This is a genomic window from Nocardioides agri, assembly GCF_013778305.1.
GTDB classification, from domain to species: domain Bacteria; phylum Actinomycetota; class Actinomycetes; order Propionibacteriales; family Nocardioidaceae; genus Nocardioides; species Nocardioides agri.
The window spans coordinates 3,090,971-3,146,562 of the sequence record NZ_JACEIC010000002.1; the positions used below are offsets into that span (position 1 = coordinate 3,090,971).

General features: G+C 73.0%; 53 protein-coding genes (2 of these 53 running past the window's edge). 33 read left to right on the forward strand and 20 right to left on the reverse strand.

Translation table 11 applies throughout. The annotated features are described in order from the left end of the window. The 4 genes in view from HZF07_RS19575 to HZF07_RS19590 are tightly spaced (each overlapping or abutting the next) and all read left to right on the forward strand, a layout consistent with a single transcriptional unit that may run on beyond the window. Positions 1 to 424, forward strand: partial view of an ABC transporter ATP-binding protein gene (locus HZF07_RS19575; RefSeq protein ID WP_157343925.1) — the 3' portion only. It extends 407 nt beyond the left edge of the window; only the last 424 of its 831 coding nucleotides appear in the window; the start codon falls outside the window, past its left edge; the stop codon is at positions 422 to 424. Continuing rightward, positions 424 to 843, forward strand: a complete 420-nt coding sequence (locus HZF07_RS19580) for a hypothetical protein (protein ID WP_157343927.1) — start codon at positions 424 to 426, stop codon at positions 841 to 843. The genes HZF07_RS19575 and HZF07_RS19580 overlap by 1 nt, the downstream gene beginning before the upstream one ends. Further along, positions 840 to 1,697, forward strand: a complete 858-nt coding sequence (locus tag HZF07_RS19585) for a hypothetical protein (RefSeq protein ID WP_157343928.1) — start codon at positions 840 to 842, stop codon at positions 1,695 to 1,697. The genes HZF07_RS19580 and HZF07_RS19585 overlap by 4 nt, the downstream gene beginning before the upstream one ends. Further along, on the forward strand, positions 1,694 to 2,644 hold the full coding sequence (locus HZF07_RS19590; RefSeq protein ID WP_157343929.1) for a nucleoside hydrolase: 951 nt from the start codon (positions 1,694 to 1,696) through the stop codon (positions 2,642 to 2,644). The genes HZF07_RS19585 and HZF07_RS19590 overlap by 4 nt, the downstream gene beginning before the upstream one ends. Here the strand turns inward: HZF07_RS19590 and HZF07_RS19595 are convergent, their stop codons facing one another. Next, positions 2,645 to 3,277, reverse strand: coding sequence for a maleylpyruvate isomerase N-terminal domain-containing protein (locus tag HZF07_RS19595; protein ID WP_157343930.1), 633 nt, complete (start codon positions 3,275 to 3,277; stop codon positions 2,645 to 2,647). It abuts the gene before it with no gap. Positions 3,278 to 3,405: 128 nt separating this feature from the next. Between HZF07_RS19595 and HZF07_RS19600 the strand changes: the two genes are divergently transcribed. From HZF07_RS19600 to HZF07_RS19635, 8 genes are all read left to right on the forward strand, one after another. Further along, entirely contained in the window at positions 3,406 to 4,389 is a 984-nt protein-coding gene (locus HZF07_RS19600; RefSeq protein WP_157343931.1) for a LacI family DNA-binding transcriptional regulator, read from the forward strand. Beyond that, positions 4,386 to 5,666 (forward strand): sugar ABC transporter substrate-binding protein, encoded by a 1,281-nt coding sequence (locus tag HZF07_RS19605; RefSeq protein ID WP_157343932.1) that lies wholly within the window; start codon positions 4,386 to 4,388, stop codon positions 5,664 to 5,666. The genes HZF07_RS19600 and HZF07_RS19605 overlap by 4 nt, the downstream gene beginning before the upstream one ends. A gap of 2 nt (positions 5,667 to 5,668) precedes the next feature. Further along, entirely contained in the window at positions 5,669 to 6,625 is a 957-nt protein-coding gene (locus HZF07_RS19610) for a carbohydrate ABC transporter permease (protein WP_157343933.1), read from the forward strand. A 1-nt stretch (position 6,626) separates the two neighbouring features. Continuing rightward, entirely contained in the window at positions 6,627 to 7,451 is an 825-nt protein-coding gene (locus HZF07_RS19615; protein WP_157343935.1) for a carbohydrate ABC transporter permease, read from the forward strand. A gap of 11 nt (positions 7,452 to 7,462) precedes the next feature. Next, positions 7,463 to 9,022 (forward strand): glucoamylase family protein, encoded by a 1,560-nt coding sequence (locus HZF07_RS19620; RefSeq protein WP_157343936.1) that lies wholly within the window; start codon positions 7,463 to 7,465, stop codon positions 9,020 to 9,022. Then, positions 9,019 to 10,866 carry a GH39 family glycosyl hydrolase gene (locus tag HZF07_RS19625; RefSeq protein ID WP_157343937.1) on the forward strand — a complete coding sequence of 616 codons (1,848 nt, stop codon included), beginning with the start codon at positions 9,019 to 9,021 and terminating at the stop codon, positions 10,864 to 10,866. Before HZF07_RS19620 ends, HZF07_RS19625 begins: the two co-directional genes overlap by 4 nt. Before the next feature lie 98 nt (positions 10,867 to 10,964). Then, positions 10,965 to 11,504 carry a DUF4234 domain-containing protein gene (locus HZF07_RS19630; RefSeq protein WP_198346437.1) on the forward strand — a complete coding sequence of 180 codons (540 nt, stop codon included), beginning with the start codon at positions 10,965 to 10,967 and terminating at the stop codon, positions 11,502 to 11,504. Positions 11,505 to 11,543: 39 nt separating this feature from the next. Then, a complete protein-coding gene (locus HZF07_RS19635) occupies positions 11,544 to 13,670 on the forward strand; it encodes a glycoside hydrolase family 15 protein (protein ID WP_157343939.1) in 2,127 nt (708 codons plus the stop codon). Here the strand turns inward: HZF07_RS19635 and HZF07_RS19640 are convergent. Continuing rightward, complete coding sequence (locus HZF07_RS19640; RefSeq protein WP_157343940.1) at positions 13,667 to 14,284, reverse strand: hypothetical protein; 618 nt, start codon at positions 14,282 to 14,284, stop codon at positions 13,667 to 13,669. The genes HZF07_RS19635 and HZF07_RS19640 overlap by 4 nt on opposite strands. On the opposite strand from HZF07_RS19640, the gene HZF07_RS19645 reads away from it, so the two are divergent. Both HZF07_RS19645 and HZF07_RS19650 read left to right on the forward strand, forming a co-directional pair. Further along, a complete protein-coding gene (locus HZF07_RS19645) occupies positions 14,283 to 14,456 on the forward strand; it encodes a hypothetical protein (protein WP_181645405.1) in 174 nt (57 codons plus the stop codon). The two genes, HZF07_RS19640 and HZF07_RS19645, sit on opposite strands and share 2 nt — an antisense overlap. Positions 14,457 to 14,549: 93 nt before the next feature. Further along, positions 14,550 to 14,693 carry a hypothetical protein gene (locus HZF07_RS19650; protein ID WP_157343941.1) on the forward strand — a complete coding sequence of 48 codons (144 nt, stop codon included), beginning with the start codon at positions 14,550 to 14,552 and terminating at the stop codon, positions 14,691 to 14,693. Positions 14,694 to 14,958: 265 nt separating this feature from the next. Here the strand turns inward: HZF07_RS19650 and HZF07_RS19655 are convergent, their stop codons facing one another. Further along, the gene (locus tag HZF07_RS19655) at positions 14,959 to 16,104 is read right to left on the reverse strand and encodes an acyl-CoA dehydrogenase family protein (protein ID WP_157343942.1); all 1,146 of its coding nucleotides are present in this window, start codon (positions 16,102 to 16,104) and stop codon (positions 14,959 to 14,961) included. 12 nt (positions 16,105 to 16,116) lie between these two features. Continuing rightward, a complete protein-coding gene (locus tag HZF07_RS19660; protein ID WP_157343943.1) occupies positions 16,117 to 17,292 on the reverse strand; it encodes an acyl-CoA dehydrogenase family protein in 1,176 nt (391 codons plus the stop codon). Positions 17,293 to 17,480: 188 nt separating this feature from the next. On the opposite strand from HZF07_RS19660, the gene HZF07_RS19665 reads away from it, so the two are divergent. The 4 genes from HZF07_RS19665 to HZF07_RS19680 are packed head-to-tail and all read left to right on the forward strand — an operon-like array spanning position 17,481 to position 21,415. Next, positions 17,481 to 18,713, forward strand: coding sequence for a hypothetical protein (locus HZF07_RS19665; RefSeq protein ID WP_157343944.1), 1,233 nt, complete (start codon positions 17,481 to 17,483; stop codon positions 18,711 to 18,713). A gap of 10 nt (positions 18,714 to 18,723) precedes the next feature. Continuing rightward, on the forward strand, positions 18,724 to 19,224 hold the full coding sequence (locus HZF07_RS19670) for a gluconokinase (RefSeq protein WP_157343945.1): 501 nt from the start codon (positions 18,724 to 18,726) through the stop codon (positions 19,222 to 19,224). Then, positions 19,224 to 20,588, forward strand: a complete 1,365-nt coding sequence (locus HZF07_RS19675; protein WP_157343946.1) for a GntP family permease — start codon at positions 19,224 to 19,226, stop codon at positions 20,586 to 20,588. Before HZF07_RS19670 ends, HZF07_RS19675 begins: the two co-directional genes overlap by 1 nt. A gap of 29 nt (positions 20,589 to 20,617) precedes the next feature. Then, positions 20,618 to 21,415 carry a hypothetical protein gene (locus tag HZF07_RS19680; protein ID WP_157343947.1) on the forward strand — a complete coding sequence of 266 codons (798 nt, stop codon included), beginning with the start codon at positions 20,618 to 20,620 and terminating at the stop codon, positions 21,413 to 21,415. A gap of 1 nt (position 21,416) precedes the next feature. Here HZF07_RS19680 and HZF07_RS19685 read toward each other — a convergent pair whose 3' ends face one another. Together HZF07_RS19685 and glgA are read right to left on the reverse strand one after the other, a co-directional pair. Next, positions 21,417 to 22,082 carry an EthD domain-containing protein gene (locus tag HZF07_RS19685; RefSeq protein ID WP_181645406.1) on the reverse strand — a complete coding sequence of 222 codons (666 nt, stop codon included), beginning with the start codon at positions 22,080 to 22,082 and terminating at the stop codon, positions 21,417 to 21,419. A gap of 26 nt (positions 22,083 to 22,108) precedes the next feature. After that, positions 22,109 to 23,296: a glycogen synthase gene (gene glgA / locus HZF07_RS19690; protein ID WP_181645407.1), complete on the reverse strand. Its 1,188-nt coding sequence runs from the start codon at positions 23,294 to 23,296 to the stop codon at positions 22,109 to 22,111. Positions 23,297 to 23,335: 39 nt separating this feature from the next. Between glgA and glgC the strand changes: the two genes are divergently transcribed. Next, on the forward strand, positions 23,336 to 24,583 hold the full coding sequence (gene glgC / locus HZF07_RS19695) for a glucose-1-phosphate adenylyltransferase (RefSeq protein ID WP_157343948.1): 1,248 nt from the start codon (positions 23,336 to 23,338) through the stop codon (positions 24,581 to 24,583). A gap of 5 nt (positions 24,584 to 24,588) precedes the next feature. On the opposite strand, the gene HZF07_RS19700 is transcribed toward glgC, so the two are convergent. Further along, entirely contained in the window at positions 24,589 to 25,200 is a 612-nt protein-coding gene (locus HZF07_RS19700) for a mismatch-specific DNA-glycosylase (RefSeq protein WP_157343949.1), read from the reverse strand. Positions 25,201 to 25,238: 38 nt separating this feature from the next. Here HZF07_RS19700 and HZF07_RS19705 point away from each other — a divergent pair, with 38 nt between their 5' ends. Next, positions 25,239 to 25,709, forward strand: a complete 471-nt coding sequence (locus HZF07_RS19705; RefSeq protein ID WP_157343950.1) for a hypothetical protein — start codon at positions 25,239 to 25,241, stop codon at positions 25,707 to 25,709. On the opposite strand, the gene HZF07_RS24160 is transcribed toward HZF07_RS19705, so the two are convergent. After that, positions 25,678 to 26,919: a phosphodiester glycosidase family protein gene (locus HZF07_RS24160; RefSeq protein WP_157343951.1), complete on the reverse strand. Its 1,242-nt coding sequence runs from the start codon at positions 26,917 to 26,919 to the stop codon at positions 25,678 to 25,680. The genes HZF07_RS19705 and HZF07_RS24160 overlap by 32 nt on opposite strands. 70 nt (positions 26,920 to 26,989) lie before the next feature. Here HZF07_RS24160 and HZF07_RS19715 point away from each other — a divergent pair, with 70 nt between their 5' ends. Then, positions 26,990 to 28,174 carry a site-specific DNA-methyltransferase gene (locus tag HZF07_RS19715; RefSeq protein WP_181645408.1) on the forward strand — a complete coding sequence of 395 codons (1,185 nt, stop codon included), beginning with the start codon at positions 26,990 to 26,992 and terminating at the stop codon, positions 28,172 to 28,174. Here HZF07_RS19715 and HZF07_RS19720 read toward each other — a convergent pair. Together HZF07_RS19720 and HZF07_RS19725 are read right to left on the reverse strand one after the other, a co-directional pair. Further along, positions 28,171 to 29,568: a WS/DGAT/MGAT family O-acyltransferase gene (locus tag HZF07_RS19720; protein ID WP_181645409.1), complete on the reverse strand. Its 1,398-nt coding sequence runs from the start codon at positions 29,566 to 29,568 to the stop codon at positions 28,171 to 28,173. The genes HZF07_RS19715 and HZF07_RS19720 overlap by 4 nt on opposite strands. A 52-nt stretch (positions 29,569 to 29,620) precedes the next feature. Then, on the reverse strand, positions 29,621 to 30,973 hold the full coding sequence (locus HZF07_RS19725) for a serine/threonine protein kinase (RefSeq protein WP_157343953.1): 1,353 nt from the start codon (positions 30,971 to 30,973) through the stop codon (positions 29,621 to 29,623). Between the two features lie 59 nt (positions 30,974 to 31,032). Between HZF07_RS19725 and HZF07_RS19730 the strand changes: the two genes are divergently transcribed. Together HZF07_RS19730 and HZF07_RS19735 are read left to right on the forward strand one after the other, a co-directional pair. Continuing rightward, positions 31,033 to 32,142 (forward strand): FUSC family protein, encoded by a 1,110-nt coding sequence (locus tag HZF07_RS19730; protein WP_181645410.1) that lies wholly within the window; start codon positions 31,033 to 31,035, stop codon positions 32,140 to 32,142. Beyond that, on the forward strand, positions 32,139 to 33,218 hold the full coding sequence (locus HZF07_RS19735) for a DNA polymerase IV (RefSeq protein WP_309504861.1): 1,080 nt from the start codon (positions 32,139 to 32,141) through the stop codon (positions 33,216 to 33,218). Before HZF07_RS19730 ends, HZF07_RS19735 begins: the two co-directional genes overlap by 4 nt. Here the strand turns inward: HZF07_RS19735 and HZF07_RS19740 are convergent. Together HZF07_RS19740 and HZF07_RS19745 are read right to left on the reverse strand one after the other, a co-directional pair. Further along, a complete protein-coding gene (locus HZF07_RS19740; protein ID WP_181645411.1) occupies positions 33,215 to 34,345 on the reverse strand; it encodes a glutamate--cysteine ligase in 1,131 nt (376 codons plus the stop codon). The genes HZF07_RS19735 and HZF07_RS19740 overlap by 4 nt on opposite strands. Positions 34,346 to 34,364: 19 nt before the next feature. After that, entirely contained in the window at positions 34,365 to 34,904 is a 540-nt protein-coding gene (locus HZF07_RS19745; RefSeq protein WP_198346438.1) for a DUF402 domain-containing protein, read from the reverse strand. Positions 34,905 to 34,941: 37 nt separating this feature from the next. On the opposite strand from HZF07_RS19745, the gene HZF07_RS19750 reads away from it, so the two are divergent. Then, positions 34,942 to 36,297, forward strand: a complete 1,356-nt coding sequence (locus HZF07_RS19750) for a threonine/serine exporter family protein (protein WP_157343957.1) — start codon at positions 34,942 to 34,944, stop codon at positions 36,295 to 36,297. Here HZF07_RS19750 and HZF07_RS19755 read toward each other — a convergent pair. Both HZF07_RS19755 and HZF07_RS19760 read right to left on the reverse strand, forming a co-directional pair. Then, positions 36,269 to 37,111: an SDR family NAD(P)-dependent oxidoreductase gene (locus HZF07_RS19755; RefSeq protein ID WP_157343959.1), complete on the reverse strand. Its 843-nt coding sequence runs from the start codon at positions 37,109 to 37,111 to the stop codon at positions 36,269 to 36,271. The two genes, HZF07_RS19750 and HZF07_RS19755, sit on opposite strands and share 29 nt — an antisense overlap. Further along, complete coding sequence (locus HZF07_RS19760; protein WP_181645412.1) at positions 37,108 to 38,607, reverse strand: flavin-containing monooxygenase; 1,500 nt, start codon at positions 38,605 to 38,607, stop codon at positions 37,108 to 37,110. The genes HZF07_RS19755 and HZF07_RS19760 overlap by 4 nt, the downstream gene beginning before the upstream one ends. A gap of 50 nt (positions 38,608 to 38,657) precedes the next feature. Between HZF07_RS19760 and HZF07_RS19765 the strand changes: the two genes are divergently transcribed. Further along, complete coding sequence (locus HZF07_RS19765; protein WP_181645413.1) at positions 38,658 to 39,263, forward strand: TetR/AcrR family transcriptional regulator; 606 nt, start codon at positions 38,658 to 38,660, stop codon at positions 39,261 to 39,263. On the opposite strand, the gene HZF07_RS19770 is transcribed toward HZF07_RS19765, so the two are convergent. Both HZF07_RS19770 and HZF07_RS19775 read right to left on the reverse strand, forming a co-directional pair. After that, positions 39,247 to 40,641: a sensor histidine kinase gene (locus tag HZF07_RS19770; RefSeq protein ID WP_232523076.1), complete on the reverse strand. Its 1,395-nt coding sequence runs from the start codon at positions 40,639 to 40,641 to the stop codon at positions 39,247 to 39,249. The genes HZF07_RS19765 and HZF07_RS19770 overlap by 17 nt on opposite strands. A gap of 8 nt (positions 40,642 to 40,649) precedes the next feature. Next, positions 40,650 to 41,360, reverse strand: coding sequence for a response regulator transcription factor (locus tag HZF07_RS19775; protein WP_157343963.1), 711 nt, complete (start codon positions 41,358 to 41,360; stop codon positions 40,650 to 40,652). Positions 41,361 to 41,477: 117 nt separating this feature from the next. Here HZF07_RS19775 and HZF07_RS19780 point away from each other — a divergent pair, with 117 nt between their 5' ends. Continuing rightward, on the forward strand, positions 41,478 to 41,804 hold the full coding sequence (locus HZF07_RS19780; RefSeq protein ID WP_157343965.1) for a hypothetical protein: 327 nt from the start codon (positions 41,478 to 41,480) through the stop codon (positions 41,802 to 41,804). Here HZF07_RS19780 and HZF07_RS19785 read toward each other — a convergent pair. After that, entirely contained in the window at positions 41,775 to 43,286 is a 1,512-nt protein-coding gene (locus tag HZF07_RS19785) for an FAD-dependent oxidoreductase (protein ID WP_157343967.1), read from the reverse strand. The genes HZF07_RS19780 and HZF07_RS19785 overlap by 30 nt on opposite strands. Before the next feature lie 55 nt (positions 43,287 to 43,341). On the opposite strand from HZF07_RS19785, the gene hrpA reads away from it, so the two are divergent. From hrpA to HZF07_RS19805, 4 genes are all read left to right on the forward strand, one after another. Beyond that, positions 43,342 to 47,085: an ATP-dependent RNA helicase HrpA gene (gene hrpA / locus HZF07_RS19790; protein ID WP_157343969.1), complete on the forward strand. Its 3,744-nt coding sequence runs from the start codon at positions 43,342 to 43,344 to the stop codon at positions 47,083 to 47,085. Positions 47,086 to 47,095: 10 nt separating this feature from the next. After that, positions 47,096 to 47,692, forward strand: coding sequence for a hypothetical protein (locus HZF07_RS19795; protein WP_309504863.1), 597 nt, complete (start codon positions 47,096 to 47,098; stop codon positions 47,690 to 47,692). 120 nt (positions 47,693 to 47,812) lie between these two features. After that, positions 47,813 to 48,229 carry a type II toxin-antitoxin system PemK/MazF family toxin gene (locus HZF07_RS19800; RefSeq protein ID WP_309504864.1) on the forward strand — a complete coding sequence of 139 codons (417 nt, stop codon included), beginning with the start codon at positions 47,813 to 47,815 and terminating at the stop codon, positions 48,227 to 48,229. Between the two features lie 90 nt (positions 48,230 to 48,319). Further along, positions 48,320 to 49,681: an ABC transporter substrate-binding protein gene (locus tag HZF07_RS19805; RefSeq protein ID WP_157343971.1), complete on the forward strand. Its 1,362-nt coding sequence runs from the start codon at positions 48,320 to 48,322 to the stop codon at positions 49,679 to 49,681. 284 nt (positions 49,682 to 49,965) lie between these two features. Here the strand turns inward: HZF07_RS19805 and HZF07_RS19810 are convergent, their stop codons facing one another. Together HZF07_RS19810 and HZF07_RS19815 are read right to left on the reverse strand one after the other, a co-directional pair. Beyond that, the gene (locus tag HZF07_RS19810; protein WP_157343973.1) at positions 49,966 to 51,252 is read right to left on the reverse strand and encodes an HRDC domain-containing protein; all 1,287 of its coding nucleotides are present in this window, start codon (positions 51,250 to 51,252) and stop codon (positions 49,966 to 49,968) included. A 5-nt stretch (positions 51,253 to 51,257) separates the two neighbouring features. Then, positions 51,258 to 51,818: a DUF3000 domain-containing protein gene (locus tag HZF07_RS19815; protein ID WP_232523641.1), complete on the reverse strand. Its 561-nt coding sequence runs from the start codon at positions 51,816 to 51,818 to the stop codon at positions 51,258 to 51,260. A 147-nt stretch (positions 51,819 to 51,965) separates the two neighbouring features. On the opposite strand from HZF07_RS19815, the gene hemE reads away from it, so the two are divergent. After that, entirely contained in the window at positions 51,966 to 53,009 is a 1,044-nt protein-coding gene (gene hemE, locus HZF07_RS19820) for a uroporphyrinogen decarboxylase (protein ID WP_157343977.1), read from the forward strand. Here the strand turns inward: hemE and HZF07_RS19825 are convergent. After that, complete coding sequence (locus HZF07_RS19825; protein ID WP_157343979.1) at positions 52,994 to 53,977, reverse strand: DUF4349 domain-containing protein; 984 nt, start codon at positions 53,975 to 53,977, stop codon at positions 52,994 to 52,996. The genes hemE and HZF07_RS19825 overlap by 16 nt on opposite strands. 128 nt (positions 53,978 to 54,105) lie before the next feature. On the opposite strand from HZF07_RS19825, the gene HZF07_RS19830 reads away from it, so the two are divergent. Both HZF07_RS19830 and HZF07_RS19835 read left to right on the forward strand, forming a co-directional pair. After that, a complete protein-coding gene (locus tag HZF07_RS19830; protein ID WP_157343981.1) occupies positions 54,106 to 55,266 on the forward strand; it encodes an LLM class flavin-dependent oxidoreductase in 1,161 nt (386 codons plus the stop codon). Then, positions 55,263 to 55,592: the 5' portion of an NADPH-dependent FMN reductase gene (locus tag HZF07_RS19835; RefSeq protein ID WP_181645414.1), read on the forward strand. Its footprint extends 183 nt past the window's final position; 330 of the gene's 513 nt are visible here — the first part of the coding sequence; it begins with the start codon at positions 55,263 to 55,265; its stop codon lies beyond the right edge, outside the window. The genes HZF07_RS19830 and HZF07_RS19835 overlap by 4 nt, the downstream gene beginning before the upstream one ends.

Sequence of the window (55,592 nt, forward strand, 5' to 3'; positions counted from 1 at the left end):
CGGCGGCATGCGGCAGCGGGTCGCGCTCGCCTGCGCGATGGTCGGCGACCCGGACCTGCTCGTGCTCGACGAGCCCGCCAACGGACTCGACCCCGACCAGCGGCTGCGGCTGCGCTCCCTCCTGTCGACCTCGTCCACGGTGCTGATGTCGACCCACAACATCTCCGAGGTTTCCGCGCTCTGCCAGCGCGTCTACGTCATGTTCGACGGCCGGATCCGCTTCACCGGCACGCCGGCCGACCTCGCGGGGCTCGCGGTCGGCCGGGTGTGGGAGGACGACCGCCAGGACCCGGACGCGATCCGCAGCTGGCTCACCTCCACCGGCACCTACCGCCACCTCGGTCACCCGCCCAGCGGCGCCCAGGTCGTCGACCCGACCCTGGACGACGGCTACCTGCTGCTCGCCCGCAAGGAGCACACCTGATGGCCGCCTGGTTGTGGCCGACGGTCCGCTCGATCAGCTGGGCGCCGTTGGCCGGGGTCTCGGCCTGCCTCCTGGCGGTCACCCTCGTGACGGACAACTGGAACGCGGGCCTCGTCGGGATCGCCGCGGCCGCCGTCGCAGGGGCGCAGGTCGCCGGCCTGCACGACCCGGCAGCGGCGCTGCTCTCGGCGCTGCCGACCTCCGCCGCCGTACGCCGGGCGCGCCGGCTCGCGCTGCTGGTCCCGGTCGCCCTCGGGGTGTGGCTGGCGACCGTCGACGGGTCGCTGCTCGGTCTGCTCGCGCTCACCGTTGTGGGTGTCGCCGTGTCGGTGCACGCGGGGGTGCCGGCCGGCGTCGCCGTACCTCTCCTCTGGGCGATCTTCGCCTGGTCCGCCGGATTCGAATGGGATCTCCGATGACGACTGCTACGCACGAGCTGGCCCGGATGGAGGCGCGGCTGATGCTGCGCCATCCGGCGCCCTGGACAGGCGCCGTCCTCTCGGCGCTGATGGCCTGGAACATCTGGGACGAGGACTGGTCCGGCGAGCGCTACCAGATGCTCATCGCCTCCGTGACGCCGCTGCTGCTGGGGATCTCGCTGGCCAGCGTGTCGGCGTTCGGCCGCGAGCTGGTGCCGGTGGCCGACGCGGCCCCGATGGACCGGTCCCGCCGGTCGGTGGCCCGGCTGGTCGGAGCACTGCCACTGGTGGGTGTCGCCGCGGTGCTCATCGCGGGCGTCTTCATCTGGCTGCGCGCCATCGGCGGTCTCACGCTCGGCGACGAGCCAGGGCGGACGGTGCACGCGCACCACACGCTGCCCGAGATGCTCCAGCCGGTGCTGCTCGCGGTCCTGGCGGTCGCGATCGGCGCGGCCATGGTCCACGTCCTGCGCCGACGCCTGGCCGCCTCGATCCTGCTGGCCCTCGGGTGGTTCCTGCTCGGGCCGACCTACTGGATCTTCAACGGGCCCGTCCTGACGTTCTTCAGCCCGGTGCAGGTGCAGCCGATGACCGTCGACATCGGTCCGCCGGAGACGGATCCGTCGACCTTCCCGGCGGGCTGGCTGCTCACCGGTCCGGGGCCGTACCAGGACTACTGGGGCCGGGTCGTGGTGTCGCCGGCCATGGCGGCCTGGCACGACGTCTACCTGGTCGGCGTCATCGCGCTCGCCGTGGCGGTCGCGGTCCCCGGTCGGCTGCGCCGTCCGCTCGTCGCCCTCGGCGTGGTGCTCGTGGCCGCCGGTGTCGTGATGCAGAAGGTGGTGGCACCGTGAAGCGCTTGTTCGCGGCCGCAGTGGCGGCCCTGGCGCTGACCGGCTGCAGCGCGCCGTACGACGACGACGGCGAGTACGGCGCGGCGGGCTCGCTGGCCGGTGCGGCCGCACCCGAGGAGGACGCGACTCCCGTCGTGGTCGACACCGACCTCGCCGGCGACGACCTCGTGGCGCTGGCCTACCTGCTGCGCCGTCCCGACGTGCGCGTCGTCGCGGTGACCGTTGCCGGCACCGGACTGGTCGGCTGCGACCCCGGCGTGGACCTGGTCGCCGACCTCGTGCACGCGCTGGGGGAGGGCTTCGTGCCGGTCGCCTGCGGACGCGAGGAGCCCGCGCGGGAGTGGCCGGCGGCGTGGGTCGAGACCGCCGAGGCCGCACCCGGGCTGCCGCGCCTGGACACCACGTTCCGGCCCGCGTCCGAGCCGGCGCCGCTGCTGCTCGCCGAGCTGGCGATGTCCTACCCCGAGCTCGACGTGGTCGCACTGGGGCCGCTGACGAACCTCGCCGACCTCGCCGAGCGCTGGCCGGACGACTACGCGCGGCTGGGCGGGATCCACGTCATGGGCGGCGCGGTGGACGTGCCGGCGATCGACGGCGTCGCCGAGTGGAACGCCGCGGCCGATCCGGCGGCGTTCGCCGCGGTGCTCGCGGGACGGGTCCCGGTCACCGTGGTGCCCGACGACCCGATCCCGTCGGGCACGCCCGAGGAGCTCGTCGTCGGCGTGGTCGGAGCGATCGCGACGGCTGCTGGAGACGTCCCGAAGCGGTGGGACCTCGCGACCGCCGCTGCGTTCGTCGAGCCGGGGCTGGCCGAGACCCGGCGGGGCACCTGGACGGTCGACGACACCGGCCGCCTGACCCGCACCGGCCCCGGCCGCACCACGGTCGTCACCGCCCTCGACGAGGCCGGGCTGAACGCGTCGTACGCGAGCGACTTCTCGGGGTAGTCAGGGCACGACGGAGGCGCCGGCGGGGAGCGGCTGGCGGCCGGTGAGCGCGAGCACGACGTCGACGCCGTGCCCCTGGCGCAGGGCGCTGGCGGACGCGAGGGCGAGCGTGTCGGCGAGCGCCTCGGCGGGCGGGGTGAAGTCCAGGCCGGTCGCACGGGCGATGTCGAGGCAGTGGACGGTGAGCTCGAAGGTGCGGGTCGGCAGGTAGTCGCTCACCCGCATCCCGCCGGCCGCCGTGTCGACCACCGGGTCCTCGCCCTCGAGCAGGTCGAGCGCGGCCTCCGCGTCGCCGCGGGCCGCGCGCAGGGCCGCGATCGGGTCCTCGCCGAGCGCGATGCCGGCCTCGATGCCGCGCAGGTGCACGGCGTCGCGGGCGGTGCCGTGCGTCATCCGGCTGACCAGCGCGAAGTAGTCGGCCGCGTCCTCGGCCGCGATCTCCTCCGCGCGGGTGTCGAGGTAGGTCACGACCGTCACCAGCGACCGGCCGGTGTGGCCGATCAGCGACCGCAGGTCCCACGAGCCCAGCCCGGGCTCGGCGTACCGCTCCAGCGGCACCCGCTCGGCGAGGTCGAGGAACGCCGACGCGGCCTCGGCGTACGTCGCGCGGGCGGTCTCGAGGCTGCTGTCCATCGGTCCATTGTGACGGCGCCCGGGAGGCGAAGGTAAAGGATCTCGCCGCGGAGGTGTGTCCGGCGTCACAGGTGGGTACGACGGTTTGTAACCGGTTACACGAGCACCACTCGGGAGGTGACGACCGGATGCGAGCCACGATCCGCGATGTCGCCCGCGAGGCGGGCGTCTCGATCGCCACCGTCTCGCGCGTGCTGCGCGACTCGACGGCGGTCCGCCCCACGACGCGCGATCGGGTGCTGGCGGCCGCGGACGAGCTCGAGTTCGTGCCCAGCGCGCTGGGCCGCCAGCTCGCCGAGCGCCGCCATGCCGCCAACGGCATCGTCTTCCCCGACCTCTCCGGCCCCTACTACGCCGAGGTCGTGCTCGGCTACGAGTCGGTGGCCGCGGAGCTCGGCCGCTCGGTCCTCATCCTCTCGACCCGCGACCGCCCCGACGCCGAGTCCGCCGTGCAGGCGATGGCCGAGCGCTGCGACGGCCTGGTCGTGCTGGGCCGCACCGTCCCCGACGCCGCCGTCGAGCGGCTCGTGGTTCGCGGCGCGCACGTCGTCATGGTCGCCCGGCCACCCGTGGGCGGCGCCGACTCCGTCAACGCCCGCAACCGCCAGGGCGCCCGCGCCCTCACCGAGCACCTCCTGGATCTCGACGTCCGCCGCCTCGTCTTCGTCGGGGACCCCTCGACCTCCCCCGACGTGGCCGAGCGACTGCGCGGGATCCAGGAGGCCCTACCTGCCGACGCCGACCTGCAGCTCCACCACGTCGACTCGCTCGACGAGGAATGCGGAGCGCACGTCGTCGGCGACTACCTCACCCGCGCGCTGCCCGACGCCTTCGTCTGCGCCAACGACGAGCTCGCGCTCGGCATGCTCGGCCGGCTCAGCGCCGCCGGCGTCGACCTGCCCGGCCGGGTCAAGGTCGCCGGGTGGGACGACGTGATGGCCGCCCGGTACGCCGGCCTCACGACCGTCCGGCAGCCGATGCGCGAGCTCGGCGCCACCGCCGCCCGGCTCCTGGACGAGCTGATCAGCGGCTCCCGCTCCCACCCCACCCACGAGCTGCTACCGACGCAGCTCGTGGTCCGCAGCACCACTCTCGGAAAGGTTGCACCATGAACGTCAGGACCACCGCCATCGCCGGGCTCGCCGTCGCGAGCCTCGTGCTGACCGCTTGCGGCCGTGAGGACGACTCCGGGGCCGGAGGGGAGGCGCAGGGCGACGCGGTCGCGGAGGGCAAGGCCTCCGGCACCGTCGAGGTCTGGGCGATGGGCACCGAGGGCGAGAAGCTCGGTGACTTCGTCTCGGAGTTCGAGGACGCCAACCCCGACGCCGACGTCAAGGTCACCGCGGTGCCCTGGGAGGCCGCGCACGACAAGATCTCCAACGCCATCGCGGCCGGCGAGACGCCCGACGTCAGCCTGATCGGCACCACGTGGATGGGCGAGTTCGCCGCGGCCGACGGGCTGATGCCGACCCCGCAGGACCTCGTCGACGAGGGCGACTTCTTCCCCGGCGCCTGGGGGTCGACGGAGGTCGGCGGCACGTCGTACGGCGTCCCCTGGTACGTCGAGACCCGCGTGCTCTTCTACCGCACCGACCTGGCGAAGAAGGCCGGCTGGGACAAGGCGCCGACCAGCTGGGACGAGCTCAAGCAGTTCGCCAAGGACATGGAGAGCAAGGGCGGCGCGGAGTACGGCCTCAACCTGCAGCCCGGCCAGACCGGCTCGTGGCAGAGTTACCTGCCCTTCGGCTGGTCCAACGGCGCGACGCTGACCAACGACGACGGGACGGAGTACACGATCGACTCGCCCGAGATGGCCGAGGCGCTCGACTACTACACCTCCTACTTCGACGAGGACCTGTCGCTGACCCGCACGCTCGACCCCGGTGAGCTCGAGGACGGCTTCGCCAAGGGCACGTTCGGCTCGTTCATCTCGGGCCCGTGGCACACCGGCCTGGTGGAGGACGCGGGCCTCGACGAGAGCAAGTACGCCGTGGCGCCGCTGCCCGGGCCCGATGGCGGCATGGGCACGTCGTTCGTCGGCGGCGGTGACCTCGCGGTCTTCAAGGACGCCCAGAACCCCGACGCCGCCTGGAAGCTCGTGCAGTGGCTCAGCGAGCCCGACGTCCAGCAGGAGTGGTACGACGAGATCGGCGACCTGCCGGCCGTGCAGGCCTCCTGGGACACCGGCGAGCTGGCCGACGACCCGCAGCTGCAGGTGTTCGGCGAGCAGCTGACCTCGGCGCAGTCGCCCCCGTCCGTGCCGACGTGGGAGCAGGTCGCGGCCAGCATCGACTCGGTCGTCGAGAAGGCGTCCAAGGGCGACCTGTCCGGCGAGGACGCGGTCAAGCAGATGCAGTCCGAGGCGCAGTCGATCGGCACCGGGCTCTGACGATGTCCACCGTCAAGCACGCTGCTCCCGCACCGGTGGCCACCCCGCCGGTGCGGGAGGCCCGGCGCTCAGGTCCGCGCGACCCCGCCAAGCGCGCGCAGGCGGTCGCCGGCTGGATCCTCGCCTCGCCGTTCGTCGTGGTGTTCCTGGTGTTCACGGCCGGCCCGGTGCTCGCGAGCCTCGGGATGAGCTTCACCGACATCCGCAGCACCGACATGCGCTCGCCGTTCGCGGTGGCCTTCGTCGGCGTCTCCAACTACGCCGACCTGCTGCAGGACCCGGTCTTCCGCAAGGTCACCGTCAACACCCTGCTCTACCTGGTGCTCGGGGTGCCGCTCACGATGGCGGTGGCGATGCTCGTCGCGGTCGGGCTCAACAGCATCAGCCGCTTCCGCGGCTTCTTCCGGGTCGCGTTCTACCTGCCGGTCGTGACCAGCATCGTCGCGGTCTCCGTGGTGTGGAAGTACATCTACCGCGAGGAGGGCGGCCTCCTCAACGCGGTCCTCGGCTGGGTCGGCATCGACGGCCCCGGCTGGCTCGACTCGACCAGCCTCGCGCTGCCCTCCCTGGTGGTGATGGCGGTGTGGCGCAACTTCGGCACGCTGATGATCATCTTCCTCGCCGGCCTGCAGACCGTGCCGCGCGAGCACCTCGAGGCGGCGGAGGTCGACGGCGCCAGCGCGTGGGGGCGGTTCCGCCACATCACGCTGCCGGCGATGCGGCCGGTGCTGCTCTTCGGCGCGGTCATCACCGGCATCGGCTACCTCCAGTTCTTCGAGGAGGCGTTCGTGATGACCAAGGGCGGTCCGCTCGACGCGACCCGGTCGGTCACCTTCTACACCTACGACCAGTTCAGCTTCGGCAACTACGGGTACGCCGCGGCCGCGAGCTACCTGCTCTTCCTGGCCATCGTGGTGCTGACCGCCATCCAGTTCCGGCTGCTCCGGGAGCGTGACTGACATGCAGGACCAGGTCCGCACCCCCCGCTGGCTCTACGCGGTCCTCGCCGGTGGGCTGGTGCTCGTCGTCATCCCGTTCGTCTGGATGCTGGTGTCCTCGATCAAGCCCGAGGCCGAGGTCCGAGCGGTCCCGCCCACCTGGTTGCCCCAGACGGTGACCGCCGACAACTACGACACGCTCTTCACCAAGCTCGACTTCCCGACGTACTTCCTCAACTCCGTGATCGTCGCGCTCGCGATCACCGTGGGCAACGTCGTGTTCTGCTCGATGCTCGGATACGCGCTCGCGAAGCTGGAGTTCCCCGGCAAGCGGGTGCTCTTCGTGCTCGTGCTGGGCACGCTGATGGTGCCGGGCGTCGTGACGTTCGTGCCGCTCTTCGTGCTCACGACCAACCTCGGCCTCACCAACACGCTGCCCGGCATGATCCTGCCGTTCCTGGCGGGGCCCTTCGGCGTCTTCCTCATCCGGCAGTACGTCCTCGGCCTGCCCGACGAGCTGATCCAGGCCGCCCGCGTCGACGGCGCCGGCGAGCTGACGATCTTCGCCCGCGTGATCATGCCGCTGTGCGGCCCGGCGCTGGCGACGCTCGGCGTGCTCACCTTCCTCACGTCCTGGAACAACTTCCTCTGGCCGCTGGTCGTCGCCACCTCGGAGGACAAGTACACGCTGCCGGTGGCGCTCGCGCTGTACGCCGTCGGCCAGAACGCCACGCAGTACGGCCTGCTGCTCGCGGGCTCGGTCGTCGTGGTCGTCCCCGTCCTGCTCGTCTTCCTGCTCCTGCAGCGCTACGTCGTGCAGGGCATCGCCATGACTGGCATCAAGTAAGGAGATCCCCCATGCGCAACTCGGTGCGCGTCCTCGTCATCGCGCTCGGCCTCGCTCTCGGGCTCGGCAACCCCACACCAGGAGAGGCCGGTCGGCCGCAGCTGGAGAAGGAGCGGCACGGTCACGTGCTCGAGCGGTACGCCGCCGACACGTGGCGGTCGGTGGCCGCCATGGTCGACCCGCGGACCGGTCTCCCGGCGGACAACGTCGGCGGCGACCTGGCCGCCGGCAGCCGCTCGGCGTTCACCTCCCCCACCAACATCGGCGCCTACCTCTGGAGCACGGTCGCGGCCCGCGACGTGGGGCTCCTCCACCGGCGCGAGGCGCACCAGCGCCTAGCGCAGACGCTGGCGACCGTCGCCACGCTCGAGCGACACGACGCGTCGGGCATGTTCTACAACTGGTACAGCCCGACCACCGGCGAGAAGCTGCGGGCCTTCCCCGACAGCGGCGACCGGATCAAGCCGTTCCTGTCCAGCGTCGACAACGGATGGCTCGCGACCGCGCTGCTGCTGGTCTCGCGCGCCGACCCGTCGCTGAAGCGGCAGGCCGACGCGATCCGCACCGGCATGGACTTCGGCTGCTACTACAACCCGGCCGAGGGCAACGGCGGACCGACGCCCGGAGGCCAGATCCGCGGCGGCTTCTGGGACGAGGACCCGGCCGAGGCCGCCGCGGTGCGCGGTGACTACTGCGGCATGGGCACCGACGTCTGGTACACCGGCCACCACTACGGAGCCTTCAACACCGAGCCGCGCATCGCCTCCTACCTCGGCATCGCGGCCGGCCAGATCCCGGCCAAGCACTACTTCGGGACGTTCCGCACCTTCCCCGACACCTGCGACTGGTCGTGGACCGAGACCAAGCCGGTCGGGGCGTGGCGCACCTACACCGCCGACGGTGAGCCGATGCAGGTCTTCGAGGGCGCGCTGCCCTACCGCGGCCAGCACCTCGTGCCGACCTGGGGCGGCAGCATGTTCGAGGCCCTCATGGTGCCGCTCTTCGTCCCCGAGGAGCAGTGGGGGCCGCGGTCGTGGGGCGTCAACCACCCGGCATACGTGCGCGGCCAGATCGAGCACGGGCTCGACGAGGCAGGCTACGGCTACTGGGGCTTCTCGCCGTCCAACAACCCGGCCGGCGGATACCGCGAGTACGGCGTCGACCAGCTCGGCCTCGATGGCGCGGGCTACACCAGCGACCAGGAGCGCACGACCGTCGACCAGCCCTACGAGGGCTGCCGCGCGGGCTCGCCGCCCCCCACGACGTACGGCGACGGCGTGGTGACGCCGCACGCGTCCTTCCTCGCCCTGCGCTACGCGCCGAGGGCGGCCCTGGCCAACCTCGCGAACATCGCCCGCGACTTCGACGCGTACGGCAAGGGCGGCTTCTACGACGCGGTGGCCGTCCGCAGCGGCCAGGTGTCGCAGCGCTACCTCGCGCTCGACCAGGGCATGGTCATGGCGGCGCTCGGCAACGCCCTGGCCCACGACGACATGCGCCGCTACGTCGCGCGCGGCGCGATGCGGCACCAGCTCGAGCCGCTGATGGCGCAGGAGGTCTTCACCCGATGACGGACGCGCAGCGCGATGCCAGGGCCGACTGGGAGTCACGGATCGGTCTGCGGACCGGCGTCGCCTTCGCCGGCAACGCCCCCGAGCTCCCGCCGCCCGACGGGCTGGTCGCCGTCCCCGGCGGGTCGCAGGTGACGCTGGACTGGAAGCCGGTCGACGGCGCCGTGGGCTACCAGGTGCACGTCGCCGACGGACCGCGCGGACCGTGGGCGGAGCTCGACCACGCCGGCCGCGACGTGCTCGCGGTGCCGCACCCGCCGTACGTCGACACGACGGGGGAGCCAGGCGCGGAGCGGTGGTACGCCGTCGCGTCGCTCTCCGACGTGTACGTCGTGGGGGAGCTGTCGGAGCCGGTCTCCGCGGTGCCGCTGGCGACGGCGGGGCCGGTCGTCCTCGACGTCGACGCGGCCTCCGACCTGGGGGAGCTGGACCGGCCGTGGCGGCCGATGATCGGCGCCGAGCACCTCTCCCACGCGCTGTCGACCGACACGACCGGCGGCCGGGTCGTCGGCGAGGAGCTGTCGTCGGCGCTGCGCGCCGCGCACGACGAGCTCGGCGTCACGCACGTCCGCGCCCACGCGATCCTCTGCGACGACCTCGCGGTCTACCGCGAGCCCGACGGCCCTGACGGGGACCCGGTCCACGACTTCTCGGGCGTGGACCGGGTCTTCGACCACGTCCGGTCGCTGGGCCTCTACCCGGTCGTGGAGCTCTCCTTCATGCCGCACGACCTGGCCTCGGACCCGTCGAAGACGGTCTTCGAGTACGGCGCGATCGTCTCGCCGCCCAGGGACTGGGGCCGCTGGCACGACCTGGTCCGAGACCTCACCGCCCATCTCGTGGAGCGCTACGGCGACGAGGTCGTCGAGCGCTGGTCCTTCGAGGTGTGGAACGAGGCCAACCTCGAGGTCTTCTGGTCCGGCACGCCCGAGGAGTACCTCCAGCTCTACGACGTGACGGTCGCCGCGGTGCGCTCCGTCGACGACCGGCTGGTCGTCGGCGGCCCGTCGTCGGCGGCGGCGGGCTGGGTCGAGGAGCTGCTCGCGCACGCCGAGGAGGCCGACGTGCCGGTCGACTTCGTGTCGACGCACACCTACGGCTCGCCGCCGCTCGACTTCCGCCCGACGCTCGCGCGCTACGGCCGGGCGGGCACCCCGATCTGGTGGACGGAGTGGGGCGTCACGCCGACCCACTTCAACGAGGTCAGCGACGCGGTCTTCGCGGGCACGTTCCTGCTGCGCGGCATGGCCTCCTCGATGGGCCGGATCGAGGCGCTGTCCTACTGGGTGGTCTCCGACCACTTCGAGGAGCTCGGCCGACCGCCGGCCCTGCTGCACGGGGGATTCGGGCTCCGGACCGTCGGCGAGCTGCGCAAGCCGCGATGGTGGGCGCTGGCCATGCTGGAGCGGCTCGGTGCACGCCGGCTGGCGGTGACGCTGACCGGTGACGGGGGCGGATCCCTGGTCGAGGCGCTCGCGGCCGCATCGGGCTCGGAGACGACCGTGCTGCTCTGGAACCTCACGCTCGACCAGACGAAGGCGGCCGGATCCGACGCGCTGGCCCGGTCGGTCGAGGTCCGGGTGAGCGGCCTCGCTGCGGGCACGACGTACACCCTGCGGCACGAGCGGGTCGACCAGCACCACTCCAACGTCGCCGCGGCGTGGGATCGGCTGCGGGAGGACGGCCAGGACTGGCCGGACGAGGAGCAGTGGGTGCAGCTGCGGGCCGCCGACCGGCTCGACCACGCCGAGCCGGAGCGCGAGGTCACCGCCGACGGCAGCGGCGTCGTCACCGTCGAGGTGGAGCTGCCGATGCCGGCGATGAGCCTGCTGACGCTGTCCTGACCGGACCACCCCGCGAGGGTTTTGGGCGTTTCGGTCGAAGCGGGGGTGCCGCTGGTCCTAGCCTCGAGTGTCTGCCCACTCCGACGTGAGGACACCCCATGACCGAGAGCAACGACCCCACCGGCTCCGCTCCGGAACCGGCCGCGGCTCCGCCGCCGCCCGCGCCGGAGGCCGGCACTCCCGCGCCGCCGCCGGCACCGTACTCCGCACCGCCCGCGGCCCCGGTCCCCACCGCTGCCGCGCCGCTCGCGCCGATGGCCGGGCCGGCCGACGGCCCGATCGGGCAGGTGCGCAGCACCGGGACCTGCGTGCTGCTGACGATCGTGACGCTCGGCTTCTACACCTGGTACTGGTGGTACAAGACGCACGACGAGATGAAGCAGCACACCGGCAACGGGCTGGGTGGTCCGGTCGCGCTGATCCTCGCGATCTTCGTTGGCATCGTGATGCCCTTCTTCAGCTCGAGCGAGGTCGGCCAGCTCTACGAGCGCAAGGGCCGGCCCAAGCCGGTCAGCGGCACCACCGGGCTGTGGTACCTCCTGCTCGGATGGTTCTTCTTCGTCGGCGCGATCGTGTGGTTCGTCAAGACCAACGGCGCGCTCAACGAGTACTGGCGCTCGCAGGGCGCCCAGGGCTGATCCCGGTTTGGCCATGCGGGGTCCGGGTACGGGCCCCGCATGGCCAACCGTCTGCTCGGGGCGGTCGCGGCCGCCACCGCCGCCACCCTCGCCGTCGCCCTCCTGCCCTCCGCGGGAGGGTCCGCGCCCGCGCCCGACCGGGGCGCGAAGTCCACCTGGACCGAGGCGGACAAGTCCGGCTTCGGCACCGCCCGCGACCGCGGCAGCAACGTCTGGTTCACGCTGCAGCAGGGCCGGGTCAGCGAGGTGTTCTACCCCGACCTGTCGACGCCCAGCGTGCGCTCGCTGGACCTCGTGGTCGTCGGCGACGGCTTCGTGGACCGGCCGTCGGGCACGGCGGAGGTGAGCCGCCCCGACCCGGCCAGCCTGCGCTACACGATCACCCACGAGCGTGCCGGCCGCTACCGGCTCACCCAGGAGATCGTCACCGACCCCCGGCACGACTCGCTCGTCGTGCGCGCCGACCTGGTGCCGCTCGACGGCGGCGACTACCGGCTGTACGCCGTGCACGACCCGGCGCTCGGCAACGACGGCATGGACGACCGGGCCCGCAGCCGGCCGCACGCGCTGGTCGCGACCGACGGCGACCTGGCGACGGCGCTGGTGTCCAGGCCGGCGCTCCGGTCGACGACGAGCGGCCTCGCCGGCCGGCCGTCCGACCCGCTGCGCGACCTCGACGCCGGGCGCACGGCTGCCGGCCCCGGCAACGTCCGCCAGGCCGCCGAGCTGCCGCCCCGGGTGACGATCGCCCTCGGCTTCGGCCGGTCGGTCGCCGGCGCGCTCGGCCAGGCCCGTCGGACGGTGCGGACGGACTGGGCGACGACGCGCACGGCGTACGACCGTGGCTGGAACCGCTACGTCGAGGCGCTGCGCCCGCTGCCGTCCAGCGCCTCGGACATCCAGGACGAGTACCTCGCCTCGGCGCTGGTGCTCGCGGCGGCCGAGGACAAGCTGCACCCGGGCGCGTTCGTCGCCTCGCCGTCCGCGCCGTGGGTGTGGGGTGACGAGGTCAAGGACCTCTCGTCCCCGTCGGGCGCCTACCACCTGGTGTGGTCGCGCGACCTCTACGCGTTCGGCACGGCGCTGTGGGCGATGGGCGACCGGGCGGCCGCGCGGCGCGCGGTCGACTGGCTCTTCGGCACCCAGCAGAAGCCCGACGGCTCGTTCCCCCAGAACTCCGACGTCGCGGGCACGCCGGTCTGGGGCAACCTCCAGCTCGACGAGGTCGCGTTCCCGATCGTCCTGGCCCGGCTCGTGGGCAAGCGCGATGCGGCCACCTGGCGCGGCGTGCGCAAGGCCGCGGAGTTCCTGGTGGGCTTCCGCTACGACGAGGAGGACCGCGCGGCGCCGTACACGCCCCAGGAGCGGTGGGAGAACCAGTCCGGCTACTCGCCGAGCTCGATCGCGGCCGAGGTCGCCGGGCTCGTGGCGGCGGCCGACCTCGCGCGGGCGCGGGGTCACCGCGACCTGGCCCGGACCTGGCTCGCGACCGCCGACCGGTGGCAGGCGAAGGTGAAGCGCTGGACGGTGACGACCAACGGCCCGCTCTCGGACCAGCCTTACTTCCTGCGGCTCACCAAGGACGGGCGCCCGAACAGCGGGATGAAGTACGCGATGGGCGACGGCGGTCCGATGCAGATCGACCAGCGCCGGGTCGTGGACCCGAGCTTCCTCGACCTGGTGCGGCTCGGTCTCGTGCGGCCGGGCGACCCGGTCGTGCGCAACACGCTGTCGGTCGTCGACGACGAGCTGCGGGTGGACACCCCGAACGGACCGTTCTGGCGGCGCTTCAGCCACGACGGGTACGGCGAGACGCGCGCCGGCGGGGAGTGGGTCATCACCGACCCCGGGGCCAACCGCACCCTGGGCCGCGGGTGGCCGATCCTGACCGGGGAGCGCGGGGAGTACGCCGTCGCGGCGGGCGCGGACGGTGCGCCGTACCTGCGCGCGATGGCGGCGGCCGCCGGTCCGGCCGGGATGCTCTCCGAGCAGGTCTGGGACGGTCGGCCGCCGACCGGCTCGCCGTGCTGCCCGGCCGGTGAGGGCACCCGCGCCGCGACGCCGCTGGTGTGGTCGCACGCGCAGCTGGTGCGGCTCGCCTGGACGATCCAGGAGGGCCACCCGGTCGACCAGCAGGCGGTCGTCGCGGACCGGTACCTGCGCTAGACCCGCACCTCGATCTCGTCGCCGAGGCGCGCGCCGCCGAGGAGGTCGAGGTCGTCGCCGCTCCAGAAGCGGCCGGGGTCGTAGTAGTTGGTCGGGCGCTCGGTGCTCAGCAGGCCCATGGCCTTGTAGGTCGCCGCCACCACCTCGGCGCAGTAGGTGAGCTCGGCGGACGCCGCGCGGCGTACCCGCCCCTGCGCCCAGCGCCCGACGAGCTTGGCCGTCGACGGGAACGGCGTGCCGTCGAGGCGGGCGATGGTCTTGAGGACGGCGTCCTCCATCTCCTTGGTGACCGTCGCGTCGAGCTGGCGCAGCCAGGCCCGCTGCCCGTAGCGGCCGGTCCACTGGTCGACCGCCTCGCGCAGGTCGTGGAGCTGGACGCCGCGGTGGTGGCTGTCGCTCCACACGTCGCGCAGCCCCTTCCCGAGCTCGGCGTGCCACATCAGCGGCGGGAGGTCGTCGAGCACGACGGCCATGCCGACGTGGTTGACCGGCGCATTGGTGACGACCCGGATAGCGTGGTCCGCGGCGGACTGGCCGCGGAAGAGCCACAGGTCGCCGGTGCGGGTCAGCTCGACCGCCTCGTCGAGGGTCAGCCCGCTCGTCGGATACGTCATGGAGGTCCTCGTGAAGCTCTGGAAGGTGCTCGGCCTGGCCGGCCTGGCGGGCGTCGCCGCCTCGGGGGCCATCATTGCGCGCGACCAGCGGCAGCGGGCGCAGCTCACGCCGGAGCAGGTGCGCGACAAGCTGCACGAGCGGCTCGCGCAGTCCCCTCCCGACCCGGACTGACCTCTCCCAGTCGGCTCCCAGCCACCCTCCAGCGGGGGCGCGCACGATGGGCGTGCTCGCCAAGGTGGCGGGCTGCCCACGAGAGGAAGAGCCATGCGCAACCAGATGATCGAGCGGCGCCAGGCCTGGCGTGCCCTGTCGAGCCAGGACAAGCAGGAGCGGCTGCAGGCGGTCCGCCAGCAGCAGCAGAGACAGATCCAGTTCGAGATGCTCCGGATGTCGGCGCACGTCCGGTGACGCCGCGCGCCGAGGGCCCGGGGCGTCGTACGAGGTGGTCGCTCCGGCGGCCGGTTGGTACGACGTCCCGGGCCCTGCTGCTGTGTGGCCTCGCTGGGGCGTGTGGACGCCGCCGCGGACGTCATACGGTCGGTGTGTCCCCGTGCTCGAACCGTATGACGTCCTCGTGGTGGCTGCGTCGCACCTGACCTGACGGTCGTGATCTCGCCGGTTCGGCGACGCTCAGGTCAGGTACGACGGGGCTCAGACGCGGACGCGAGTGTCGCTACGGCAGCGGGTCGACCTCGTCGTACCCGCTCACGTTCGCGGCCAGCAGCCCCAGGTGGTGGTTGCCGTCGCCGAGCAGGTGGTCGAGCGCGGTGAGCCGGCTGGTGTAGGAGCCGATGGAGTACTCGGCCGTCATGCCGATGCCGCCGTGCAGCTGGATCGCCTCCTGGCCGATGTGCCGGCCGGCCCGGCTGACGCCGAGCGAGGCGCGGGCGGCCGCGACCGCGGCGTCCTCGCCGCCCTGCGAGTCGAGCACCATCGAGGCCCAGGTCGCCAGGCTGCGCGCCTGCTCGAGCGAGACGTACATGTCGGCGGCCCGGAAGGTGAGCGCCTGGAAGGTGTTGAGCGGTACGCCGAACTGCTTGCGGCTCTTGAGGTAGGCCGCGGTGGTCTCGAGCGAGAACTCCATCGCGCCCACGGCCTCGTTGCAGGCCGCGATCCGCGCGATGTCGAGCACCCGGGCGATGATCCCGCTGCGGTCGCCCGCCTCGTCGCCGAGGAGGTCGGCAGGGGTGTCGGCGAACGTCACCTTCGCGGCGCGGCCGCCGTCGTGGGTGCGGTAGCCGTCACGGGTCAGGCCCGGCGCCTCGGCGGTCACCACGAAGAGCCCGGTGCCGCCGTCGGGGAGCGCGGCGGAGACGATCAGCAGGTCGGCGCGCGCCCCGCCGAGCACCGGCTCCTTGACGCCGGCGAGCGTCCAGCCGTCGTCGCTCTGCGTCGCGGTCACCGCCGATGCGGTCGGCTGCCAGCGCGAGCCCGGCTCGGCGTGCGCGAACGCGAGCACCGACGCACCGGAGGACAGGTCGCCGAGCAGCCCGACCTTCTGCTCGTCCGAGCCGGCCGCGGCGACCAGGCCACCGGCGAGCACCACGGACGTCAGGAACGGCTCGGGCGCGAGCACGCGACCGAGCTCCTGGGCGACGATGCCGATCTCGACGGCGCCGGCGCCCATGCCGCCGTGCTCCTCGTCGAACGGCAGCCCGAGGATGCCCATCTCGGCGAGCTGGGTCCACACCTTCTCGCTGAAGCCGGGGTCCTCGGCGACGGTCCGCCGCCGGGACTCGAAGTCGGAGTAGGCCCTGCCGACCAGGCCGCGGACGGCCTCGCGCAGCGCCTGCTGCTCCTCGTCGTAGTTGAAGTCCATCTCGGAGCCTCCTCAGAGTCCCAGGATCGTGCGGGCGATGATCTGGCGCTGCACCTCGTTGGAGCCGCCGTAGATCGATGCCTTGCGGAAGTTGAGGTACGTCGGGGTCGCGCGGCGCGTCCACCAGGGCAGGTCGGAGTCGTCGCCGGCGCCGCTGGCGATCGAGGCCGGGCCGGCCAGGTCGACGGTCAGCTCGGTGACCGCCTGCTGCAGCTCGGAGCCCTTGAGCTTGAGCACCGACGACGCCGGGTGCGGCTTGCCGTCGGCGGAGTGCGCGACCACGCGCAGCGCGGTGAGCTCGAGGGCGAGGAGCTCGTTCTCGAGCTCGACGATGCGGGTGGAGACCAGCGGGTCGTCGAGCAGCGTGGTGCCCTCACCCGTGGAGATCGTGGCGGCCCACTCCTTGGCCTGCGCGAGCGCGCGCTTGGTGGCGCCCACGGGGGCGACGCCGACGCGCTCGTTGCCGAGCAGGAACTTCGCGTAGTCCCAGGCGCGGTCCTCCTCGCCGACGAGGTTCTCGACCGGCACGCGGACGTCGGTGAACCACACCTCGTTGACCTCGTGGCCGCCGTCGATCAGCTCGATCGGGCGGACCTCGACGCCGGGGGAGGTCATGTCGATGAGCAGCATCGAGATGCCCGCCTGCTTCTTCACCTCCGGGTTGGTGCGCACGAGCGTGAAGATCCAGTCGCCGTACTGACCGAGCGTCGTCCAGGTCTTCTGGCCGTTGACGACGTACTCGTCGCCGTCGCGGACCGCGCGGGTCTTCAGCGACGCGAGGTCGGAGCCGGCGTCGGGCTCGGAGAAGCCCTGCGACCACCAGATGTCGAGGTTGGCGGTCTTGGCGAGGAAGCGCTCCTTGAGCTCCTGGGAGCCGAACGCCGCGATCACCGGGCCGATCATCGAGGCGTTGAAGGCGAGCGGCTGCGGGACGAACGCGCGCTGCATCTCCTCGTGCCAGATGTGCCGGCGCAGCGGGCTCCAGTCCTGGCCACCCCACTCGACCGGCCAGTTCGGCACGGCCAGCCCGGCGGCGTTGAGGATCTGCATGCTCTCCACGAACTGCTCGCGGGTCAGCTCGCGTCGCTCGGCGACGGCGTCGCGGATCTCCTGCGGGATCTTCGTGGTGAAGAACTCCCGCATCTGGTCGCGGAACTCGGCGTCCTCCGCCGACAGCGCCAGCTGCATCGATGTACCTCCTGGGTCGTACCGGGACTCCTCACATCATGCCGCAATCACAAAGCGACCGCTCAGTAGGTTCGGGCCGGATGAACGGATGGGGGAAGTTTGGGAAACCGGACGGCCGGTTTCGCGGGATCCGACGTAGCCTGAGGACCGGGGCAGTTCTCGGGACGAGGAAAGGGTTGAGGATCGCAGTGCGACGGGGAGTGGTGGTGACGGCCACGGCGCTTGCCGCGATGGCCGCCGGGACGCTTCCGGGAGCCACCGCCGCCGGCGACGCGACCGTGACCGTGCGCGGGTTCGACCTCGCCGGCCTCGCCCAGACCCGCCTCAACGTCGTCGGCTGCGCGAGCGTGTTCAGTCGCTCGGGCCAGCCGCCGCGACCGGCGATCGGCGTGGTGCCGGGCGGCCCCGCCGGCAAGCGCAGCCTGGCGCTCACCACGGTCGCCGGCGACGCGGCCGGGCCGATCAGCTATGCGTCGGCCGTGGCCGCCGCTCCGCCCGCTGCGATGTCGGTGCGCGCCGAGCTGCCGACCACCGGCGTCGGGTACGTCGGCTACCAGGCCCCTGCCGACGCCGGCACCAACCGGATGTGGGTCGGCCGCACCGACCTCTCCGTCCCGGGCGGCGCCTGGACGGACGTCAGCCTCGCCGATGCCGCGTTCACCTGGGTCCAGTACGACATGGGCACCCGCCAGCAGCTCGCCGGACCCGTCGCGGCCACCCCGGTCGCGGCCTTCACCGCGTCGCAGGGTGGTGATGGCTACGGCTTCTACGCGCTCGGCTTCGGCTGCGAGGGTCGCGAGTTCAACACCGACGCCTGGCACATCGGCAGCACCACCTACGACTTCGAGGGGTACGCCGCGGCCGTCGCCGGCGGCGAGGACGTCACGATCGCGCCCGGCGGGTCGGCGACCCTGTCGGCACAGGTCAGCAGCGACGGTCCCGCGCCGCGGCTCGTGCTGGAGGCGAAGAACTCCGACGGCGACTGGGGAGCGGCCCCCGACCAGCCGCGGCCCGGGGCGACCTCGGTGCAGGTGTCGCCCGACGCGGACACGACGTACCGCTGGAAGATCTACAGCACCCCGATGGTCGAGGCGGTGAAGGGCCAGGACCACACGGAGCCCTTCACGGTCACCGTCGCGGCGCCCGACCCCACGACCGACCCCACGACCGAGTCGCAAGCGCCCGACCGTCAGCCCGCGGAGCAGCAGGCGAAGCAGCAGCCGAAGCAGGAGGCGAAGGCCCCGGCCGCGCCCGCACCGGCGGCGGCCAGCCCCACCGAGGCTGCCGCCGATCCGGAGCCACCCGCCCCGGCGGCGAGCGAGGCCCCCGCACCGGCCGAGACGGCGCCGGCGCCGGCCGGGAACACGCAGCCCACCGAGGCCACGCCGTCGACCGACCCGTCGGAGACGCCCGCCGGGTAACGTGCCGAGCATGCGTCCCCTCGTGGTGATGGGTGTCTCGGGCTCGGGCAAGTCGACGGTCGGCGCCGCACTGGCGCAGCGGCTGCGCGTGCCGTTCGAGGACGCCGACGACCTCCATCCCTCCGCCAACATCGCCAAGATGAGCCGCGGTGAGCCGCTCGACGACCACGACCGCTTCCCGTGGCTCGCGCTCGTCGGGGAGTGGCTCGCCGTGCACGAGGACGGCGGGGTGATGAGCTGCTCCGCCCTCAAGCGGAAGTACCGCGACCAGATCCGCGGGGTGGCGCCGAACGTGCGGTTCCTCCTGCTCCACGGCACCCCGGAGGTGATCGCGGCCCGGCAGGCGGCGCGGCCCGGCCACTTCATGCCCGCGTCGCTCCTCAGCTCGCAGTTCGCGACGCTCGAGCCGCTCGAGCCCGACGAGGACGGCGTCGTCCTCGACGTCGACCAGAGTGTCGATGCGATCGTGCAGGGGTACGTGGACCTCATGTCACGCAACGAGGACCGCTGATGGACGTCGTCGAGCCGGTTGCGGCCGGCTGGCAGCTGATCACCGCCGCTCTCGCCGGCATCGCCCTGATCGTCGTGCTGATCACGGTGGTGAAGGTCCACCCGTTCCTCGCGCTCATCCTCGGTGGCCTCACCGTCGGCGTCGTGGCGGGCGAGAATCTCGGCGGCGACGACGGCGTGCTGGTCTCCTTCACGCTCGGGTTCGGCACGACCGCGGCCGGCGTCGGCGCGCTGATCGCGCTGGGCGCGATGTTCGCGAAGCTGCTCGCCGACTCCGGCGGCGCCGACCAGATCGTCGACACGATCGTCGGGCGGGCATCCCGGCGCATGCTCCCCTGGGCGATGGCCGCCGTCGGCGCGATCATCGGCCTGCCGATGTTCTTCGAGATCGGCCTCGTGCTGCTGATGCCGGTGATCTACCTCGTCTCGAGGCGGGCGCAGATCTCGCTGATCACCGTCGGCATCCCGGCGCTCGCCGGCCTCTCCGCCATGCACGGCTTCGTGCCACCGCACCCGGGCCCGGTCACCGCGATCGACTACCTCGGCGCCGACCTCGGCGTCACCCTCGCGCTCGGCATCCTGGTCGCGATCCCGACGATCATCGTCGCGGGGCCGCTCTTCGGCTCCCTCGCCGGCCGGTGGGTGGTCCTCGAGGCGCCCGCCACGTGGGACACCCAGGAGCGCGAGCAGAGCGCGCGCCCGTCGTTCGGGGTCACGATCGCGACCGTGCTGCTTCCGGTCGTGCTCATGCTCGGCAAGGCCGTGGCCGACATCGTCATCGACGACGAGGACAACACGGTCCAGCAGGTCTTCGACGTGATCGGCAACCCCTTCGTGGCGCTGCTGATCTCGGTGCTGGTCGCGATGCTGACCTTCGGCGTGGGCACCGGCATGGACCGTCAGACGATCTCCGACACGGTCGGCAGCTCTCTCGGTCCGATCGCGGCCATCCTGCTGATCGTCGCCGCGGGTGGCGGATTCAAGCAGGTGCTCGTCGACACCGGCATCGGCACGCTGCTCGCCGACTGGGCGACGGGCGCGAACGTGTCGGTGCTGCTTCTCGCCTGGGTGATCGCGGTGCTGATCCGCCTGGCCACCGGCTCCGCGACGGTCGCGACGATCACCGCGAGCTCGCTGATGGTCAGCCTGGTCCAGGGCATGTCGACCGGCGAGACCTCGCTCGTCGTGCTCGCGGTGGGCGCCGGCTCGCTCTTCTTCTCGCACGTCAACGACGCTGGCTTCTGGCTGGTCAAGGAGTACTTCGGCATGACGGTCGGCCAGACCATCAAGACGTGGTCGCTGATGGAGACCGTGCTCTCCGTGACCGGTCTGGTCGTGGTGCTGATCCTCGGGATCTTCATCTAGCGACCGCCGGAGCCACTAGCGTGCGACGGGTGAGCACGCCGGACCGGCGAGCCCGGGACAGGGACCGCGACGCAGCGATCGAGCTGGTCGAGGCGGCCTGCGCTGCTGGACGGATCGTCGAGATGGACCGGGACCTGCGGGTGGCGGAGCTGCGCCGGGCCGGGACGATGGCGGAGATCGAGGTCCACACCCGCGACCTGCGGCCGGCGGCGTCCGACGAGGATCGCTACCCGACCCTCGCCGAGGTCTCGGCGCGCAGCGGGAAGCTGCCCAAGGCGGTGTGGGTCATCCCGTTGGTGGCCGTGCTCGTGGTCGCCGCCTCCATCGTGGGCGCCCTGGTCGCGTTCACCGACGTCTCCCAGACGGCCAGGGAGGCGACCGGGCTCGACGGCGACCCGTCGGCGGACGTCCTCAGCGTCGACGGGTACGCCGACCTGGTGGCCGCCGTCGAGGAGCAGAGCGGCGGCACCGAGGCGTTCGACGCCGTGCTCTACCCCGAGTACGCCGTCGTGTCGCTGCCCGTCGACGCCCGGACCCAGCGCTACCGGTCGTGGTACTGGGACGGCAGCGCGCTGGCCACGTCCAGCCAGGGCACCGCGTCCTCGCCGCGCTTCGACCTGGCCGCCGTCGACCCGGCCGTCCTGGTCGACCTGGTCGAGCAGGTGCAGGGTCTGGTCGAGGACCCGGCGTCCTGGTACGTGATCGTCCGGGCTCCCGACGACGGCGGCGCGATGATCTGGGCCTACGCGAGCAACGAGTTCGCCGAGACGGCGTACCTCGGCGCGAGGCCGGACGGCACGATCACCTACGACTCGACGAAGCAGTGAGTCAGGACAGGTCGTAGAGGTAGCGCGCGGTCGGCACCAGGTCGAGGTCGCGGTCGGCGCCGATCCGGCCGACGCTCTCCATCAGCACGCCGACCCGGCGGCCGAGGTCGGCGTCGTCGCCGCCGCTGCCGTAGAAGGCGTGCATGTCGGTGACCGCCTCGATCGGGAAGTGCTCCTCGACGATGCCGTCCACGACCGGCGCGCTCTCGGTCACCGGCCGCTCGACGATGTTCTGCACGTAGCCGAAGGTGGCCTGGGTCCGGATCCCCACCGCGGTGTGCTCGGTCATCCAGCGGCGCAGCCACTCCGCCCGGTCGAGCTCGGCGGGCCGGCGCAGCACCGCCATGTTGGCGAGCCCGTCGGCGCGGCGGCCGTCCCAGTGCTCCGGCGGGTCGAGGCGGCGCCGCTCGTCCACGGCGTACCCCGCCACCCGGCCGACGTCGGCGAGCACCGCGGCGACCGGTCCGGGGTCGGTGTCCCAGACGCTGACGAAACCACCGATCGGGTCGGCGAGGTGGTCGATGCGCATCGCCGCCTCGACCAGCTCGTCGGGGACGTTGACCTGCAGGCGTCGTACGCCGGCGGCGGCGAGCCGCTCGTGCAGCACGCCGTCGCGGAGTCGCGTCGGGAGCTCGTCACCCCAGAGCGCGAAGATCACCTTGCTCACGAGGCCACACCGTAGGGCATCCGCGTTCAGAGCACCGACCGGTAGACCTCGACGGTCCGCTCGGCGATCGCCGCCCACGAGAAGGCCGCGATCGCCCGCTCGCGGCCGGCCCGGCCCATCGTCGCGGCGCGGTCGGGATCGGTGACGACCTCGGTGAGCGCCGCCGCGAAGTCGGCGACGTAGCGGTCGGGGTCGAGCGGGGTGCCGGTGCCGTCGCCGGCCTGCTCGATCGGCACGAGGAGGCCGGTCTCGCCGGGGACGACCACCTCGGGGATGCCGCCGGTGGCGGTCGCGACGACCGCCGTCTCGCACGCCATGGCCTCGAGGTTGACGATCCCCAGCGGCTCGTAGATCGACGGGCACGCGAACGCCGTGGCAGTGGTCAGCAGCGCGGTGACGTCCGCGCGCGGCAGCATCTCCGGGATCCAGACCACGCCGCTGCGGGTCGCGCGCAGGCCGTCGACGAGCGCCTCGACCTCCGCCATGATCTCCGGGGTGTCCGGCGCGCCGGCGCAGAGCACGATCTGCACGTCGGCGGGCAGTGCGGCGCAGGCGCGCAGGAAGAGCGGCAGCCCCTTCTGCCGGGTGATCCGGCCGACGAAGACCACCGACGGCCGGTCGGGGTCGACGCCCAGCTCACGCACCCGGTCCGGGTCGCGGCGGGGCGCCCAGTCATCGGTGTCGATGCCGTTGTGCACGACGTGCACCCGCGCCGGGTCGACGGCCGGGTAGGACGCCAGGACGTCGTCGCGCATCGCCGCCGAGACGGCGATGACGGCGGCGGCCGACTCGTACGCCGTGCGCTCGGCCCACGACGACACGGCGTACCCGCCGCCGAGCTGCTCGGCCTTCCACGGCCGCAGCGGCTCGAGCGAGTGCGCGCTGACCACGTGCGGGACGCCGTACATCAGGGAGGCGAGGTGCCCGGCGAGGTTGGCGTACCAGGTGTGCGAGTGCACGAGCTCGGTGCCGGCGCAGCCGTCGGCGATCGCCAGGTCGACACCGAGGGTGCGCAGTGCGGCGTTGGCGCCCGCGAGCTCGGCGAGGTCGGCGTACGACGCGGTCAGGGGCTCGTCACGCAGCGCGCCGAACGCATGCACGTGCGCCTCGACGTCCGACCGGGCGCGCAGGGCCCGCACGAGCTCGGCGACGTGGACACCGGCGCCTCCGTAGACCTCAGGTGGGTACTCCTTGGACAGGACGTCGACTCGCACGCTCCCGAACCTACTCGTCTGCCCACTAGGTTGGTCACCATGGCGCTCAGCTCCAGGAAGAAGGTCCTCGCGATCGTGCTTGCGGGCGGCGAGGGCAAGCGCCTGATGCCGCTGACGGCGGATCGCGCCAAGCCGGCCGTGCCGTTCGCCGGGATCTACCGGCTCATCGACTTCGCGCTGTCGAACGTCGTGAACTCCGGCTACCTCAAGATCGTCGTCCTCACGCAGTACAAGTCGCACAGCCTCGACAAGCACGTCACCCAGACCTGGCGGATGTCGACGATGCTCGGCAACTACGTCGCGCCGGTGCCGGCCCAGCAACGGGTCGGCAAGCACTGGTACCTGGGCAGCGGCGATGCGATCTACCAGTCGCTCAACCTGCTCCGCGACGAGCGACCCGACATCGTGGTCGTCGTCGGCGCCGACCACGTCTACCGCATGGACTTCTCCCAGATGGTGCAGGCCCACGCCGACAGCGGCGCGGCGTGCACGGTCGCGGCGATCCGGCAGCCGATCGAGATGGCCGACCAGTTCGGCGTCATCGACGTGCACCCCGACGACCCGGGCAAGATCCGGGAGTTCCTCGAGAAGCCGAGGAACCCCGTCGGCCTTCCCGACAGCCCGGGCGAGGTGCTCGCCTCGATGGGCAACTACGTCTTCGACGCCGACGCCCTCGTCGAGGCGGTCACCCGCGACGCGACGGAGATCGGCTCCAAGCACGACATGGGCGGCGACATCGTGCCGGCGTTCGTGCGCCGCCAGCAGGCGGGCGTCTACGACTTCAAGGACAACGACGTGCCGGGCTCGACCGGCCGCGACCGCGACTACTGGCGCGACGTCGGGACGCTCGGCTCCTACTTCGCCGCGCACATGGACGTGGTCTCCCCGCTGCCGATCTTCAACCTCTACAACTTCGAGTGGCCGCTCTACACGTCGTACGGTCCGCAGCCCCCGGCCAAGCTGGTGCAGGGCGCGGCCGGCGAGAAGGCCCGGGTCGACGAGGCCGTCCTCTCGCCCGGGGTGCTGGTGACCGGCGGCAAGGTGAAGCGGTCGGTGCTCTCGCCGGCGGTCCGGGTCGACGCCGGGGCCGAGGTCGTCGGCGCGGTGCTGATGAACGGCGTCCACGTCGGCCCCGGCGCGATCGTCCGCAACGCGATCATCGACAAGAACGTCGTCGTCCCGCCCGGCGCCCGCCTCGGCGTCGACCCGGAGGAGGACCGGGCGCGCGGGTTCGTGGTCGAGGACGGCCTCACGGTGCTCGGGAAGGACCAGTTCTTCCGGGCGTAGGAATGTCAGTCGCCGACCGGCAGGACGAGGCCAGCGGCGCGGGCGGCGTCGGCGTACGCCGTGGCGAGCGACGCGGCCGTCTCGTGGGCGTTGAGCCCGCTGGGGTTCGGCACCACCCACAGCTCGGCACCCGCGAGCGGTTCCGGCTGCCGGCCCAGCGCGGCCCGACGCACGCCGAACGCGGTGCGGTACGCCGTGATCCCGGCGACCGCGACCACCCGCGGCGAGGTGCGCCCGACCGTCGCCAGCAGCTCCTCGCCCCCGGCCCGGAGCTCGGCGTCACTCAGCTCCGAGGCGCGCGCGGTGGCCCGGCGCACCAGGTTGGTGATGCCGATGCCACGGCCGCGGAGGCGGGCGCGGTCGGCGTCGTCCATGCCGTCCGACGGGCTGATCGGCTCGGTGATGATGCCGGCGCGCAGGAGCGCGGGGTAGAAGCGGTTGGCCGGGTGTGCGAAGTGCGTCTGGGTCGCCGCCGTCCACAGACCGGGGTTGATGCCCACGAAGAGCAGCCGCAGCGGCGGGTCGCCGGGTCCGGGCAGCAGGTCGGGGACCTCCGCGTCGCGGAAGGTCTCGAGCTCGGCACGGGTGAAGCGGGCCACGGGCGGCAAGCCTGCCATGCGTGGAACCCACGACCGGCGGCTACCGTCCGATCACCATGCGACGAACACTCGGGATCCTGGTGCTGCTGCTCGGCCTGGCCGGCTGCGGCGATGGCGAGCCGTCGCGCGGCGACGTCCAGACGGACCCCACGCCGGAGATCACCCAGGTGGACCTGCTGACGGGCACCGCGGCCGGCGGCTCGGTCACGAGCACAGCGACGGTGCTGCCGGACGACGCGGCCGTGCAGGACTACGCCGCGCAGTTCCGCAACGACGAGCTCGGCGGCGAGGTCGTCGCGGCCGCGGACGACGCGGACGTGCCCGACGGGCAGCAGCTCGCGGCTGCTGTGGTCGCGGTCGGGTGCGAGGTGCCGACCGACGTCGAGGGGACCTACGACGGCGGAGCGGTGCAGGTCAGCGCGACCGTGCCGCGCTCGGACAGGCAGTGCCTCGCGCCGATCACGTCCGTGGCGCTGATGCTGGTGCCCGACTGGATCAGTGGCGCGCCGCAGGCGGGCGGTAGATGACCTCGAGCGCGTTGGTGACCCGGCGCTCCGAGCCGTCCGACGGCGAGTTGAGCACCGTGCTGACGCCGCCCGGGGGAGTGCCGACCATGGTCGACGAGCCACCGCCGTCGAAGTTGAGCGCCTCGTCGGCACCGAGGTCGATCATGAGGTTGGCGAGGTCGACCATCGTGTAGCCGCTGCTCGACTCGCTGCGGCCGTCGATGACCACCATCAGCACGAGGCCGGTGTCGTGGTCGATGCCGATCGCGGTCCGCGGGTGCAGCTCCCGGTTGTCGGCGACCTTGACGACGCCGTCGTCGACGAGCAGCTTGTTGCCGGTGACCGCGACCTTCGGCTGGCCGTAGAGCCAGGCGCTGGTGCGCACCCGGTCGCCGGGCTTGAGGGCGGCGAGCTGCCGGGCGCCGACGCCGCGGCCGATCAGCAGCCGACCGGTGACCGGCTTGTCCGCCTTGAGCGCGCGCCGGACCCGCTCGACCTTGCCGCGGTTGATCCAGACCGCCCGCACGCCCTTCTTCTGGCCCTGGGTCATCCGGTAGCCCGCGGTCCTGCCCCAGGCGCGGGTGTAGAGGCCGACGCTGTCGGCCGGGACGGAGGGCTGGTTGAGCCCGGTGACCGCGATCTCGGGGTGGTTGAGGATCTTGACGGTCATCGGCAGCTCGCCGATCTGCGGCCGGCCCTGCTTGTCCAGGTAGAACGCGGAGTTCCAGCCCGAGCTGCGACCGTGGAGCAGGCCGCGCTGCCGGTCCTGGCCCAGCCCGAGGGGTGCGCCGGTGCGGCCGATGTCGAAGAAGTCGGCGTTGACGCCGGCGACCGCGCCGTCGACGGCCAGGATCTCCCGGACGGTCTTGACCCGGCGTACCGAGCCGGCGTCGGCGTAGTCGAGCCGGACGCCCGGTGCCTTGGGGTCGATCACCAGCAGGTGGGCCTGCGCCGCGCGGACGGCGTCGATCTGCGTCCAGGTGCTGTAGGTGACGCCGGGGACGACCTGCCAGCTGGTGCCCTCGATCCGGTAGGACCGGCCGCGCGCGGACACCGGCGGGGCGATCCAGCCGGGCTGGTTGTCGGAGGTGTGCTGCGGGCGGTCGGCGCCGCTGGCGCTGCGTCCGGACCGGTCGTCGGTCCCGCCGCGGGGGTCGCCCGCGAGAGCCGGTCCGCTCCCTGCGAGGACGCACGCGACCAGCCCTGCCGTCATCAACACCCGAGCTCGCACCTGCCCCAGGGTAGGAGGTGCGTGGGCGCGCCCCCCGCAACGGCGCTCGTGTGTCTCTAGTCTCAGCGGTGTGGGAGAGCCGTGGAACCTCTTCGTCGAGGGGGACAACCTCGACGTGCTCCCCGCGGTCCCGTCGCTCCTCGGGCGCCCCGTGGACCTGGTCTACATCGACCCGCCCTACAACACGGGCAACGACTTCGCCTACCGCGACGACTTCCGGGCGGACGGGTCGCGGCGCAGCCGGCACCAGGCCTGGGTGGCGATGATGCGTCCCCGCCTCGAGGCGGCGCGCGCCGTGCTCGCCGACACCGGGGCGATCTTCGTGAGCATCGACGACAACGAGGTCGCGCACCTGCGGCTGCTGATGGACGAGGTGTACGGCGAGGAGAACCTGCTCGCGCAGGTCGTCGTCAACCTCAACCCCAAGGGGCGCCAGCTCGGCCGAGGCTTCGCCACCAGCCACGAGTACGTCCTCGTCTACGCGAAGGACGCCCGGTGCACGCTGCTCGACGCCAGCAGCCCCGACGCCGTCGACGAGCGCGACTTCCCGCTGGTCGCGCCCGACGGACGCCGGCACCGGCTGCTGCCGCTGCGCAACACCAACAAGAAGTTCAACCCGCTGACGGCGCGCACCCTGCACTTCGCCGTGTGGGGGGACCCCGAGACGGGCCGGGTGAGCACGGCGCCGTTCCCCGGCGCCCAGGAGGTCGCGCCGGTCTTCGGCGACGGCACGGCCGCGGTGTGGCGGTGGAGCCGCCCGCTCATCGACCAGCGGCCGGACGACCTCGTCTGCCGCGTCGTCAAGGGCAGGACCGGGGAGCGCGTGGACGTCTACCAGCGCGACTGGCTGCTGCGCGACGAGCCGGGCGGCCGGCGCAAGAAGCTGCGCACGATCTGGCTGGCGGAGGAGATCGGGTCCACCGACACCGCGGTCGCCGAGCTCAAGGAGCTCGTGGGCCACGTCTTCGAGTCTCCGAAGCCCACCGGCCTCGTCCGCCGCATGCTCGGCACCATGCCCGACGACGCGCTGGTGCTGGACTTCTTCGCCGGCAGCGGCACGACCGGGCACGCGGTCGCGCTCCAGAACGCCGACGACGGCGGCACCCGCCGCTGCCTCAGCATCAACTCCGCCGAGCCGACCCGCCCCGGGTCCAACGCGCACGCCGCCGGGCTCCGCACCGTCGCCGACATCACCCGGGCCCGGCTGCGCGCGGTGGCCGATACGGTCGGCGGCGGCTTCGAGGAGCTCAGCTAGACGCCGGCCGCCAGCTCCAGCGCGCTGAGCTCGTCGTCGAGGTGCGTGAGCAGCCGCTGCAGCCGCGGCACCGTGCGCCGGCAGCCGATCAGCCCGAACGACAGGCGCCCGTCGTACGACGTGCAGGTGATGTTGAGCGCCATCCCGTGGATCGGGATCGAGAGGGGATAGGTGCCGGTGAGCCGTGCGCCGTTCCAGTAGTGCGCGCTGCGCGGGCCGGGCACGTTGCTGATCACCAGGTTGTACGGCGGCCGCACGAACCCCTCGACCCGCAGCATCGGCGCCAGGATGGCCGGCGCCTGGCCCAGCGCACTCATCGCGAGGATCTGGGTCGGGGTCATCGTGGAGAGCGCCTGCTTGCCGTCGCTCATCGACGCGTGGATGGTGATCAGCCGGTCGACCGGGTCCGCCAGGTCGGTGCCGAGCTGGCACATCACCGAGCCGACCGCGTTGCCGCCCTCCGTCGACGCCAGGTGCGAGTCCTTCGCGTTGAGGCCGACCGGCACCATCGCGACGAGCGGCGCGTCGGGGAGCGCGTCGAGCTCGATCAGGTAGGCGCGCACTGCGCCGCTGCACATCGCCAGCACGACGTCGTTGATCGTCGTCCCGGTCGCCTTGCCGATCGCCCGCAGCCGCTCGATCGGCCAGTCCTGCGCGGCGAAGCGCCGGGAGCCGGTGATCCGCTGGTTGAACATCGTGCGCGGCGCGCGGAGCGAGACCGCGGAGGTCTCGTTGCGCACGCTGCGCGTCATCGTCCGGGTGAAGGCCGACGGCATGCCGGCGGCCTCGGCGGCGATGCCGAGCGCGGAGCGGACCGTGCGGACGGGCAGCTCGGACAGGGGGACGGGCTCCGCCGGCGGGCGCGGGGCCCGGCGGGTCGCGGCGTCCCAGGGCGCCGGCATCCCGGTGCGGGTCGGGTCGGTCGTCAGCACGCTCTGCAGCAGCCGCATCGCCGAGACGCCGTCGACCAGGGCGTGGTGGGTCTTCGTGTAGAGACCGACCCGGTTGTCGCGCAGCCCCTCGATGATCGTCGCCTCCCACAGCGGCCGCTCCCAACCGAGCCGGGTCGCGTGCATGCGCCCCGAGAGCTCGAGGAGCTCGCGGATCCGCCCGGGCTTCGGGAGTGCGGCGTGCCGGACGTGGTGCTCGATGTCGAACTCGTCGTCCTCGACCCAGACCAGCTGGCCCGCCGTGGTCAGCGACCGGTGGGGCCGCTTGAGGAAGAGCGGTGCCACCTCGCTGACGTCGCGCATCGACTCGTACATCTCGCGCGCGTAGCCGCGCCCCGCGCCCTCCGGCCTCTCGAAGAGGTGGAGTCCGCCGACGTGCATCGGCATGCTGCGGTTCTCGGCGAGCAGGAACCCGGCAGCGGTGGGGTCGATCAGGGAGGCCACGCTGCACTATCGCCGCTGGTGGCGGTCGCCACAACCACCTGGGCTCCCGACGTCAGTGTCCGTGCTTCGGACCGTGACCCTTCCCGTGGCCCTTCGCCTTGCCGGGCTTGGCCTTCGCAGGTGCCGGTGCGGGCTTCGGCTTCGCCTTCGGCGTGGGCGCCGGTGGCGGAGCGGACGTCGTGGCCACGGAGGTGGGGGCCGGAGCCGGAGGCGGCCCGGTCGACACCCGCAGCACCACGAGCGGGTCGTCGTCGCCGGGGTAGGGGCCCGGGGCCGGGTCCTGGGCCAGCACGCGCCCGGCGGGCGCGGCGTCGTCGACCCGGCGTACGTCGACCTCGAACCCGGCCGCCCGCAGCTCCTGTCGCGCGGCCGAGAGCCGGTCGCCGCGCACCGACGGCACGGCGAGGTCGGCGGCTGCGGGTGGGGTCGCCGGGTCGCCGTCGAGCGCGACCGCGACGATCGCGCCGGCGACAAGCAGGACGGCCCCAGCGCACGCCACCGCGATCGCCCGCGGTCGGCGTAGTCGGCGCGGTCGGTCGTGGGACGGGGCGGGCAGCGGCCCGGTCGCCGGGTCCGTCAGGTGGTCGACGACGGTCCGCGCGTCGGGCCGCCGCGCCGGCTCCTGGTCGAGCATCGCGCGCACGAGGTTGCGCAGGTCCGCCGGCACGGACCCGGGCAGCGGCGGCGCCCCGTCGGTGACGTGGGCGAGCGCGGTGGCCACGTGGGTCTCGCGGTCGAAGGGTGAGGAGCCGGTCAGGCACCGGTAGGCGATCACGCCCAGGGCGTAGACGTCGGAGGCGCCGGTGGCGCGTTGGCCGCGGACCTGCTCGGGGCTCAGGTAGGCGGCGGTGCCGATGATCTCGCCGGTGCGCGTCATCGGATCGACCTCGTCGGAGCGCGCGATGCCGAAGTCGACGATCACCGGTTGCCCGGTGTCGGGGAGCAGGATGTTGGAGGGCTTCAGGTCGCGGTGCACGATCCCGGCGGCGTGCGCGGCCGCCAGCGCGTCCGCTACCTTCCCCACCAACGACCGGACGCGGTCGGCTGGCAGCGGGCCGCTCTCGCGCAGCACCTCCGAGAGCGGACGTCCGGGGACGAGCTGCATGACGACGTACGGCGTCACCCGTCTGTCGCGCTGCTCCTCGCCGTAGTCGTAGATCGCGACGATCCCCGGGTGCCGCAGGGCGCCGGCGAAGCGTGCCTCCGCCCGGAGCCGGGCGCGCTGGACCTCGTCCTCGGCGTCGTCCGCGTGGCGATCGGCGTGCAGCAGCTTGATCGCGACGACCCGGTCGAGGACCTCGTCGTGGGCCAGGTGCACGCTGCCCATGCCGCCGGCGCCGATGCGTTCGAGCAGTCGGTAGCGGCCGGCGAGCAGGGCGGCGTCGTCCGCCAGCGAACCGGTCATGGGCTTCCGTTACCCGGCGGGTGGCCTCGCGAACCTCACCCCCATGGCAGGATCGCAGCGTGGAGGCGGGACCGCTCGACCGGATGTGGAGCCTGGGCCGCACCTCCGCGCGGGCACGGGTCACCCGCTGGCGCTCGAAGTGGTGGCACATCGGCCAGTGCGCGATCGCGGCCGGCGTGGCGTGGTTCGTCGCCGCGGACCTCTTCGGCCACCCGATGCCGTTCTTCGCGCCGGTCGCCGCGGTCGTCTCCCTCGGCACGTCGTACGGCCAGCGGCTGCGCCGGGTCGTCGAGGTGACGATCGGGGTCGCCGTCGGCGTGTTCCTGGCCGACCTGCTCGTGGTGGTGCTGGGCTCGGGCGGCTGGCAGATCGCGTTGATCGTCGCGCTGGCGATGTCGGCGGCGCTGCTGCTCGACGGCGGCCAGCTGCTCGTCACCCAGGCGGCCGTGCAGTCGATCGTGGTGGCCGCCCTGGTCCCCGACCCCGGCGCGGCCTTCACCCGCTGGTCCGACGCGGTGATCGGCGGCGCGGTGGCGCTGGTCGCGGCCACCGTGGTGCCGGCGGCGCCACTGCGCCGGCCGCGCGAGCAGGCGGCCGTCGTGGTGCGCAAGATCGCCGCGCTGCTGCGCGCCGCGGCCACGGTCATGGTCGACGGCGAGGCCCAGCCGGCCCTCGACCTCCTGGCCGACGCCCGCTCCACCGACTACCTGATCCGCGAGCTCCAGGACGCCGCCGCCGAGGGCCTGTCCGTGGTGACCTCGTCGCCGTTCCGGATCCGGCACCGCGGTGACGTGCGGTCGATGTACGAGCTGGTGGAGCCGCTCGACCGGGCGCTGCGGAGCACCCGGGTGCTGGTGCGCCAGACCGCCGTCGCCGCCTACTTCCGGCGGCCCATCCCGCGGGCGTACGCCGAGCTCACGTCCGGCCTCGCCGACGCGGTCGACCTCGCCGCCGCCGAGCTCGCCGCCGACCGGATGGCCTCGGCCGCGCGGCCGGCGCTGCTCGAGATCGGCGAGGCGACCGGACGGGTCGCGCGCAGCGAGATCCTGGCCGCCGAGGCCGTGCTCGCCCAGCTGCGGTCGGTCGTCGTCGACCTGCTCATGGTCTCCGGCCTCGACCAGCTCGAGGCGACCGACGCGCTGCCCCCGCCGAGGTCGATCGAACCGTGAGCCGGCCCGACCAGCCCTGGATCCTGCACGTCGACCTCGACCAGTTCCTCGCCGCCGTCGAGGTGCTCCGTCGCCCGGAGCTCGCGGGGCTGCCGGTCGTCGTCGGCGGTCGCGGCGACCCGACCGAGCGCGGGGTCGTCTCGACGGCGTCGTACGAGGCGCGTGCGTTCGGCGTCGGCTCCGGCATGCCGCTGCGGATCGCGGCCCGCAAGTGCCCGGACGCGGTGTTCCTGCCGGTCGACAGGGACGCCTACGACGAGGCGTCCGCCCAGGTCATGGCGGCACTGCGCGGACTCGAGTGGGGCGGCGTGCCGGTGGTGCTGGAGGTGCTCGGCTGGGACGAGGCGTTCCTCGCCGCAGGGGAGGGGCACGGCGACCTCGGCGACCCGGCGGCGTTCGCCGTGCACCTGCGTGCCGCGGTGCTCGAGGCCACCGACCTCCACTGCTCGGTCGGCATCGGCGACACCAAGCTCCGCGCCAAGATCGCCACCGACCTCGGCAAGCCACGCGGGGTCTACGTCCTGACGGCCGAGAACTGGTTCGAGGTCATGGGCGACCGGCCGACGACCGCGCTGTGGGGGATCGGCGCCAAGACCGGCAAGAAGCTGGCCGCGCTCGGCATCGACACCGTCGCGCAGCTCGCAGCGGCCGACGCGCGGGTGCTCGCCGCGGAGCTCGGGCCGACGATGGGGCCCTGGTACCACCGGCTCGGCCGCGGCGCCGACACCAGCCCGGTCGACGCGACCCCGTGGGTGCCGCGGGCGCACGGACGCGAGGAGACCTTCCAGCAGGACCTCGACGACCCGGCCGAGGTCGCCGCCGCCGTACGCCGGCTCACGCGCCGCGTGGTCGACGACATCGATCGCGAGGGCCGGCCGGCTGCGCGGGTCGGGCTGAAGATCCGGTTCGCGCCGTTCTTCACCTCCAGCCGCAGCCTGACCCTGCCGGCCGCCAGCAACGACCCGGACCTGCTCGCCGATGCGGCCGTCTCCCTGCTCGAGCGGCTCGACCTGGACCGGCCGGTGCGGCTGCTCGGCGTACGACTGGAGATGGTGCCGCCCGAGGGCGGCTACTAGCGCAGGCTGTCGCGCAGCTCGGCGACGACCGCGTCGACGACGGCGACCAGGTCGCCCTCGTGCTCGGCCGCGACCGCCCGCTGCCGCTGGTAGGAGGCGCCGCGCCGCGGGATGTCGGCGACCGAGGCCAGCTCCGCGGAGCAGCCGAGCCGCTCGGCGACCGGTGCGAGCCGCTCCAGCAGGTCGGCGAGGTCCTCGGTCACCAGCCGCTCCTCGCTGGCGGCGTTGGTGATGATGATCGCGTCGAGGCCGTAGCGCGCGGCCCGCCACTTGTTCTCCTGGTGGTGCCAGGGCGGCATGGTGGGCAGCGTCTCCCCGGCGGCGAGCCGGGTGTCGAGGTCCACGACGAGGCAGTGCATCAGGGCGACCAGTGCCGACAGCTCGCGGAGCGTGGACACGCCGTCGCAGATCCGGTTCTCCAGCGTGCCGAGGTGCGGAGCGGGCCGCACGTCCCAGCGGATCTCGGAGAGCACCTCGATCACGCCGGTGGTCAGCTGGTCGTGGGCGAAGGACTCGAACTCGGCCCACTCCGCGAACTGGAAGGGCAGCCCGGCGGTCGGCAGCTGCTGGAACATCAGCGCCCGGTTGGAGGCGTAGCCGGTGTCCAGCCCGGCCCAGATCGGCGAGGACGCCGACAGCGCCTGCAGGTGCGGGTAGTAGTTGAGCAGCGCGGAGAGGACCGGCATCACCCGGCGCTGGTCGGGGAGGCCGACGTGCACGTGCACGCCCCAGATCAGCATCTGCCGGCCCCACCACTGCGTCCGGTTGATCAGCTCCTCGTAGCGGTGCCCCTCGGTGAGCTGCTGCACGGTCCAGGACGCGAAGGGATGGGTGCCCCCGCCGTACAGGTCGAGGCCGAGGTCGTCGCCGGCGGGCAGCACGGCCCCGAGCGTCTCGCTCAGGTCGGCCACCGCCTCGGCGACCGTGTGGCACACGCCGGACACGACCTCGACGGTGTTGCGCAGCAGCTCCTTGTGCAGCTTGGTGGGGTCGGCCAGCCGGGGCTTGGCGCGCGCGAAGAGATGGTTGGCGTCGTTGCGCAGGTCACGGGTCCCGCGGTCGACGAGAGCGAACTCCCACTCCACGCCGAGCGTCGGCTCGGCAGAGCCGTGGAAGTCGATGCGCACGCCCCCAGGGTTCCACAGCTCAGCCGCCGGCAATCTCGCCGACCCGGGCGAGCCAGGCCGCCGCCGCCCCGTCGTACGGCGTCCGCCCGCCGGAGACGGCCGCCTCGACCTGCCGGCACGACGCGAGCGCGGCCTCGACGACCTCGTCCGGGTAGCCGAAGCGCACCCGGTGGTCGGCGAACTCGTCCTCGTCGTCCACCCACACCCGCCCGGTCGGCCCGCACACCACGTCGAGGTCGAGGTCGACGGCACGCAGCACCGCGCCGTCCCACCGTGGTGGCGTCGTGATGTCGACGTAGACGCGCACCGGTCCACCCGTGTCGTGGAACGTCGCGAGCCAGCCGCGCGCGGACGCCGGTCCGGGCGGCGGGGCGAGGCCGACCTGGGCCGTGGGGGCCACGTAGGTGACGCCCGGGCGGGTCATCACCGTGCTCTGCGGGATCCCCAGCCAGTCGCCGTGCTCGTCGGTGCCGAGGAAGGTCGCCTCGAACTCCCAGTGCGGCCGGTCGACCCACTTCGACATCACGACGCGTACGGCGGTGCCGGGCGACAGGCTCACGTGACCTGTGTACCAGTCGGCTGCCACGATGTGCGGCATGGCGGAGGCGCGCGAGCTCAACCTGACGCTGGACTTCTGCCTGCGGGTCGGCGAGGTGCTGCTGTCATCCGGCGCGGGCGCCGCCGACGTCACCGCGACCATGCAGGCGCTGGCGTGGCAGCTGGGCGTCAAGAACGTCGAGGTCGACGTGACGTTCACGTCGCTGGCGATGGGCTTCCAGCCGGACCCCGAGGAGCCGGCGTTCGTGCTGATCCGTCAGGTCAAGCAGCGGGAGATCGACTACGCCGACCTGACCGAGGTCGACCACCTGGTCCGCGACGTGCTGCGGGGGGACGCCGACCTCAAGGAGGCACGGCAGCGGCTGGCGCGGATCGTGTCGTCCGGCCACCCGGTGCCGCGCTGGGCGGCGACCCTCGGCTGGGGCGCGATGTGCGCCGGTGTCGGCCTCCAGTTGGGCGGCGGCCTCGCCGTCGTCGCGATTGCGTTCGTCGCGGCGGTGGCCATCGACCGGCTGCTGCTGGTGATGGCCCGCCGCCGGCTGCCGTTCTTCTACCGTCAGGTCGCGGGCGGGGCGGTCGCGGCACTGATCGCGGTCGCCGGTGCGGCCTTCCTCGACGACCTCGACCTGTCGGTGGTCGTCACCGCGAACATCATCATGCTGCTCGCCGGCATCGGGTTCATGGGTGCCCTGCACGACGCGCTGTCGGGCTTCTACGTCACCGCCGGGGCCCGGCTCACCGAGGCGCTGCTCGCGACCGCGGGGATCATCGCCGGCGTCAGCGGCGGCCTCCAGGTCGGCACCGCCTTCGGGGTCGACGTGGGCCGGCTCGAGCCGGGCGCGGTCGCCGACCTCGGGCAGGCGTCGGCGCTGGCGTTCGGTGCGGCGGTCTGTGCGGCGTCGTTCGGCTTCGCGTCCTACGCCCCGTGGCGGGCGCTGCCGCCGATCGGCCTCATCGCGGCCGTGGCGATCCTGATCAGCCAGTCCGCCGAGGCGACGAGCAGCCTGGGGCGGGCGTGGCCGACCGCGGTGGCCGCGTTCTTCGTCGGCCTGGTCAGCTACGGCATCTCGGCGCGCCTCAAGGTGCCGCCCCTGGTCGTGGTCGTGCCGGCGATCGTCCCGATGCTGCCGGGTCTGTCGATCTACCGCGGCCTCAGCCTGCTCACCGAGGGTCCTGCGGCGACGTCCGAGGGGCTGCTGGCGATCATCACCGCGGCCGCCGTCGCGCTGGCGCTCGCCGCTGGCGTGATCCTGGGCGAGTACGTCGCGCAGCCGCTGCAGCGCGAGGCGCGCCGCCTCGAGAGCCGGCTGGCGGGACCGCGGCTCGTCGGCCCCCTCCGGATCCGGCCGCCGAAGCCGAAGCGGGTCAGACGATCGTCGTCCTCGGAGGCATGACCTTGCGCGCGCTGCGCGCGACGATGTCCTGGTAGCGCGACCCGGTCAGCTTCGCGAGCTGGTGCACCGCGTGCGCGTCGATGCCGACCAGCACGCGCGCCTTGTCCTTCTCGACCCCCGCCACGATGATCTCCGCGGCTCGCTCGGGCGTCATCCGGGCCAGCTTCTCGTCGAAGAGCCGCGCGGTCTCGGCCTTGTCCTCCTTGGCCGACACCCGGGCGTTGCGGGCGATCGCGGTCTTGATGCCGCCCGGGTGCACGACGGTCACCCCGACGCGGTGGCCGGCGACCAGCATCTCCTCACGGATCGCCTCGGTCATCCCGCGCACGGCGTACTTGGCGGCGTTGTACATGCTCTGCCCGGGCATCGACACCAGCCCGAACAGCGAGGAGATGTTGACCAGGTGGCCGTCGCCGGAGGCGATGAGTTGCGGCAGGAACTCCTTGGTGCCGTTGGCGACGCCCCAGAAGTTGATCCCCATGATCCACTCCATGTCGGGGTACTCGAGGTCCTCGAAGTCGCCGGCGAGCGCGACGCCGGCGTTGTTGACCACCACGTTGACCCGGCCGAAGTGCGCGACGACCTCCTCGGCGTACGCCGTGAACGCCGCGCGGTCGGCGACGTCGAGGTGGTCGGACCGCACCTCGCGCACGCCGGCCCGCTCGAGCAGGCGGACCGTCTCGGCGAGCCCGGCGTCGTCGACGTCGGAGATCGCCAGTCGCGCGCCGCGCGCGGCGAGGTTCTGTGCGAGCGCCCGGCCGATGCCGGAGCCGGCACCGGTGATGACGACGACCCTGTCGTGGAAGTTCTTCATGAGGTGGCCTCCCGGCGCACGTCGTAGGCGTCCGGGTCGAAGCGGGCGAGCTCGCGCCGGAACGTGACGGTCGACTTCGGCCAGAGCGTCGTGTTGCGGCCGTGCTCGTCGAGGTACCAGCTGTCGCAGCCACCGCGGGTCCACACGGTGCGCTGCATGCGCCGCTGCAGGTTGGCGTTCCAGCGCTGGAACGCGCGCCGCCGCGGCTCGACGGCCGCCCAGCCGCGCTCGCGGAGCGTGCGGACCGCGTCGCGCAGGTAGGCGACCTGCGCCTCGATGATGAACACCATGCTGGTGTGGCCCTGGCCGGTGTTGGGGCCGACGAGCATGAAGAGGTTCGGGAAGCCCGGCACGGTGGTGCCCTTATACGCCGCCATGCCGTCGTCCCGCCAGACGTCGGCGAGCGTGCGGCCGGCCGTGCCGGTGACGTGCTCGGTCACCGGCAGCTCGGTCGTCCAGAAGCCGGTCGCGACGACGATGACGTCCACCGCCCGCTCCACGCCGTCGGCGGTGACGATCGCGTCGCCGGTGACCTTCGCGATCGGGTCGGTGACCAGCTCGGTGTTGTCGGCGGCGAGCGCGGGGTAGTAGGTGTTCGACCGCAGGATCCGCTTGCACCCGATCGCGAACCGCGGCGTGACCTTGGCGCGCAGCGCCGGGTCCTCGATGCCCTTGCGGATGTTGGCCTCCGCCGCCTTCTGGGCCGGCAGCGCGATCTTCGGCTCGAGGGTGAACGCCGGCACGTAGCCCTCGTGCGCCCAGTAGATGCCGGTCCGGTAGAGCCGGCCGAGCGCCGGGAAGCGGCGCAGCGCCCGCCGCTCGAGCGCGCCGTACCGCCGGTCGTTGCGGGGGATGACCCAGGGGGCCGTGCGCTGGTAGACGTCGAGGTGGGCGGCCACCTGCTGCATCTCCGGCACGATCTGGATCGCCGAGGCGCCCGTGCCGATCACCGCGACCCGCTTGCCGGCCGGGTCGACGGAGTGGTCCCAGCGCGCGGAGTGGAACACCTCGCCCTGGAAGGTCTCGATGCCCTCGATCTCGGGCAACCGCGGCTCGGAGAGGCCGCCGGCACCGAGCGTGAGGGTGCGGGCGGAGATCGTGCGCGGGCCGGCGGGGCCGGTGACCGTCACCGTCCAGCGCGCGGCCGCGTCGTCCCAGGTCGCGTCGTCGAACGACGTGTCGAACTCGAAGCGGTCGAGCGTGCCGGAGCGGGTCGCGACGTCGCGGAGGTACTGCTGGATCTCCGGCCCCGGTGAGTAGCTCATGCTCCACTCCGGGTTGGGGGCGAAGGAGAAGGAGTAGAGCTGGCTCGGCACGTCGCAGGCCGCACCCGGGTAGGTGTTGTCGCGCCAGGTGCCGCCGACCTCGCCGGCCTTCTCGACGACGAGGAAGTCGCGCTCGCCGTCCTCGTCGAGCTTGATCGCGGCGCAGAGTCCCGCGAAGCCGGCCCCGACGATGAGATGGTCGACCTGCCGGGCATGGGTGGGGGCACTCACGCCGCGACCGTACTTCCCTTATTGAACGACCGTCAATAGAGTGAGGACCCGTGACCACCTCCGGAAGCGCACGCACCCGGCTGTCGCCCGAGCAGCGCCGCGAGCAGCTGCTCGACCTCGGCGTCCGGCTGCTGGCACACCGGTCGCTGGACGAGCTGTCGATCGACCTGCTCGCCGAGGAGGCCGGCATCTCCCGCGGCCTGCTCTACCACTACTTCGGCAGCAAGCAGGCCTTCCACGAGGCGGTTGTCCGGCACGCGGCCGACGACCTGATCGCGCAGACGTCGCCGCCCTCCGACGGGGAGCCGATGGAGCGGCTGCACACCTCGCTGACGGCCTACGTCGACTACGTGCTCGCCAACCACGAGGGCTACGTCTCGCTCGTGCGCGCGGCGGCCGGTGGCAACGAGAGCCTGCGGGCGATCTACGAGGACGCGCGGGCCGCGCTCAACAACCGGGCGTTCCGGGAGGACCTGCGTGGTGAGGTCGTCCCCGACACCCCGGCCAACCGCCTGGTCGTGCGCGCCTGGTCGGCGATGGCGGAGGACCTGGTGCTCTCCTGGATCGAGGACCCGCACGGACTGGGCAAGGACGAGCTGATCGCGTTCCTGGTCGCCTCGCTGCCCGCCGTGATCGCGGTCATCCCGGAAGGCTGACGTCCAGGACGGTGTCGCCGGGCTGCGACCGGAGCGTGACCCGGCCCCCGTGGGCGGTGACGATCGCCTCCACGAGCGAGAGGCCCAGCCCCACGCCGACCTCGGCGCCGCGGGTGCGCGCGGCGTCGCCGCGGGCGAACCGCTCGAAGGCGTGGTCGACCAGGTCCGGCGGGAAGCCCGGCCCGTCGTCGCGGACGGCGAAGCCGTCGCGGCGCACCGCCACGGTCACCGTGGTGCCGGGCGGGGTGTGCTTGCGGGCGTTGGTCAGCAGGTTGGTCACGACCTGGTGCAGCCGCAGCTCGTCGCCGGACACGACGGCGGGTCGGTCGACGAGCTCGTCGGGGATGTCCACCTGCCATCGCCGGTCGGGGTCGACCACGCGCGCGTCCGAGACGGCCTCGACGACCAGCCGTGTCAGGTCGACCGGCTCCTGCTCCAGCGGCCGGCCGGCGTCGAGGCGGGCGAGCAGCAGCAGGTCCTCGACGAGCGAGGTCATCCGGTCGGACTCGTCCTCGACCTTGTCGAGGGCGGTCGTCAGCACCTCCGAGTCGTCGGGACGCTGGCGGGCCAGCTCGGTGTAGCCCGCGATCGTCGCCAGCGGGGTGCGCAGCTCGTGGGAGGCGTCCGCGACGAACTGCCGCACCTGCTGCTCGCTGCGGTGCCGGGCGTCCAGCGAGGTCTCGACGTGCGCGAGCAGGGTGTTGAGTGCCGCACCGACCTGGCCGACCTCGGTCCGCTCGTCGGTGAGGTGCTCCGGCACCCGCTCGGCGAGGTCGACCTCGCCGGTCGCCAGCGGCCGGGCGGCGACGGCCTCCGCGGTCGCGGCCACCTCGCGCAGCGGCCGCAGCTGGCGGCGTACGACGACGGCGGCGACCAGCCCGCCCGCCACGGTCGCCAGCAGGGCGAGCAGGACCTCCCACCAGATCAGGTTGCTGACCGCTCGTTCGACGTCGTCGATCGGCAGGCCGACCGCGACGTCGCCGCTGGGACCCGTCGTCACGTTGACGCGGTAGGTGCCCTCGTCGGGGATCTCGACGGTGTGGACCTCGCGGTCGACCGGCACCCCGGCCAGCGCCTCGAGGATGTCGTCGGGCACGTTGCCGTGCCGGGGGACGATCGTGCCCTGACCCGTGGACAGGTTGATGACCAGCGTGCCCGTCGCGCCGAAGACCCGGCTGTCGAGGCCCGGGTCGCCGTCGGGCGGGCTCGGCAACCGTTGCTGGTCGGCGAGCGCCCGGACGTTCTGGTCGAGCTGCTCGGTCAGGTAGTCGCTCACCGCGAGCGTCGTGACGGTCCCGATCAGGACGGAGACGGCGAGCACGAGCAGCACGGTGGTGAGCACCAGCCGCGAGGTGAGCGACGCGAGGTGGCGCCTCATCGGATTGGTCATGCGCCCGGCTTCAGCACGTAGCCGGCGCCACGCATCGTGTGGATCATGGGCTCCCGGCCGGCGTCGATCTTCTTGCGCAGGTAGGAGATGTAGAGCTCGACGACGTTGGCCTGGCCGCCGAAGTCGTAGTTCCAGACCCGGTCCAGGATCTGCGCCTTGCTCAGCACCCGGCGGGGGTTGCGCATCAGGTAGCGCAGCAGCTCGAACTCGGTCGCCGTCAGCGCGATCTCCTCCCCACCGCGGCGTACCTCGTGGCTGTCCTCGTCGAGCTCCAGGTCGCCGACCACCAGCAACGAGGACGACTCGACGCGCCGCGCCCCGGAGCGGCGCAGCAGGCCCCGCAGCCGCGCGACGAGCTCCTCGAGGGAGAAGGGCTTCGTCACGTAGTCGTCGCCTCCGGCGGTCAGGCCGGCGACCCGGTCCTCGACGGCGTCCCGCGCGGTGAGGAAGAGCACCGGGAGCTCCGGCTGGGTGGCGCGCATCCGCCGCAGCACCTCGAGGCCGTCGAAGTCCGGCAGCATCATGTCGAGCACCACGGCGTCGGGGCGCTGCTCCCGGGCGGCGTCGACCGCCTTCGTGCCGGTGTGGGCGGTCGCGACCTCCCAGCCCTCGTAGCGCAGCGCCATCGAGACGAGCTCCGCGAGGTTCTGCTCGTCGTCCACGACGAGCACTCGCAGCGGGGAGCCGTCGGCACGGGTGAGGTCCATGCTCGCCACAGTGCCGACCGTACCTGTGGGTCTCCTGTGAGGCCGCTGTGCTGGGCTCACGAGGTCCTCACGACTGGCACACAGGTCGGGCACAGGTACGCCGCGCACGCTCGGGCCATGACCGAGCCGACCGTGACCCCTCCGCCTCCGCCTCCGCCTCCGCCTCCGCCGCCCGCCCCGCCCGCCCCGCCGGTGGACCAGCCCCCTGCCCCCGACCGGCCGCGGCGCACCCTCGGGATCCCGCTCGTCCTCGGCATCGCCGCGGCAGCCTTCGTCCTCGGCGGCCTGCTCGGGAGCCTGGTGGGCGGCATCGTCGGCTACGCGATCCACGACGACCACGGCCCCGACGTCGAGCACTCCCGGATCGGCCCCCAGGACGGTCCGCAGCAGCTGCCGGGCGCCCCGATGCCGGGCCTACCCGACGATGGCCCGGACGGCGAGTGACGCGAAGACCATCGCCGAGCCGAGCGGAGCCCCCGGCCCGGGGTAGCGCGGGCCGAACACCGACGCCGCGCTGTTGCCCGCGGCGTAGAGCCCCCTGATCGCCGAGCCGTCCGGCCGCAGCACGCGGCCGGCGGCGTCGGTGACCAGCCCGCCCTTGGTGCCGAGGTCGGAGAGCACGAAGCGAGCGGCGTAGAACGGGGCCTGGTCGCAGGGCGTGGGCCCGGCGCCGCCGGTGAAGAACGTGTCGTACTCGTCGACGCCGCGGCCGAAGTCCTCGTCCGCGCCCCCCGCGCAGAACCGGTTGAACCGCTCGACCGTCGCGACCAGCGCGTCGGCAGGCACGCCGATCCGCTCGGCGAGGCCGGCGACCGTGTCGGCCCGCACCCAGGTGCCGGCGGCGAGGTGCTCGGCCGGGTCGCCCTCGGGCATCGCGATCGCGGGCAGCCGACCGCCCTCGCGGGAGTCGAACACGAACCAGGACGGGATCCGCTCGGGCGCCTCGGCCATGATCCGGCCGAACCGGTCGTAGGGCAGCGACTCGTTGCCGTAGCGCTGCCCACGCTGGTCGACCATCAGCCCCGATCGGAAGCCGAGCGTGAAGGAGCCGCCGCCGTCGGGCTGCTCGAGCCCGGGGCAGAACCAGCCCACCCCGCGGTAGTCGGCAGCAGCGCCGATCGCGACGGCCGCGGCGATGGGCTCGCCGGTGTTGGTGCCGCGCGGGGCCATCGTCCACGCCACGTCACCGGGCACGCCGTGCGCGGCGCGGGCCTCGGCGTTGCCCTCGAAGCCGCCGGCCGCGACGATCACGCCACGGCGGGCGCGGACCTGGACCGGGCCCTCGGGGGTCATCGCGGCGACGCCCGCCACCCGCTCCCCGTCGAGGACCAGCCCGGTCACCGGCAGCTCGGTCAGCACGGCGCCGCCCGCACGGACGAAGCCGTCGAGCAGCCGCGCGATCAGTGCCTGCCCACCGCTGAGCGTGTTGCGCCCGCCCTCGCCGAGGCGGTCCCGCTCGACCGGCGGCCGGACCAGCTCGGCGACCTCGGGCGCCACGTCGCCCCGCTTGATGTTCGCCGGCTGGATCGACCTGCCCATGGCGACCCGGCCGGGGGCGTCGTAGTACTCCGAGAACGGCAGCCACTCGAACGGGATGCCGGCCTCCTCGAGCTCGGCGACCAGCTCGGGAGAGCGCGCCAGGAACGCCTCGACCAGCTCCTGGTCCGGGTCCTCCAGGACCGCCGCGAGGTAGGTGCGTGCGCCCTCGGTCGAGTCCCCGATCCCGGCCCGCTGCTGCACCTGGCTCCCGGGCAGCCAGCAGGCGCCGCCGGAGTACGCCGACGTGCCGCCGAGCAGTCCGGTCTTCTCGACCACCACCGTCGACAGCCCGGCCCGCTGGGCCAGTAAGGCGCCGGTCAGCGCCCCGCCGCCCGAGCCCACCACCACGACGTCGAACTCACGGTCGTACTCCTGCGCCTCGGCCATGGCCGGGATACTAGAACACGTTATAGATGGACACGCCCGGCACAATGGTGCGGTCATGACCGAGGAGCTCCGCATCACGTATCCGCCGGAGCTGCCGGTCACCCAGCGCCGCGACGACATCGCGACCGCGATCCGCGACCACCAGGTCGTGATCGTCGCCGGCGAGACCGGGTCGGGCAAGACCACCCAGCTGCCGAAGATCTGCCTCGAGCTCGGCCGGGGCCGCAACGGGATCATCGGCCACACCCAGCCGCGCCGGATCGCGGCCCGCTCGGTCGCGGAGCGGATCGCCAGCGAGCTGAAGACCGAGCTCGGCGACCTGGTCGGCTACCAGGTGCGGTTCACCGACCGGACGTCGAAGAGCAGTCGCGTGAAGGTGATGACCGACGGCATCCTGCTCGCCGAGCTCCAGCGCGACCGGCAGCTGCGCACGTACGACACGATCATCATCGACGAGGCGCACGAGCGGAGCCTCAACATCGACTTCCTGCTCGGCTACCTCAAGCGGCTGCTCCCGCGCCGACCGGACCTCAAGCTCATCATCACCTCGGCCACCATCGACGTGGACCGCTTCGCGAAGCACTTCGACGCGCCGGTCGTCGAGGTCTCCGGCCGCACCTATCCGGTCGAGATCCGCTACCGGCCGCTCATGTCCATGGACGACGAGGACGACGAGGGCGAGGTCGTCGTCCGCGACCAGACCGAGGCGATCGTCGAGGCGGTCAAGGAGCTCTCGGCCGAGGGGCCCGGCGACGTGCTGGTCTTCCTGCCGGGCGAGCGCGAGATCCGCGACACCGCCGACGCGCTCGGCGACCTCGACAGCCGCGGCCGGCTCGAGATCCTGCCGCTCTACTCGCGGCTGACCGCCGCCGAGCAGCACCGCGTCTTCAGCTCCCACGGCAACGCCGTGCGCCGCGTCGTGCTCGCCACCAACGTCGCCGAGACCTCGCTGACCGTGCCCGGCATCCGCTACGTCGTGGACACCGGCGTCGCCCGGATCAGCCGCTACTCGGTGCGCACCAAGGTGCAACGGCTGCCGATCGAACCGATCAGCCAGGCGTCGGCCAACCAGCGCTCCGGGCGGTGTGGCCGCGTCGAGGCCGGCATCGCCGTCCGGCTCTACTCCGAGGAGGACTTCGAGGGCCGCCCGGAGTTCACCGACCCCGAGATCCTGCGCACCAACCTGGCCAGCGTCATCCTGCAGATGACCTCGCTGGGCCTCGGCGACATCGCGCGGTTCCCGTTCGTCGAGCCCCCGGACCGGCGCAACGTGCAGTCCGGCGTGCAGCTGCTCGAGGAGCTCGGCGCGCTGCGCACCGGCACGCTCTCCAAGACCGGTCGCCGGCTCGCGCGGCTGCCGATCGACCCGCGACTCGGGCGGATGATCCTCGAGGCCGAGCGGCTCGGCTGCGTCCGCGAGGTGATCGTGATCGCGGCCGCGCTGTCGCTCCAGGACCCGCGCGAGCGGCCCGGCGCCGACCGCCCCAAGGAGCAGGCGCAGGCCGACCAGCTGCACGCCCGCTACAAGGCCGAGGGCAGCGACTTCCTCACCTGGCTCAACCTCTGGCGCTACCTCAAGGAGCAGCAGCGAGAGCTCTCCTCCTCGGCGTTCCGCCGGATGTGCAAGCGCGAGTTCCTCAACTACCTGCGGGTCCGCGAGTGGCAGGACTTCGAGTCGCAGCTGCGCCAGGTGTGCAAGGAGATGAAGATCCAGGTCGGCCAGCCGGCGGACAACCCCGACGCCGACGGCATCCACCAGGCGCTGCTGTCCGGTCTGCTCTCGCACATCGGCCTGCTGGAGGAGCGCGACAAGAAGGAGCGCGGGCCGCGCGAGTACCTCGGCGCTCGCGGCTCGCGGTTCGCGGTCTTCCCCGGCAGCGTGCTGCACCGCAAGAACCCCCAGTTCCTGATGGCCGGCGAGCTCGTCGAGACCAGCCGCCTGTGGGCGAGGCAGAACGCCGCGATCAAGCCCGAGTGGGCCGAGCGGCTCGGTAGCGACCTGGTGAAGCGCTCCTACTCCGAGCCGCACTGGAGCAAGAAGCGTGCGGCGGTCATGGCCTACGAGCGCGCGACGCTCTACGGCGTCCCGCTCGTCGCCGACCGGCTCGTCTCCTACGGCAAGGTCGACGTCGCGCTCGCCCGCGAGCTCTTCATCCGGCACGCGCTCGTCTACGGCGAGTGGCACACCCGGCACAGGTTCATGGACACCAACCGGCGGCTGCTCGAGGAGGCCGAGGAGCTCGAGCACCGGGCCCGCCGCCGCGACATCGTGGTCGACGAGCACACGCTGTTCGACTTCTACGACGCCCGGGTCGGCGCCGAGGTCGTGAGCGGCGCGCACTTCGACCAGTGGTGGAAGCACGCCCGCCGCGCCCAGCCGGAGCTGCTGACCTTCGACCCCGCGATGCTCACCCACGACACCGCCGACGAGGTCCGCGCCGGCGACTACCCGGAGCAGTGGGAGGGCGAGGGGCTGACGTTCCCGATCAGCTACCACTTCGAGCCGGGCGCCGCGGACGACGGGCTCACGATCGACGTGCCGGTCGCCACCCTCAACCGGGTCGAGGCCGACGACTTCTCGTGGAACGTCCCGGGCCTGCGCAAGGAGCTGGTCACCAGCCTGATCCGCAGCCTGCCGAAGAACCTGCGGGTCAGCTTCGTGCCCGCGCCCGACAAGGCCCGCGAGTTCCTCGCGGCGGTGCCGCCGGGGGAGGAGCCGCTCCTCGACGCGCTCGAGAGGTGGTGCCGCGCGACCAGCGGCGTCGTGGTGCCACGGGACGCGTGGGACTGGTCGAAGGTGCCCGAGCACCTGCGGCCGACGTACCGCGTCGTCGGCGACGACGGCCAGGAGCAGGCGCGGGGCAAGGACCTCGACGCCCTGAAGGCGCCGCTGCGCGGGCAGTTCGCCGAGGCGATCGCCGAGGTCGCCAGCGACAGCGGGCTGGCGCGCACGGGCGAGACCACGTGGGTGTTCGGCACCATCGAGCCGTCGTTCACGCAGAAGCGCGCCGGCCACGAGGTGCAGGTCTTCCCGGCCCTGGTCGACGAGGGCGCGACCGTCGGTCTCCAGGTCTACGGCTCCGCCGAGGAGCAGGAGGCCCGGCACCGGCTCGGCGTGCGGAGGCTGCTGCTCCTGGGGATCCCCTCGCCGGTGAAGCAGGTGCTCGACGGGCTCTCCAACGCCGAGAAGCTGGGGCTCGCGGGCTCACCGTACGGCAGCGTCGCCGAGCTGCTCGACGACGCCCGCGCCGCCGTCGTGCAGGCCGTCGTCGACGGCCGCCCGCCGGTGCGCGACGAGGCGGCGTACGCCGCGCTGCTCGCCGAGGCGGGCCGCGACCACGAGGCGCACCTGCGCGGCGTCGTCGCCGACCTGATGCGGGTGCTCGACCGGTGGCGCCGGGCGGAGAAGGCGCTGAGCGGGCGCGCGGAGATGACGATGCTGCCGGCGCTGACCGACATGCGCGGCCAGCTGGCACGGCTGGTGCACCGCGGCTTCGTCGGCGAGGCGGGCGCGGCGCAGCTGCGTCGCTACCCGACCTACCTCAGCGCCCTGGAGCAGCGCCGGGAGAAGCTCGCCGGTCAGGTCAACCGCGACCGGCAGCTGATGGACCAGATCGCCGACGTGCAGGAGGCCTACCTGCACCAGCTCGACGCGCTGCCCGACGGGCGGCCGCCGGGCGCGGCGTTGCGGCAGGTGCGCTGGATGCTCGAGGAGTACCGCGTCTCGCTGTGGGCGCAGCAGCTCGGCACGCCGTACCCCGTGAGCGACCAGCGGATCCGACGCAGCCTCGCGACGTAAGGTGCAGAGCGTGACCGGCCGCCAGTACCACCGTCCGATGACCCCGGGAGAGGGCTTCTTCGACGCGCTCGTCGGGGCGGCGGACCCGGCTCTCGTCAGCGAGGCCGCCGACCGCGCGGCCCAGCTCCTGGTGCGCGGCGCCCGCGACTCCGCGGACGCCGCGATCGCGGACCGGCTGGTCCACCTCGCGGACACCGAGGGCATCGAGGCGATCGCCGAGGTCTGGTCGGGGTCACCGGCAGACTCGCTCGCCGGCTGCCTGTGGCGGCTCTACCTCCTCCGGTCGTGGGTGTACGCCGACCCGGTGGGTGTCTCGCGGCAGTTCGAGGCCGGCCGGCGCAGCGCCCAGGTCGCGCAGGTCGTGGCGGGGGTCGCCGACCCGCCCGGCCCGGAGCAGCTCAAGGCGATGGTCGACGAGGTGCTGCGCGGCCTCGCGGGCAGTGATCTTGCTGACGTCCTGCTGCGCGCCGCCGCGTTCGCGCGGGTCGTGGCGACCGGTCGGGCCGTGCTGAGCGGGTCGAGCGAGGCGGAGGTGCAGCGGATGCTGGTGCTCTCCGAGCAGCTCGAGGCGGCGGGTCATGCCGAACTGGAACAAGAGCTCGCCTGACGCCGTTACACTGGCTGGAGCACGCCGGGCTGCGGCAGCCCCGGGTCCCAAAATCAGCCGCTACGAGCGGCCACGCGCCGTGAGGCGCTCCCGGTCCGGCGTGCTCCTATTCTGTCTCTCGTGCTGCGCCGACTCTTCCGCCGCCGTCGCTCCGTCGACGTGCGCTACGCCCCGCACGAGGACGGCCGCCCCGACCCGGGTGAGGTCGTGTGGGGCTGGGTGCCGTTCGAGGACGACCCGGACCGCGGCAAGGACCGCCCGGTGCTGCTGATCGGCCGCGACGGCGACCTGCTGCTCGGGCTGATGCTCACCAGCAAGGACCACGACCGCGACGCCGCCGACGAGGCGCGGTGGGGTCGCTCCTGGATGGACGTCGGGAGCGGCGGCTGGGACCGGGACAACCGGCCGAGCGAGGTGCGACTCGACCGGCTGCTGCGGCTCGAGGCGTCCGCCGTACGCCGCGAGGGCGCCGCGCTGGACCGTCGTACGTTCGACCTCGTGATCGCGGCCGCCCGCGAACATCACACTCTCGACTGAGCCTCCCCGTCTCCGGGGCCGCTAGGGTGGTCCGCACGCCCGGGGGGACCCGGGCGCGCCTACGTGATCAGGGCCGCGAAGGAGGAGTCGGTGAGGGCGTCCAGGGGTGTGCTGGCGGGCGTCGCCGTGCTCTCCCTGTTGATGACGGCGGGCTGCACGGACGACCCGGAGGAGCCACCCGCGCCGACCCCCAGCACCTCGGCGCCGGCCCCGACCCGGATGACGTTCGGGGTCGTCGGGCCGGAGGCGCAGCAGTCCGCGCTCCAGGCGACCGTCGACACGTGGAACGCCGACCCGGAGCACATCCACGTCGAGATGAAGAGCTGGCCGACCCAGGCCGCCATGCGCGACGACATCGAGTCCGGTGCCGCGGTGCCCGACGTGTTCATGTCCAGCCGCTCGGACCTGTCCTGGCTGCTGGAGAACGGGCTCACCCAGCCGGTCGACGAGCTGCTCGACGAGCGCGGGGTGGAGTTCGGTGACAACTACTCCCGCGACGCGCTCGAGGCGCTGAGCACGGACGCGCACCTGCAGTGCATGCCCTACGGCGTGACGCCGACGCTCATCTACTACAACAAGCGCCTGGTCCGCTTCGAACGGATGCGCAACCGGGGCCTCGACGCACCCGACGTGGACGCGACCAGCTGGTCCTTCGACCAGTTCGCAGCCGCCGCAGACTTCGCCAGCCGCCCGGTCCGCGGCTCGAAGGGTGTCCACATCGCGCCGACGATCGCGGGGCTGGCGCCGTTCATCCAGTCCGGCGGTGGCTCGGTCTTCGACGACGCCGTCGACCCGACGTCGCTGACCTTCGCCAGCGACGGCAGCCAGAGTGCGCTGGAGCGCACCCTCGAGCTGCTCCGTGACCCGCGGGTCACCCTCGACCAGTCCGAGCTGGCCGACAACGATGCCCTCACCTGGTTCATCCAGGGCAAGCTCGGGATGATCGCCGGCGACCGGTCGCTGGTGCCGGTCCTGCGCGCTGCCGGGCTCGCCTTCGACGTGATGCCGATGCCACGCCTCGACAGCAGCGCGACCGTCGGCGACGTCACCGCGCTCTGCATGTCGGCCGACACCGCGAGCCCGGGCCTCGCCGCGGACTTCATGGTGCACGAGATCTCCGCCGAGTCCGTCGGCCGCGTCGCGAGCGTCGGCTACCTCCAGCCCGCCAACGTCGCCGTCTCGCTCAGCGACGAGTTCCTCCAGCCCGGCCGGCGCCCCGCGCACTCCGCGTTCTTCAACACCGCCGTCCGCTCCATGGCGGTCCCGCCGCTCATTGACACCATGCCCGAGCTCGAGACCGCCGTCGCCCCCAGCCTGGAGCAGATGGTCTACGGCGTCGGCGTCCTCGACCTCGACACCCTCACGCACCAGGTCGACGACATCTCCAAGCCGATCCTCGACCCCGAGTCGGTCTCGGAGTCGCCGAGCCCGTCGGAGTCTTCCTCGGAGTAGGGTCGTCGTCCTCCCGGCGCCGTCATTGTTCGTCCTCCGCCAGGTCCATCAAGGGTTCGCTTCGCCGGCTTCGCCGCCCTGGACTGACCTGGCTCCGGACGATCTTGGCGCCGATCGGGAGGACGCCGACCTGCGGTCGGGCGCGCAGGCGTTTCAGCGGAGATCTTGATCCACCAGGTGAATCAGAATCTCCGCTGGAACCCCGAAGACCCCAGGGCCGACCCCACGCGCCCCGACCGCCGGTCGGCGACACCCACCACCGGTGACCGGCGCCCCAGCCGCCGTCAGTCGTCAGCAGGCTCGTCAGCAGGCGCGTCGACAGGCTCGGCGACGACAGGCTCGGCGTCCGCGGTGAGGATCGCGTCGGTGAGGACGGGGGCGGTGAGCTCGATCTGCCACGGGCGGGCGCCGTAGCCGGCGAGCTGCTCGCCGACGGCCGCGAGGAGCCTGGCGGGCTCGCGCGTGGAGGGAGGGGTCCAGAGGGTGCGGCGGAGGTAGTCGGGGGTCAGCAGGTTCTCGACCGGGAGCACGAGCTCCTCGGCGAGTGCGGTGATGGCCTCCCGGGCGAGGACGAGACGGCGGGCCGCCACGGGATCCTTCTCGGCCCAGGCGCGGGGGAGGGGCGGGCCGTCGCCGCGCGGGGTGCGCACGGGCAGCTCCGACTCGTCCATCTCGGCGGCCCGGCGCAAGGCCTCGACCCAGCGGGACGAGTAGCGCTCGGCGCCCCGGCCGTGGAAGCCCTTGGTGGCGAGCAGCGCGTCCCGGTCCGTCGGCAGCGCGGTGGCAGCGGCGACGATCGCGGCGTCGGGGAGGATCCGGCCGGGCGTGACGTCGCGGCGCTCGGCGATCTCGTCCCGTGCCGTCCAGAGCTCGCGTACGGCGCCCAGCGCGCGCCGTCCCCGCACCCGGTGCACGCCGGACGTACGCCGCCAGGCGTCGACGCGCGGGGTGGGCACGAAGCCGCGGAGGTACTCGAACTCCTGCCGGGCCCACTCGGCCTTGCCGGCCTTCTCGAGCTCCTCGCCGATGATCGCCCGCAGCTCGAGCAGCACCTCGACGTCGAGTGCGGCGTACTCCAGCCACGGCCCGGGCAGCGGCCGCGTCGACCAGTCGGCGGCCGAGTGCTCCTTGGCCAGCCGGTAGCCGAGCAGCGTCTCGACCAACGTCGCCAGCCCGACACGGGGATAGCCGAGCAGGCGGCCGGCGAGCTCGGTGTCGAAGAGCGCGTCGGGGTGCAGGTCCACCTCGGCCAGGCACGGCAGGTCCTGGGTCGCGGCGTGCAGGATCCACTCGGTCCCGGCCAGCGCCTCGCTCAACGGAGCGAGCGACGTGAGCGGGATCGGGTCGACCAGGAACGAGCCGGCGCCCTCGCGGCGCAGCTGGATCAGGTAGGCGCGCGAGGAGTAGCGGTAGCCCGACGCCCGCTCGGCGTCGATCGCGACCGGCCCCGTGCCGGCCCCGATGGCGGCGGCAGCGGCGGCCAGGTCCGCGTCGGTCTCCACCACCGGCGGCAGGCCGTCGCGCAGCGTCAGGAGCGGGGGGAGTTCGGTGGGAGTGTCGTCGTCGGTCATGCCGGTCAGCGTCCGCCGCCCCGCTGGCCGCGCCGGCTGGGCATCACGGCGACCCCGTCCGGCACCGGCGGCAACCCGGCCGCCGTGCACAGCAGCTCGCCCCACGCCTCCACGTGCGGGGCGACGTCGAGCGGGGCCAGGTCGGGCGCGTCGTCGGCGACGACCGGCGTCCACGAGGCGCGGATCTCGATCTGGGCGGTGCCGCCCTCGTCGGCCATCCCACCGAAGCTCTCGGTGGCGACCCGCGTGACCGTGCCGGACGCCGCGACGTACGACGCTCCGTGCTCGGCGAGCGCCTCGGTCAGCCACGACCAGCCCACGTCGGCGAGCAGCGGGTCGGTGATCAGGTCCAGGTCGACCTCGGCCCGGGCGTAGGCCACGCAGCGGAAGGTGCCCGCCCAGGCGTCGTTGCCGGCGGGGTCGTGGAGCAGGATGATCCGGCCGGTGCCGACGTCGACGCCGTCGACGGTGACGTCGGCGGAGAGGGCCGAGGCCCACGGGGCGATCCGCTGCGGCGCCGGCATCTCCTCGCAGAGCACCTCCGGGCGCAAGCGGGCAGCGTGCATGGTGGCCACGGCCTCACGGAACTCCGCGGGCGCCGCGCCCGCACCCGTTCCCGGGTGGGTCTCTTGACCGACCACCATGGGTTCACAGTAAGTCGGCCCGGCGTTCGCCGATGTGCGAACACGCCGACCACCTGCGAGGCTTCGCTCATGCCGGAGCAGCACCCCGCCCTCGCCGACAGCGCATTCCTCAAGGCCGTCCGGGGCGAGCCGGTCCCCCACACGCCGGTGTGGTTCATGCGCCAGGCCGGCCGTTCGCTGCCGGAGTACCTCGCCGTCCGCGAGGGCGTCGGCATGCTCGAGTCCTGCATGACCCCGGAGCTCGTCGTCGAGATCACCCTCCAGCCGGTGCGCAGGTACGGCGTGGACGCGGCCATCTTCTTCTCCGACATCGTGCTGCCGCTGAAGGCCGTCGGCGTCGACCTCGACATCAAGCCGGGCGTCGGACCGGTGGTGGCCCACCCGGTGCGGACCCTCGACGACGTCGAGCGGATCCCCGACCTCACCCCGGAGCACGTGCCCTACATCACCGAGTCCGTGCGCACCCTCGTCGGCGAGCTCGGCGGCACCCCGCTGATCGGCTTCGCCGGTGCGCCGTTCACGGTGGCGTCCTACCTCGTCGAGGGCGGCCCCTCGAAGGAGCACGCGCTCACCAAGGCGATGATGTTCGGCGCCCCGGACGTCTGGGACGCCCTGATGCGCAAGATCGCGGGCATCTCCGCGGCCTACCTCGAGGTCCAGGTCGAGGCCGGCGCGTCCGCGGTGCAGCTCTTCGACTCGTGGGCGGGGGCGCTCACGCCGCGCGACTACCGCGAGCACGTGATGCCCCACTCCTCCCGGGTGCTGGAGCGGATCGGCGCCACCGGCGTCCCGCGCATCCACTTCGGCGTCGGCACCACGAACCTGCTCGGCCTCATGGGCGAGGCCGGTGCCGACGTGGTCGGCGTCGACTGGCGCACCCCGCTCGACGCGGCCATCGCGACGGTCGGCGACCGGAGCGTGCAGGGCAACCTCGACCCGACGCTGGTCTTCGCGCCGGCCGAGGTGATGACCGCCCGCGCCGCCGAGGTGATCGAGGCGGGACGCGCGGCCCGCGGCCACGTCTTCAACCTCGGCCACGGCGTCATCCCCTCGACCGACCCCGACCAGCTCAAGCGGCTGACGGACTTCGTGCAGGGCTACGCGCTGTCCTGAGGACCGTCGGCGACCGGGGTCACCTCCGGCGCCCGCCGTCGCATCGAGCGCACCAGCAGCCAGACCGGGATCCCGACCAGCGCGAGCACGACCAGCCAGGGGAGCAGCGCGCCGACGACGGTCGCGGCACCGATCCCGAAGGTCTTCAGCGCGCCCCAGCCGGCGGTGAGCCCGGCCAGGAAGCCGTCGCCGTCATCGGCCTTCGCCTTCTTCTTCTCGTCGGGGATCCGCTCGATGCCGACCGTGATCGTGGACATCGAGGACTGGCCGGCGAGGTAGGCCTGCTTGCGCTCGAGCGACTCGAGCTCCGCCTGCCGCCGGGACAGCTCGGCCTCGATCGACATGATGTCGCGGATGCTGCGGGCCTGCTCGAAGAGCACGGTGATCCTCGCGATGCTGCGGCGCTGGGTCTCGACCCGGCTGCGCAGGTCGATGAGCTTGGTGGTGACGTCGTCGGCGCTGGTCGAGACCGAGACGTCCTCGCCGACCTCCTCGAGCGCGGCGACCGCCTCGTCGAAGTCGTCGCTCGGCACGCGCAGCACCATGCGTGCGTACGCCGGGTCGCCGTCGTCGTCGGACTGCGTGTTCTCCTCGGTGACCTCGCCCCGGTAGCGGTCGGCGATCCGCTGCACCGCGAAGCGTGCCTGCCCGACGTCCTCGGCGCGCATCGAGAGGTCGCCGGTGCGGATCACGGCGCGCCGGACGCCGTCGGCCGGATCGACGGGAGCCTCGTCCCGTGCGGCGGCGTCCTCCGCGGCGCCATCCGCGGACGAACCGGCCTCCGCATCACTGGCGAGGCCCTGGACGGCGTCCCCGCCCCCGTCCCTGTCGGGAGCCGCGGGCTCCATGGCGGCGGCGGAGGAGGAGTCGTTGCTGCCGCCGTCGTCGGAGTCCGACGAGCAGCCGGTGAGCAGGAGGGCCGCGAGCGCGGCCGTGGCGACGAGGGTGCGTGCGGTCCGGTGCGTCATGCCGGTCCGACGCAGGCCGCGCCCGCGCGGTTCCGGCGGGGGCGGCGTCGTGATCGATTCTTGACCTGGTTTAAAGTAGACAAAACAGATCAAGATAAATCGCAACGACAGTCTCGTGAGAGGAAGTCATGTCCCAGCTCACGTTCCACTGGTTCCTGCCGACCAACGGCGGCGACGGCCGGCAGGTCGTCGGCGGCGGCCACGGGGTCGAGGCCGGCCCGTCCGGGCGGCCGGCATCCGTGCCGTACCTCGGCCAGATCGCTCGCAGCGCCGAGCAGCTCGGCTTCGAGGCGGCGCTGACCCCGACCGGCGCCTGGTGCGAGGACGCGTGGGTGACGACCGCGATGCTCAGCCAGGTCTCGGACCGGCTGAAGTTCCTGGTCGCCTTCCGCCCCGGCCTGACCTCGCCGTTCCTCGCCGCCCAGATGGCCGCCAGCTTCCAGAACCTGACCGGTGGCCGCCTCGCGCTCAACGTGGTCACGGGCGGTGAGAGCGCCGAGCAGCGGATGTTCGGGGACTTCCTCGACAAGGACGCCCGCTACGCACGGTGCGACGAGTTCCTCACGATCGTGCGGGGGCTGTGGACCGGCGAGCCCGTGACGTTCGAGGGCGAGCACCTGCGCGTCCAGGACGCCGTGCTCCAGCAGCTCCCCTCGCCGCTGCCGCAGATCTACTTCGGCGGCTCCTCCCCGGCGGCCGGCGCCGTCGCGGCCAAGCACGTCGACGTCTACCTCACCTGGGGCGAGCCGCCGGCCGCGGTCGGCGAGAAGGTGGAGTGGGTCCGCAAGCTCGCCGCCGACGCGGGCCGCGAGGGCAAGGTGCGCTTCGGGATCCGCCTGCACACCATCGCCCGGGCCACCTCGGAGGAGGCCTGGGCGGAGGCCGACCGGCTGCTCGCGGGGATCTCCGAGGACGAGATCGCGCGGGTCCAGGCGGGGCTGCGCAAGAGCGAGTCGGTCGGTCAGTCCCGGATGCTCGACCTCAACCAGGGGTCCAAGGACGGGCTCGAGATCCACCCGAACCTGTGGGCCGGCGTCGGCCTGGTCCGCGGCGGTGCGGGCACCGCGATGGTCGGCTCGTACGCCGAGATCGCGGACCTGATCGAGCAGTACCGCGCCGTGGGCATCGAGGAGTTCGTGCTGTCGGGCTACCCGCACCTCGAGGAGGCCTACTGGTTCGGCGAGGGCGTGCTGCCCGAGCTCGAGCGGCGCGGCCTCTGGTCGCCGCCTGGCCCCGTCCGGGCCACCACCCCGCCCCTGCCGTTCGGCGGCACGGTGGCGGCGTCGTGAGCGCCGCCCAGGTCGCCGTCGTCGTCGGCAACCCGAAGCCGCAGAGCCGCACGCTCGCAGCCGCGCGGTACCTCGCCACCGAGCTGGCGGGCCACGAGCCCGACCTGGTCGTGGACCTGGCCGACCTCGGCGAGCGGCTGCTCGACTGGCAGGACCCGGTCGTCGCAGACCTGGTGGACGAGGTGGGGAGCGCAGACCTCGTGGTGTTCGCCTCGCCCACCTACAAGGGCGCCTACACAGGACTGCTCAAGCTCTTCCTCGACCGCTTCGCGACCGACGGCCTCACGGGCGTCGCCGTCCCGCTGATGCTGGGCGGCGCCCCGGCC

What these genes read in the sequence shown, in the direction of transcription:
- HZF07_RS19700 (WP_157343949.1), bottom strand. Translation starts at nt 25,200, where the DNA reads ATGGCAGGCTTGCCGCCCGTGGCCCGCTTCACCCGTGCCGAGCTCGAG.
- HZF07_RS19705 (WP_157343950.1), top strand. Translation starts at nt 25,239, where the DNA reads ATGCGACGAACACTCGGGATCCTGGTGCTGCTGCTCGGCCTGGCCGGC.
- HZF07_RS19615 (WP_157343935.1), top strand. Translation starts at nt 6,627, where the DNA reads ATGCAGGACCAGGTCCGCACCCCCCGCTGGCTCTACGCGGTCCTCGCC.
- HZF07_RS19775 (WP_157343963.1), bottom strand. Translation starts at nt 41,360, where the DNA reads ATGGACCTCACCCGTGCCGACGGCTCCCCGCTGCGAGTGCTCGTCGTG.
- HZF07_RS19660 (WP_157343943.1), bottom strand. Translation starts at nt 17,292, where the DNA reads ATGCAGCTGGCGCTGTCGGCGGAGGACGCCGAGTTCCGCGACCAGATG.
- glgC (WP_157343948.1), top strand. Translation starts at nt 23,336, where the DNA reads ATGGCGCTCAGCTCCAGGAAGAAGGTCCTCGCGATCGTGCTTGCGGGC.
- HZF07_RS19830 (WP_157343981.1), top strand. Translation starts at nt 54,106, where the DNA reads ATGTCCCAGCTCACGTTCCACTGGTTCCTGCCGACCAACGGCGGCGAC.
- HZF07_RS19585 (WP_157343928.1), top strand. Translation starts at nt 840, where the DNA reads ATGACGACTGCTACGCACGAGCTGGCCCGGATGGAGGCGCGGCTGATG.
- HZF07_RS19670 (WP_157343945.1), top strand. Translation starts at nt 18,724, where the DNA reads ATGCGTCCCCTCGTGGTGATGGGTGTCTCGGGCTCGGGCAAGTCGACG.
- HZF07_RS19635 (WP_157343939.1), top strand. Translation starts at nt 11,544, where the DNA reads ATGGCCAACCGTCTGCTCGGGGCGGTCGCGGCCGCCACCGCCGCCACC.
- HZF07_RS19610 (WP_157343933.1), top strand. Translation starts at nt 5,669, where the DNA reads ATGTCCACCGTCAAGCACGCTGCTCCCGCACCGGTGGCCACCCCGCCG.
- HZF07_RS19630 (WP_198346437.1), top strand. Translation starts at nt 10,965, where the DNA reads ATGACCGAGAGCAACGACCCCACCGGCTCCGCTCCGGAACCGGCCGCG.
- hrpA (WP_157343969.1), top strand. Translation starts at nt 43,342, where the DNA reads ATGACCGAGGAGCTCCGCATCACGTATCCGCCGGAGCTGCCGGTCACC.
- HZF07_RS19825 (WP_157343979.1), bottom strand. Translation starts at nt 53,977, where the DNA reads ATGACGCACCGGACCGCACGCACCCTCGTCGCCACGGCCGCGCTCGCG.
- HZF07_RS19785 (WP_157343967.1), bottom strand. Translation starts at nt 43,286, where the DNA reads ATGGCCGAGGCGCAGGAGTACGACCGTGAGTTCGACGTCGTGGTGGTG.
- HZF07_RS19650 (WP_157343941.1), top strand. Translation starts at nt 14,550, where the DNA reads ATGCGCAACCAGATGATCGAGCGGCGCCAGGCCTGGCGTGCCCTGTCG.
- HZF07_RS19595 (WP_157343930.1), bottom strand. Translation starts at nt 3,277, where the DNA reads ATGGACAGCAGCCTCGAGACCGCCCGCGCGACGTACGCCGAGGCCGCG.
- HZF07_RS19605 (WP_157343932.1), top strand. Translation starts at nt 4,386, where the DNA reads ATGAACGTCAGGACCACCGCCATCGCCGGGCTCGCCGTCGCGAGCCTC.
- HZF07_RS19580 (WP_157343927.1), top strand. Translation starts at nt 424, where the DNA reads ATGGCCGCCTGGTTGTGGCCGACGGTCCGCTCGATCAGCTGGGCGCCG.
- HZF07_RS19810 (WP_157343973.1), bottom strand. Translation starts at nt 51,252, where the DNA reads ATGACCGACGACGACACTCCCACCGAACTCCCCCCGCTCCTGACGCTG.
- HZF07_RS19645 (WP_181645405.1), top strand. Translation starts at nt 14,283, where the DNA reads ATGGAGGTCCTCGTGAAGCTCTGGAAGGTGCTCGGCCTGGCCGGCCTG.
- HZF07_RS19770 (WP_232523076.1), bottom strand. Translation starts at nt 40,641, where the DNA reads ATGAGGCGCCACCTCGCGTCGCTCACCTCGCGGCTGGTGCTCACCACC.
- HZF07_RS19780 (WP_157343965.1), top strand. Translation starts at nt 41,478, where the DNA reads ATGACCGAGCCGACCGTGACCCCTCCGCCTCCGCCTCCGCCTCCGCCT.
- HZF07_RS19640 (WP_157343940.1), bottom strand. Translation starts at nt 14,284, where the DNA reads ATGACGTATCCGACGAGCGGGCTGACCCTCGACGAGGCGGTCGAGCTG.
- HZF07_RS19750 (WP_157343957.1), top strand. Translation starts at nt 34,942, where the DNA reads ATGGCGGAGGCGCGCGAGCTCAACCTGACGCTGGACTTCTGCCTGCGG.
- HZF07_RS19600 (WP_157343931.1), top strand. Translation starts at nt 3,406, where the DNA reads ATGCGAGCCACGATCCGCGATGTCGCCCGCGAGGCGGGCGTCTCGATC.
- hemE (WP_157343977.1), top strand. Translation starts at nt 51,966, where the DNA reads ATGCCGGAGCAGCACCCCGCCCTCGCCGACAGCGCATTCCTCAAGGCC.
- HZF07_RS19725 (WP_157343953.1), bottom strand. Translation starts at nt 30,973, where the DNA reads ATGACCGGTTCGCTGGCGGACGACGCCGCCCTGCTCGCCGGCCGCTAC.
- HZF07_RS19675 (WP_157343946.1), top strand. Translation starts at nt 19,224, where the DNA reads ATGGACGTCGTCGAGCCGGTTGCGGCCGGCTGGCAGCTGATCACCGCC.
- HZF07_RS19815 (WP_232523641.1), bottom strand. Translation starts at nt 51,818, where the DNA reads ATGCACGCTGCCCGCTTGCGCCCGGAGGTGCTCTGCGAGGAGATGCCG.
- HZF07_RS19755 (WP_157343959.1), bottom strand. Translation starts at nt 37,111, where the DNA reads ATGAAGAACTTCCACGACAGGGTCGTCGTCATCACCGGTGCCGGCTCC.
- HZF07_RS19625 (WP_157343937.1), top strand. Translation starts at nt 9,019, where the DNA reads ATGACGGACGCGCAGCGCGATGCCAGGGCCGACTGGGAGTCACGGATC.
- HZF07_RS19655 (WP_157343942.1), bottom strand. Translation starts at nt 16,104, where the DNA reads ATGGACTTCAACTACGACGAGGAGCAGCAGGCGCTGCGCGAGGCCGTC.
- HZF07_RS19620 (WP_157343936.1), top strand. Translation starts at nt 7,463, where the DNA reads ATGCGCAACTCGGTGCGCGTCCTCGTCATCGCGCTCGGCCTCGCTCTC.